At 49.8% G+C, this 57671-nt stretch carries 56 protein-coding genes and 1 riboswitch (1 of these 57 running past the window's edge); of the genes, 18 read left to right on the top strand and 38 right to left on the bottom strand.

What is annotated here, in order from left to right:
* The 6 genes from EKM70_RS03000 to EKM70_RS02980 all read right to left on the bottom strand — a co-directional run.
* A protein-coding gene (locus EKM70_RS03000; RefSeq protein ID WP_164506310.1) for a MucBP domain-containing protein crosses the window boundary here: on the bottom strand, positions 1 to 1609 show its 5' portion. Its footprint begins 542 nt before the window's first position; only the first 1609 of its 2151 coding nucleotides appear in the window; it begins with the start codon at positions 1607 to 1609; its stop codon lies off the left edge, out of view.
* A 468-nt stretch (positions 1610 to 2077) separates the two neighbouring features.
* Positions 2078 to 2785: an MIP/aquaporin family protein gene (locus EKM70_RS02995; protein ID WP_125545115.1), complete on the bottom strand. Its 708-nt coding sequence runs from the start codon at positions 2783 to 2785 to the stop codon at positions 2078 to 2080.
* 247 nt (positions 2786 to 3032) lie between these two features.
* Positions 3033 to 3464 carry a Spx/MgsR family RNA polymerase-binding regulatory protein gene (locus tag EKM70_RS02990; protein WP_125545112.1) on the bottom strand — a complete coding sequence of 144 codons (432 nt, stop codon included), beginning with the start codon at positions 3462 to 3464 and terminating at the stop codon, positions 3033 to 3035.
* 552 nt (positions 3465 to 4016) lie between these two features.
* Positions 4017 to 4472 (bottom strand): GW dipeptide domain-containing protein, encoded by a 456-nt coding sequence (locus tag EKM70_RS11480; protein WP_225416364.1) that lies wholly within the window; start codon positions 4470 to 4472, stop codon positions 4017 to 4019.
* Positions 4473 to 4523: 51 nt separating this feature from the next.
* Complete coding sequence (locus EKM70_RS02985) at positions 4524 to 5804, bottom strand: glycoside hydrolase family protein (RefSeq protein WP_225416363.1); 1281 nt, start codon at positions 5802 to 5804, stop codon at positions 4524 to 4526.
* Positions 5805 to 5984: 180 nt separating this feature from the next.
* Positions 5985 to 6368 carry a MarR family winged helix-turn-helix transcriptional regulator gene (locus EKM70_RS02980; protein WP_125545110.1) on the bottom strand — a complete coding sequence of 128 codons (384 nt, stop codon included), beginning with the start codon at positions 6366 to 6368 and terminating at the stop codon, positions 5985 to 5987.
* A 258-nt stretch (positions 6369 to 6626) separates the two neighbouring features.
* Here EKM70_RS02980 and EKM70_RS02975 point away from each other — a divergent pair, with 258 nt between their 5' ends.
* Positions 6627 to 7445 (top strand): Cof-type HAD-IIB family hydrolase, encoded by an 819-nt coding sequence (locus EKM70_RS02975; protein WP_125545108.1) that lies wholly within the window; start codon positions 6627 to 6629, stop codon positions 7443 to 7445.
* A gap of 68 nt (positions 7446 to 7513) precedes the next feature.
* Here EKM70_RS02975 and EKM70_RS11570 read toward each other — a convergent pair whose 3' ends face one another.
* Both EKM70_RS11570 and EKM70_RS02970 read right to left on the bottom strand, forming a co-directional pair.
* Entirely contained in the window at positions 7514 to 7684 is a 171-nt protein-coding gene (locus tag EKM70_RS11570) for a hypothetical protein (RefSeq protein WP_263853590.1), read from the bottom strand.
* Positions 7681 to 8328, bottom strand: a complete 648-nt coding sequence (locus EKM70_RS02970) for an alpha/beta hydrolase (protein WP_263853589.1) — start codon at positions 8326 to 8328, stop codon at positions 7681 to 7683. Before EKM70_RS02970 ends, EKM70_RS11570 begins: the two co-directional genes overlap by 4 nt.
* 256 nt (positions 8329 to 8584) lie before the next feature.
* Between EKM70_RS02970 and EKM70_RS02965 the strand changes: the two genes are divergently transcribed.
* The 3 genes from EKM70_RS02965 (at position 8585) to EKM70_RS02955 (ending at position 10562) form a co-directional block, all read left to right on the top strand.
* Complete coding sequence (locus EKM70_RS02965) at positions 8585 to 9616, top strand: aldose epimerase family protein (protein ID WP_125545106.1); 1032 nt, start codon at positions 8585 to 8587, stop codon at positions 9614 to 9616.
* Between the two features lie 90 nt (positions 9617 to 9706).
* The gene (gene rpsN, locus EKM70_RS02960) at positions 9707 to 9976 is read left to right on the top strand and encodes a 30S ribosomal protein S14 (protein WP_125545104.1); all 270 of its coding nucleotides are present in this window, start codon (positions 9707 to 9709) and stop codon (positions 9974 to 9976) included.
* Between the two features lie 148 nt (positions 9977 to 10124).
* Positions 10125 to 10562, top strand: a complete 438-nt coding sequence (locus EKM70_RS02955; RefSeq protein ID WP_125545102.1) for a hypothetical protein — start codon at positions 10125 to 10127, stop codon at positions 10560 to 10562.
* Positions 10563 to 10991: 429 nt separating this feature from the next.
* On the opposite strand, the gene EKM70_RS02950 is transcribed toward EKM70_RS02955, so the two are convergent.
* The 5 genes from EKM70_RS02950 to EKM70_RS02930 form a co-directional block, all read right to left on the bottom strand.
* Positions 10992 to 13247, bottom strand: a complete 2256-nt coding sequence (locus tag EKM70_RS02950) for a glycoside hydrolase family 65 protein (protein WP_125545100.1) — start codon at positions 13245 to 13247, stop codon at positions 10992 to 10994.
* A 68-nt stretch (positions 13248 to 13315) separates the two neighbouring features.
* Positions 13316 to 14680, bottom strand: a complete 1365-nt coding sequence (locus EKM70_RS02945) for an SLC45 family MFS transporter (protein WP_125545098.1) — start codon at positions 14678 to 14680, stop codon at positions 13316 to 13318.
* 252 nt (positions 14681 to 14932) lie between these two features.
* Positions 14933 to 15898 carry a LacI family DNA-binding transcriptional regulator gene (locus EKM70_RS02940; protein WP_125545096.1) on the bottom strand — a complete coding sequence of 322 codons (966 nt, stop codon included), beginning with the start codon at positions 15896 to 15898 and terminating at the stop codon, positions 14933 to 14935.
* Between the two features lie 146 nt (positions 15899 to 16044).
* Positions 16045 to 17379, bottom strand: a complete 1335-nt coding sequence (locus EKM70_RS02935; protein ID WP_125545094.1) for a sensor histidine kinase — start codon at positions 17377 to 17379, stop codon at positions 16045 to 16047.
* Positions 17369 to 18061, bottom strand: a complete 693-nt coding sequence (locus tag EKM70_RS02930; protein WP_125545092.1) for a response regulator transcription factor — start codon at positions 18059 to 18061, stop codon at positions 17369 to 17371. The genes EKM70_RS02935 and EKM70_RS02930 overlap by 11 nt, the downstream gene beginning before the upstream one ends.
* 628 nt (positions 18062 to 18689) lie before the next feature.
* Here EKM70_RS02930 and EKM70_RS02925 point away from each other — a divergent pair.
* Positions 18690 to 21392 (top strand): YfhO family protein, encoded by a 2703-nt coding sequence (locus tag EKM70_RS02925; protein WP_125545089.1) that lies wholly within the window; start codon positions 18690 to 18692, stop codon positions 21390 to 21392.
* A 452-nt stretch (positions 21393 to 21844) separates the two neighbouring features.
* Here the strand turns inward: EKM70_RS02925 and EKM70_RS02920 are convergent, their stop codons facing one another.
* Positions 21845 to 22144 carry a DUF2316 family protein gene (locus EKM70_RS02920; protein WP_125545088.1) on the bottom strand — a complete coding sequence of 100 codons (300 nt, stop codon included), beginning with the start codon at positions 22142 to 22144 and terminating at the stop codon, positions 21845 to 21847.
* A 1-nt stretch (position 22145) separates the two neighbouring features.
* Positions 22146 to 22577: a MarR family winged helix-turn-helix transcriptional regulator gene (locus tag EKM70_RS02915; RefSeq protein ID WP_164506309.1), complete on the bottom strand. Its 432-nt coding sequence runs from the start codon at positions 22575 to 22577 to the stop codon at positions 22146 to 22148.
* 179 nt (positions 22578 to 22756) lie between these two features.
* Between EKM70_RS02915 and EKM70_RS02910 the strand changes: the two genes are divergently transcribed.
* Entirely contained in the window at positions 22757 to 23638 is an 882-nt protein-coding gene (locus EKM70_RS02910) for an SDR family NAD(P)-dependent oxidoreductase (protein WP_125545084.1), read from the top strand.
* A 224-nt stretch (positions 23639 to 23862) separates the two neighbouring features.
* Here the strand turns inward: EKM70_RS02910 and EKM70_RS02905 are convergent, their stop codons facing one another.
* On the bottom strand, positions 23863 to 25056 hold the full coding sequence (locus tag EKM70_RS02905) for a cation:proton antiporter (RefSeq protein ID WP_125545082.1): 1194 nt from the start codon (positions 25054 to 25056) through the stop codon (positions 23863 to 23865).
* A 249-nt stretch (positions 25057 to 25305) separates the two neighbouring features.
* On the opposite strand from EKM70_RS02905, the gene EKM70_RS02900 reads away from it, so the two are divergent.
* On the top strand, positions 25306 to 25512 hold the full coding sequence (locus EKM70_RS02900; protein WP_125545080.1) for a YjzD family protein: 207 nt from the start codon (positions 25306 to 25308) through the stop codon (positions 25510 to 25512).
* 116 nt (positions 25513 to 25628) lie between these two features.
* On the opposite strand, the gene EKM70_RS02895 is transcribed toward EKM70_RS02900, so the two are convergent.
* Together EKM70_RS02895 and EKM70_RS02890 are read right to left on the bottom strand one after the other, a co-directional pair.
* A complete protein-coding gene (locus tag EKM70_RS02895; RefSeq protein WP_125545078.1) occupies positions 25629 to 26300 on the bottom strand; it encodes a GTP pyrophosphokinase in 672 nt (223 codons plus the stop codon).
* Positions 26301 to 26312: 12 nt separating this feature from the next.
* On the bottom strand, positions 26313 to 27533 hold the full coding sequence (locus EKM70_RS02890; RefSeq protein WP_125545076.1) for a multidrug efflux MFS transporter: 1221 nt from the start codon (positions 27531 to 27533) through the stop codon (positions 26313 to 26315).
* Positions 27534 to 27736: 203 nt separating this feature from the next.
* Here EKM70_RS02890 and EKM70_RS02885 point away from each other — a divergent pair, with 203 nt between their 5' ends.
* Positions 27737 to 28495 (top strand): SDR family oxidoreductase, encoded by a 759-nt coding sequence (locus EKM70_RS02885; RefSeq protein WP_125545074.1) that lies wholly within the window; start codon positions 27737 to 27739, stop codon positions 28493 to 28495.
* A 283-nt stretch (positions 28496 to 28778) separates the two neighbouring features.
* Here EKM70_RS02885 and EKM70_RS02880 read toward each other — a convergent pair whose 3' ends face one another.
* From EKM70_RS02880 to EKM70_RS02810, 15 genes are all read right to left on the bottom strand, one after another.
* Positions 28779 to 29159: a DUF1634 domain-containing protein gene (locus EKM70_RS02880; RefSeq protein ID WP_125545072.1), complete on the bottom strand. Its 381-nt coding sequence runs from the start codon at positions 29157 to 29159 to the stop codon at positions 28779 to 28781.
* The gene (locus tag EKM70_RS02875) at positions 29159 to 30004 is read right to left on the bottom strand and encodes a sulfite exporter TauE/SafE family protein (protein ID WP_125545070.1); all 846 of its coding nucleotides are present in this window, start codon (positions 30002 to 30004) and stop codon (positions 29159 to 29161) included. Before EKM70_RS02875 ends, EKM70_RS02880 begins: the two co-directional genes overlap by 1 nt.
* A 326-nt stretch (positions 30005 to 30330) precedes the next feature.
* A complete protein-coding gene (locus EKM70_RS02870; RefSeq protein ID WP_125545068.1) occupies positions 30331 to 31188 on the bottom strand; it encodes a LysR family transcriptional regulator in 858 nt (285 codons plus the stop codon).
* A gap of 42 nt (positions 31189 to 31230) precedes the next feature.
* Positions 31231 to 32130 carry an alpha/beta hydrolase gene (locus EKM70_RS02865; protein ID WP_125545065.1) on the bottom strand — a complete coding sequence of 300 codons (900 nt, stop codon included), beginning with the start codon at positions 32128 to 32130 and terminating at the stop codon, positions 31231 to 31233.
* Positions 32120 to 33415: a PTS transporter subunit EIIC gene (locus EKM70_RS02860; RefSeq protein WP_225416362.1), complete on the bottom strand. Its 1296-nt coding sequence runs from the start codon at positions 33413 to 33415 to the stop codon at positions 32120 to 32122. Before EKM70_RS02860 ends, EKM70_RS02865 begins: the two co-directional genes overlap by 11 nt.
* A gap of 448 nt (positions 33416 to 33863) precedes the next feature.
* Positions 33864 to 34244 carry a hypothetical protein gene (locus tag EKM70_RS02855; RefSeq protein WP_125545061.1) on the bottom strand — a complete coding sequence of 127 codons (381 nt, stop codon included), beginning with the start codon at positions 34242 to 34244 and terminating at the stop codon, positions 33864 to 33866.
* A 26-nt stretch (positions 34245 to 34270) separates the two neighbouring features.
* Positions 34271 to 34660: a hypothetical protein gene (locus tag EKM70_RS02850; RefSeq protein ID WP_125545059.1), complete on the bottom strand. Its 390-nt coding sequence runs from the start codon at positions 34658 to 34660 to the stop codon at positions 34271 to 34273.
* A 14-nt stretch (positions 34661 to 34674) separates the two neighbouring features.
* Positions 34675 to 34983 (bottom strand): hypothetical protein, encoded by a 309-nt coding sequence (locus tag EKM70_RS02845; RefSeq protein ID WP_125545056.1) that lies wholly within the window; start codon positions 34981 to 34983, stop codon positions 34675 to 34677.
* Positions 34976 to 36280 carry a Y-family DNA polymerase gene (locus tag EKM70_RS02840; RefSeq protein WP_191985876.1) on the bottom strand — a complete coding sequence of 435 codons (1305 nt, stop codon included), beginning with the start codon at positions 36278 to 36280 and terminating at the stop codon, positions 34976 to 34978. Before EKM70_RS02840 ends, EKM70_RS02845 begins: the two co-directional genes overlap by 8 nt.
* A 543-nt stretch (positions 36281 to 36823) precedes the next feature.
* A complete protein-coding gene (gene thiE, locus EKM70_RS02835; RefSeq protein ID WP_125545052.1) occupies positions 36824 to 37480 on the bottom strand; it encodes a thiamine phosphate synthase in 657 nt (218 codons plus the stop codon).
* A 2-nt stretch (positions 37481 to 37482) separates the two neighbouring features.
* A complete protein-coding gene (thiD, locus tag EKM70_RS02830) occupies positions 37483 to 38295 on the bottom strand; it encodes a bifunctional hydroxymethylpyrimidine kinase/phosphomethylpyrimidine kinase (protein ID WP_125545050.1) in 813 nt (270 codons plus the stop codon).
* A gap of 6 nt (positions 38296 to 38301) precedes the next feature.
* Entirely contained in the window at positions 38302 to 39102 is an 801-nt protein-coding gene (gene thiM, locus EKM70_RS02825; protein ID WP_125545048.1) for a hydroxyethylthiazole kinase, read from the bottom strand.
* Positions 39103 to 39210: 108 nt separating this feature from the next.
* Positions 39211 to 39317, bottom strand: a riboswitch (TPP riboswitch).
* Between the two features lie 47 nt (positions 39318 to 39364).
* Positions 39365 to 40201: an oxidoreductase gene (locus tag EKM70_RS02820; protein WP_125545046.1), complete on the bottom strand. Its 837-nt coding sequence runs from the start codon at positions 40199 to 40201 to the stop codon at positions 39365 to 39367.
* A 15-nt stretch (positions 40202 to 40216) separates the two neighbouring features.
* On the bottom strand, positions 40217 to 40984 hold the full coding sequence (locus EKM70_RS02815) for an ABC transporter permease (protein ID WP_125545044.1): 768 nt from the start codon (positions 40982 to 40984) through the stop codon (positions 40217 to 40219).
* Positions 40981 to 41637, bottom strand: a complete 657-nt coding sequence (locus EKM70_RS02810) for an ABC transporter ATP-binding protein (protein ID WP_164506313.1) — start codon at positions 41635 to 41637, stop codon at positions 40981 to 40983. The genes EKM70_RS02815 and EKM70_RS02810 overlap by 4 nt, the downstream gene beginning before the upstream one ends.
* Positions 41638 to 41870: 233 nt before the next feature.
* Between EKM70_RS02810 and rlmD the strand changes: the two genes are divergently transcribed.
* From rlmD to EKM70_RS02795, 3 genes are all read left to right on the top strand, one after another.
* Positions 41871 to 43316, top strand: coding sequence for a 23S rRNA (uracil(1939)-C(5))-methyltransferase RlmD (gene rlmD, locus EKM70_RS02805; RefSeq protein WP_125545041.1), 1446 nt, complete (start codon positions 41871 to 41873; stop codon positions 43314 to 43316).
* Between the two features lie 85 nt (positions 43317 to 43401).
* Positions 43402 to 43848 (top strand): hypothetical protein, encoded by a 447-nt coding sequence (locus EKM70_RS02800; RefSeq protein WP_125545039.1) that lies wholly within the window; start codon positions 43402 to 43404, stop codon positions 43846 to 43848.
* Between the two features lie 186 nt (positions 43849 to 44034).
* Entirely contained in the window at positions 44035 to 44892 is an 858-nt protein-coding gene (locus tag EKM70_RS02795) for a DUF368 domain-containing protein (protein ID WP_125545036.1), read from the top strand.
* A gap of 95 nt (positions 44893 to 44987) precedes the next feature.
* Here EKM70_RS02795 and glpK read toward each other — a convergent pair whose 3' ends face one another.
* The 3 genes from glpK to EKM70_RS02780 form a co-directional block, all read right to left on the bottom strand.
* A complete protein-coding gene (glpK, locus tag EKM70_RS02790) occupies positions 44988 to 46502 on the bottom strand; it encodes a glycerol kinase GlpK (RefSeq protein ID WP_125545033.1) in 1515 nt (504 codons plus the stop codon).
* 137 nt (positions 46503 to 46639) lie between these two features.
* On the bottom strand, positions 46640 to 47287 hold the full coding sequence (locus EKM70_RS02785; protein WP_125545031.1) for an endonuclease III domain-containing protein: 648 nt from the start codon (positions 47285 to 47287) through the stop codon (positions 46640 to 46642).
* A gap of 73 nt (positions 47288 to 47360) precedes the next feature.
* Positions 47361 to 47606, bottom strand: a complete 246-nt coding sequence (locus EKM70_RS02780) for a hypothetical protein (protein ID WP_125545028.1) — start codon at positions 47604 to 47606, stop codon at positions 47361 to 47363.
* Between the two features lie 158 nt (positions 47607 to 47764).
* Between EKM70_RS02780 and EKM70_RS02775 the strand changes: the two genes are divergently transcribed.
* Both EKM70_RS02775 and EKM70_RS02770 read left to right on the top strand, forming a co-directional pair.
* Positions 47765 to 48499, top strand: a complete 735-nt coding sequence (locus tag EKM70_RS02775) for a gamma-glutamyl-gamma-aminobutyrate hydrolase family protein (RefSeq protein ID WP_125545026.1) — start codon at positions 47765 to 47767, stop codon at positions 48497 to 48499.
* 78 nt (positions 48500 to 48577) lie between these two features.
* Entirely contained in the window at positions 48578 to 49234 is a 657-nt protein-coding gene (locus EKM70_RS02770) for a YczE/YyaS/YitT family protein (protein ID WP_125545024.1), read from the top strand.
* Positions 49235 to 49285: 51 nt separating this feature from the next.
* On the opposite strand, the gene EKM70_RS02765 is transcribed toward EKM70_RS02770, so the two are convergent.
* Positions 49286 to 50212, bottom strand: a complete 927-nt coding sequence (locus EKM70_RS02765; protein WP_225416361.1) for an alpha/beta hydrolase fold domain-containing protein — start codon at positions 50210 to 50212, stop codon at positions 49286 to 49288.
* Positions 50213 to 50590: 378 nt separating this feature from the next.
* Here EKM70_RS02765 and EKM70_RS02760 point away from each other — a divergent pair, with 378 nt between their 5' ends.
* The 3 genes from EKM70_RS02760 (at position 50591) to EKM70_RS02750 (ending at position 53637) form a co-directional block, all read left to right on the top strand.
* Positions 50591 to 51385, top strand: a complete 795-nt coding sequence (locus EKM70_RS02760; protein ID WP_125545022.1) for a tyrosine-protein phosphatase — start codon at positions 50591 to 50593, stop codon at positions 51383 to 51385.
* A gap of 72 nt (positions 51386 to 51457) precedes the next feature.
* A complete protein-coding gene (locus tag EKM70_RS02755; protein ID WP_125545020.1) occupies positions 51458 to 52417 on the top strand; it encodes an alpha/beta hydrolase in 960 nt (319 codons plus the stop codon).
* A 386-nt stretch (positions 52418 to 52803) separates the two neighbouring features.
* The gene (locus EKM70_RS02750) at positions 52804 to 53637 is read left to right on the top strand and encodes a hypothetical protein (RefSeq protein ID WP_125545018.1); all 834 of its coding nucleotides are present in this window, start codon (positions 52804 to 52806) and stop codon (positions 53635 to 53637) included.
* Positions 53638 to 53693: 56 nt separating this feature from the next.
* Here EKM70_RS02750 and purB read toward each other — a convergent pair whose 3' ends face one another.
* Complete coding sequence (gene purB, locus EKM70_RS02745; protein ID WP_125545016.1) at positions 53694 to 54989, bottom strand: adenylosuccinate lyase; 1296 nt, start codon at positions 54987 to 54989, stop codon at positions 53694 to 53696.
* A gap of 275 nt (positions 54990 to 55264) precedes the next feature.
* On the opposite strand from purB, the gene EKM70_RS02740 reads away from it, so the two are divergent.
* Together EKM70_RS02740 and EKM70_RS02735 are read left to right on the top strand one after the other, a co-directional pair.
* Complete coding sequence (locus EKM70_RS02740) at positions 55265 to 56551, top strand: adenylosuccinate synthase (protein ID WP_125545014.1); 1287 nt, start codon at positions 55265 to 55267, stop codon at positions 56549 to 56551.
* A 21-nt stretch (positions 56552 to 56572) separates the two neighbouring features.
* Positions 56573 to 57559 carry a GMP reductase gene (locus tag EKM70_RS02735; RefSeq protein WP_125545012.1) on the top strand — a complete coding sequence of 329 codons (987 nt, stop codon included), beginning with the start codon at positions 56573 to 56575 and terminating at the stop codon, positions 57557 to 57559.
* The last annotated feature ends 112 nt before the right edge of the window (positions 57560 to 57671 follow it).

The raw sequence follows: 57671 nt of genomic DNA, 5'->3' as shown, positions 1-57671 counted from the left end.
CCGTCTTAGGTTCATAGATGTAGTAGACATCCGTCGTCCCTTCGACGTACTTTCCAGTAGCGTTAGCTGGGGTCTTCGTCAGCGTATAGCCCTCAATTTCAGCTGCGGTCGTCGTGTAGTCATCGCCAATGAAGCCATCGTCAAGAACCACATCTGGTGCTAATTCCTTACCATTTTTATCTTGGTAGTGGGCGGTTACAGTCCCGCCCATATCACCGATGACGTAAGGCTGAATGACCCCGACATCAACGGTGTAACCACCAGGGAACTGTGTCGTGACCGCACCCGTTAAATAGAAGTTCTCGTCGAGCGGGTCAATGTTAAATCCGGGATACTCGGTAATTCCTGGAATCTGATCCTGTATATCAGTGAAGTTCAGGCCACCTGCACCATCGACGGCTGCGGTCCCTCCATTCCAATACAGCTTGTAAACCAAAGAAATCGAATTTCCCGATCCCACAACTCGGTCGGGATAAGCAATCCCATTACGTGCTTCCAGCGGCACAATCTCACCGTTTTCGTTCTTGAATTGGAAAACAAGGTGGGCCTTTCTGGTCTTGGCGTTGATCTTAATTGTTGGTAAGAAGACCACCTGGTTTGTGGCACTGAAGGTGCTAAACTTACGGCCAGCGATTGGCGTGAAGTCGGAGATCGCGTTAAATTGCAACTGGAGTTTCGTGATGTTCGTTAGATTTTCCAGTGGTGAAATATCTTCGATTCGGTTCTGTTGGAGATAGACCGTTTGTAACTTGGTCAGGTTCGCTAGTGGTGAAATGTCGACAATGTCGCCATAATATTTCTGAGACGCATAGTTAAAGTTGGTTCCCATTTCAATCCGAGTTAGGTTAACGGCGTACTGCAGCCCTTCGATGGAGAACGGCTTGCGGTTGTTGTAGGTGTCGATTCCGCCAGATTCATTGGACCCATAGGCCACCAGACTGGTTAACAAGGCCATGTCATCCTTGGTAATATCGGCCACGCTATTCCAAGTCTTGCCTGGGTTTTGCTTTCGTAGTTGTAATAAGACGACCTGCTGGAGCTTCTGATTGGGCATCCATTGATCAATTGTCTCAAGATCCTTAGCCGCAATCTTAGGGGTCGCTACTGGTGCTTGGACGGATCTGGCCAGTCGCTTAACTTGTTTCTCAATTTGCTCTTCAGATTCGTTGTCCTTGATTGGCTCGACCGTAGTCTTGTCGTTGGTAGCCGTCTTTTGCTCGTCGTTGTGAACGGTTACATTTTCAGCAGTTTTGTCTACTTCATTTGGCTCTTCTACCACTTCTTGCTTCGTTTCGTCCGACTGTTCAGCTTGCGCTCCTGGTTCTCGGGTCGCTTCTTGACCCTTTTCGTCGTCTTGATCCTGAGTGGTGTCCGGCTGAGTCACCCCTTCGGCCTCTACCTTGGGTGTCGTCAGCGTAACATCCCCAGTCGTGGTCTTCTCGCTCCCCTGAGTTGTGGTTACGCCACCGTCATCGGTCGTATCGGCGTGGGCAGCCTGTGGTGCCGCAACACCCAGTGCTAACGCTGTCGTCACAATCCCCGCGAAAACCCAGGTCTTCCCTTTCTTGTACATCTTGTAGTGAACGTTTTGATCTTCAGAATGAAACATCATAAGCCCTCCTCAAATGTGCCTCAACTTTATTCAATACCCGCATGAATGATCGGCAGCGTCCCTATTAATTCCAGTTAACTATGTTGCCTGATCACAGCTTCATTATAACGGGTATTATCAAAAAAATCTACCGTATACTTAAAACAGTTCATTAGCATAGCTATTTACTTATAGATTATTATGGGTTAATCGTTAAACCCACTAAATTACCGCCATTAAGGCAATCTGTTAGTTCAGTTTAGTAATCGAGTTTTTAAAATTCAATTTTATATGCCACAATTTCTAGTGTTACAATAATCATATTATGGTTATATTAGTTAACTCTTTAGCCTACAATTTAACAGACTTAAGTAATGCCAATTATTGAGTAATTCATTTTTACGTGTTCCCAAAAAGCATAAAAAAAGAGACGCGGGACAGTTCCCACGTCTCCGAGGCCACGTTAAGTAGCCCGATTATTTCTAATTAATTTAGAAGATATTGCATGCCAGCGGCAAGAATTCCACCGACAATTGGCCCACACATTGGGACCCAGGCATAGTTCCATTCGGCCGCACCCTTATTAGGCACTGGCAGAATGGTATAAGCCAACCGCGGACCCCAGTCACGAGCGGGGTTCAAGGCAAACCCAGTGGTGGTCCCTAGGGCCATCCCGACGGTCATAATCAGCAGTCCCACCATAAATGGTTTCAGCCCCGTCGTGAAGTCTCCTAGGTTCAGGAGAATGAAGACGAAGGCCCAGGTGGCGACAACTTCAGAGATAAAGTTAAAGGCTGGACTCTTAATTGCTGGCCGGGTTGCAAAGATCCCGACCGAATTGCCAGACGCTTCATCTGGTGAGGCTTTGAAGTGTGGGTAAAATTGTAGAATCACGATTGCCGCTCCGACAAAGGCTCCCAAGAATTGCCCTAGCAGGTAAGCCCCAACGTGCGCCCATGGAAAGTACCCGAAGAGGGCAAATCCAATCGTCACGGCCGGATTTAAGTGTCCATCCGACCCGAACATACCGGCCACATAAACCCCCATGGTCACGGCCATCCCCCAGGCTAAACTCACATACGTCCAATTGGATCCCTTGGCATAGGTTTTATTTAAATTGATACTTGCCCCAGTTCCGGCACCCAAGACGATTAGAATCATGGTCCCTAGGAACTCACCCATAAAGCCACTCATAACACGAACACCCACCTTGTTAGTTTTTGTCCTCAAATTTTGAACTATTAACAGTCTACCATAGACGTTCTGGATAGCGGAGGTAAATTTGACACCGCTTTCAAAATGTAAACTTTTCATAATAAATAGCGAAGGCCGTCGTTATTTACATAAAGCGTTTTACTTGGCGATGTATCACGCATTCCCGGCATAATTTCTCACAAAAAAAGTTTCGACCAATTGGCCGAAACTTTTCATTTGACGAGTTTTATGCTGGGGAAACGCCCAGGCTGTTCTTGTTGCCACCGTTTAAAATCTTGAAGAAACTTGCAAGTTCCTTCTTCCGGTATGAGGCTGGCACGAATTCCCGAATAGTTTCCAGGTCGAACCCAGTGGCTAACTTATTCCGATCGACCACGATTGGATTCTTCAGAATCCCAGGATTCTGCTGTAAGAGATCGACTAATTCATTCATTCCCATGTCCTGAACGGACTGTGGCAAGGCCTTGTAAGCCTTGGAACGCGTGGAAATTAAATCGTCGGTGCCTTCTTCAGTTAAGGAAAACATGTAAAGAATCTCTTCACGAGTTAATGGTTGTTTTTTAATATCACGAGCAGTAAAGATGGCGTCGTGGTTCGCAAGCCATTTCATAGCCTTCGTTACCGCGGTAGTTTTTGCATGAAAGTACATTTTGATCATAGAATCGCCCTCCAATTATCTTCTCTTCGATGAGGTACTTGAGTTAGCACTCTTTTAGTTGAGTGCTAATTTATGATTCTCATTGTACACCACAATCCGAAATGATGAAACCCATTACCCCCACAGTCGGCTACCTTTTAACAATTTCTCAAGATCCTCGGCTAACCTAGGCGGGGCAACAACCCTACTATCTCGGGCTTAGGTTAACCTTAGCAAGATAATCCACCCTTTTTGCGCCCGAAAAATGAATTTTTTACGAAGATCCACTATTCCCGGTATTAAACCATTGGTACGGCTTTCATTTTCTTAGCTATCGTTGAAAGGTTGGTCCTGTGGCTGCCGGGAATTTCGCCACGACTAGCACAGCAAGCTAACCATTATTGCCTATTCAGAAACCACGTGTTGGCAATTGGGAATAAAACCAACTTAATCTAATCGCATGGTTTCCCTTGCCTATCAGAATACCATGTTCCTACTGAAAGAGAACTTGATCATAATCAAAAAGCGTGGTGAAACTCAATTTCGTTTTCACCACGCTTCTCAATTTGTCTGTTATTGTAATTCAAAAGCAGCAGCTCTGGTCCACAGGCCATTACTCATTCTATAGAAGGTCGTGACCGAACCACTTGAAGTCTTCCGCTGAACCCGTTCGGTGATGTGCACGACTCGCTGGGCGATATCGGCTGTGGTTCCCCGTTGTTGTGCCAACAGTGGGTCATTGAACGGCCGCGTGTAGACTGGGTAGACTTTGGCAAGCATCGCGTCATGATCGAAGGTTTCCTTGGTAAAGGTATCGAAGGTTAGCGCCCCCTTACGAATCCAATAGGTCTTCGTATTAGCTTTCTTACTGAAACGGATGCGATACCACTTCCCAGTATCAGCTTCCGCTCGCATGTCGATATAAACCCGCTTAGTCTTGATCGACTTCCACTTGAACTTCAAGACGTTCCAGTTTTTGTGGCCCTTGATCACGTTGTAAAGTGTGTAGCTCTTATAGTTTTTACTCAACTGGGCATGTTGCGAAGCGATCCCTTTGAAATAAGTTTCATGCTTGTTGGTCTACTTACGTTTCTTGAGCTTCTGACCAGCATCGTGAACGACTGCCGTTGGCTTAATCGTGTGTTGCGGCTTAACAACCGTCCCCGATTTCTTAGCCTTCTTGATGGTATTCTTGGCCACCGTGTCACCAGTCAGCGCAAAGTTACTCATGAGAAACTGGGCCTGGTCATTTTGCGTTGTAGCCTTATTCCCGGTAATTGTGACCTGCGTCATCGGGTTCGTGACATGGCGACTGTCCAAGTTCACGTAACTATGCATTGGATTAACGTCAGTAAAGGTATTGTTCTTAATGTTGATATTCGTCATTTGATAATCGGGTAACGTGTTTCGCAGATAAATGTAATCGCCCGACCCTAAGGCATGTCGATTGATGAAACGATTCCCGGTAATCCACAGATTGGAAATTCCCTTGAAGTGAATCGTAGCCATGCCACTCCCAGCAGCACTGGTCAGAGGTTTGGGATCGACCACGGTGTTGTTACTGAAACGAACATCGTGGATAATCCCGTCAACGCCCTGATTATAAACGGCATGCTCACCGATCGGATTTGGCGCATAGACCTTCACAGACCCACTGGCCTTCTGGACTGGCAAGAACTGACTATCGGTCACCGTTACCCCATAAGTCGGCAGGTTATCGTACTGGTCACCCGGATTCTGGTAGGACATGGCGCGCAGATTGGAATAATCCACCTGAATAGCTTCCTTATAGTCCCGTGACCCATCGAATCCAGTGAAGACGGACCCCGTCACATTGATATGATGACTCCCATCGAGATCGAGATAGTGACCGGTTGGTGACTCGGCATTATCGAAAACACAGTCGTGAAAATTAACGTTCTGGGCGTGGTGCACACTCTGAACAAAGACACTTTGTCCCTTAACGTGGTCCCCTTGGAAGGTGGCCCGTTGCCAAGTCACATTCCTCAGACCCCCGTCATATCCCGCTTTCGGGCTAGGGTAGACGAAGAATAACCGATGGCCATCGGTTATTCGGAAAACGGCACCCTTATCAAACTTAAACGTTATGTTTGAATGCAGCAAAATTTTCCCGGAATCAAATACATAGGTTCCCTTCGGCACCCGGACCGTTAACGCATCGTGATCCCACTTATCCAACATGGCCTGCATCGCCTCATTATTTGCCGTCCCACCATCGCCAACCATCCCCTGGTTCTTGGCATTAACCGTCGTTGCCGCATGGGCCACAACGGACTGATGCGATGATGTTCCGGGCAGGCAACCCAAACCCAACAGCGTTGTCCCCACAACGACTGCCATAAGTAAACTGAGTCTTCCCCTCAAATTCACAAAAACCCCTCCATTTTAAGTATCCTACTCGCGACCAATTATAACTAAGACGTCATCTGAAATGGATCATCTTAACTAAATTGTTACACGAATATAAGAAACTTACAGTGAAGGGGTTTTACTTTTCAATTGTAAATTAATTTAAGTTTGTTACATTAATTTGGCGATATCGTCGTGCAAATTGTTTAAACGGTCGACAACCTTGCCACGAACGGACGTGTAAACTTTAACACCGTCTGGGGTTAGCTTCAGGTTGTGTTGACGACGGTCAACCGTGGAGGCGATACTTTCAATTAAACCAGCCCGCAACAACCGGGAGATTTGACCGGAGATCATGGATTTAGAAACCCCGATCTGACCGGCAAACTTGGTTGGCGTGAATTCCTCCCGTTGGGTGGTGATGGCATGTAACAGATTAAATTGTTCCAGAGAAATCGTAATGTCCTCCGTTTTAATCGTGGTTACTGGCCGCATGATCTTTTGGAGCTGGGAGAACCATTCCAAGGATTGGTTTAAATCGTTCGTTTGCGTCATTTCTGCTTTCTTCCTTTCCAGTTGAGCTAGCGGTAAGCCGGCGGTAGCGGTTACTATTCTTACCCGCTAACCATTTATTATAGCCCTTATTTTCAGTCTTTATGTTACCGATTCATTAATATTTTATAGCATTACGAATGAAAAAACTAGTGATTCGCAACCTTTTTGTCATATTTCTTCCAGCTTAGAACATTGAAATCCCAAACAGAAGCCCGTATGATTAATGTTAACAAAATCTAAACGAATAAGGAGACCGGTATGACTCGAATTAAACTTATTGCAACAGACGTTGATGGGACCTTTCTCAACTCACAGCGACGCTATAATCAGTCTCGCTTCCATGAACAACTCGATCGGCTTCACGCCGCAGGCATTCACTTTGTCATTGCAAGTGGCAATAGCCTCGGCCACCTTCACGATGTTTTCGCGCCCACTCCGGCAATTAAGACGTTCGTTGCTGAGAATGGGGGGCTCATCACGAGTGGTGATCGCATCCTTTTTGAGGATGCAATTCCCACACCCGTGGTCCACGAGATCGTCCGAACCATTCTCGCTGACGACACGTTACGGCCGCAGGTGCTCCGATTATCTGGGGCCCATGGAACCTACATTAACCGCGCCGATCAGACTAATGATCCAGCCTCACAAGCCTACTTCTTCAACAATATTGTCCTGGTCGATGACCTGACACAAGTCGACGATACCTTCTACAAGGTCAATGGCGAGTGGCCTAACGAGTCGATCCAAGCCTTAGCAGCCAAGATCAACGACCGCTTCCCGACGGAAATTCACGCCACAGCCAGTGGATTTGGGAGTATCGATATCATCCCGCCCCACATGAATAAGGCCATTGGCCTCCACCAGTTGGCGGATTCATGGGGTATCAAGCCGGCTGAGATTGCGGCCTTCGGTGATAACGATAATGACCAAGAAATGCTTGCCCACGTGGGTCTCGGCGTCGCGATGTGCAACGGAACCGACACCGTGAAGCAAGCCGCTGACCTCATCACCAAGACAGATAACGATCACGATGGGGTGCTCGATGTCATCGATGCCATTCTAGCAGACGAAGTTTAAAACTAGCTAAATTATTCAGGGCCTGGGACATTCATCCCGGCCCTTTTTATTTTACCCACTAGTTTCAGTTAGGCGTTAACCCAGAGATGCGTCGCAATTAGCCGCCACATTCGCTTGGTGGCGTGCAACTGACGATGACTGGTGGCCGGAACGTGAACTTCCACGTATCCCACCGGACTGCCACTTACAACACCTCGCAACGGGGTAATCTGACTGACTGGAACCGAGCCATCCGTCAGATGCCCTGAGAGCGTCCCGTAGACGTTAATGATTCGTGCCTGGGGATGAGAGCCATCAAATGATGTTTCGCCGCTCTCAGGCGTCGGTAGGACTCGTCAGGGGCCGAGAGACTGCCTTCATCTACTGGCGCTCCCAGCAGGACTAATCGGTGGAGTGCGGGTAGGCCGGCATGGTGACCATAGCGAACCAGAGCATGCACGGCGGCACTACCACCCCAAGAGTGAGCGACGACGTTGTAAGTCGCGACCCCATAGCGTTGCTTCAGAGCGCGTAGAATCGCCGTCAGCCACTGGACCTGCTGTTGATAGCCCCGAGTGACACTATGGTCGAAGAGGACTTGAATCACCGGATTCTCACCGGCACCGTCCCATTGACCACTGAAGCGTAACTTGCCAGTCCAACTCACCCGAACCGTCAAGACCTTCTGGGCATAACCCGCCCGTGGTAGCCAGCGCAAGAAGCCATTGAAGGTCCAGGCATTGCCCGCCCAACCCGGAATCAGGAGGGTCGGTGTCCGACTGTAGGTGACTTCTTGACGATGGCAACTCAAGGGCTCAGGGGGTACCGTTCGTTGTCCCAGCCAGTGATACCCTAACCAACTACCCCCTAAGATAATCGGAAGCCATTGCCATTTAAGGTTCATGATTACTCCCCCCTTAAACTAATCCATTATGCCAGTTCTTTTGATTGCGTACAAGTTAAAATTGGTGTGCTTAATTATTTTTGTTGGTCGTCATTTCTGCTGGTACCCCTCGTCCAGGTTCACCATCCCCCCTGGCCGCATCCCCGTCAAATCACAGGGTCTGCGTGAACATCGTTTGACAATCAACTAGTCAAACCCATAAAATAGAGAGAAATGAAACCGCTTAATTCAAAAATTCAGAAACGGGGACTTGCTCATGCAGACCGCAACGAAAAATTGGGATACTTATCAAAATCAGGTCGTGACCCGCTATGCCATTATGAACGATCATGGCGTAAAATTAGCCGTTCTCAGTTGGGGGGCGACGCTTCAGACGTTGTCCGTACCCACTGCTAACGGCGAGAAGAACTTGGTGTTATCTTACCACAGGATGACCGATTACCTTGATAATCCGTTTTACGTGGGAATGAGTATTGGCCGGACTGGTGGGAGAATTTCTAACGGAAAGTTTCCGCTCAACGGACACACCTATCAGGTCGACACTAACGAAGGCCATAACACCCTTCACGGTGGCCCACACGGTTTCAACACGGTCAACTGGGATGGTCAACTGGACACCAGTGACCCCCAGGCGCCGAGGATCATTTTCACACATACCTTCAAGAGTTCCGAAGACTCTTTCCCTGGTGATCTCACGGTGCACATCACCTACACCCTGACGAATGAAGACAGCGTGACCCTGACCTACACTGCCACCAGTACGGCGGACACCCTGTTCAATCCTACCCAGCACATCTATTTCAACCTAGGTGACGACCAATTGATCGCAGGTCAAGCCTTGCAGATCAATAGTCAGGAGCGCTTGGAGTTGGACGATGAGAAGCTCCCCACTGGTCGGTATCTCTCGACGGCTGGTACACCATACGACTTCGCAAACGGCCAATACCTGGGAAGCGCCATCCGCGGCCTCCAAACAATTCCAGAACAAGGCATCGATGATGTTTACCACGTCGTCCCAGCCGCCGACCAAACCATTGCGGAACTCAGTGACCCCTTGTCCAAACGTAGCGTCACAATCAAATCCGCTCGAAATGGCCTGGTGGTCTTCACGGCTAACTCATTTAACTCGCAGATGAAGCTCGCCACGGGCCCCGGTCAGCCTTACATGGGATTGGCCTTAGAGCCTCAGAGCCTGCCAGATTCACCCAATCACCCTGAGTTCTGTGACGTCAGTCTGCCAGCTGGTGAGACCCGGACTTATCAGATCACCTACGACCTGGGCTACTAGTTGAGTCGCCATTATTGACGGGGACCCTCCTCCTATGCTAAATTGATAAAACGTAATTATTATCATTTAAGAAAGGAGGACCCTTTATTTATGGCTAAAAAGTCTAAGATTGCTAAGGCAAAGCGGATCGCAGCGACTGTTGCTAAGTACGCGGACCGCCGCGCAGAACTCAAGGCCGCCGGTGACTACGCCGCACTGGCCTTATTGCCACGTGATGCTTCCCCTACTCGGATGCACCACTGTGACCACCTGGATGGCCGTCCCCATGCCTACATGCGTAAGTTCGGGATGTCTCGGTTGAACTTCCGTCAGTTGGCCCACGCTGGTCAGATTCCCGGTGTGAAGAAAGCTAGCTGGTAGTCTCCACTAAAACTTAAAACCTGCACCCACGTCAACCCTGCCCGCGGCTTCGTTTGACGTGGGTTTTTTCGTGACCTAAACTTGAGATAGTTTGATTTACTGGGGTCGTGCCAATCGGCCATCCCCAAATCATGAAGGAGCGTTTAGCATGACAGAAGTTTTATCGGTAATTCGAGAATTTGATATTTTTGGTGGCGGTGATGATGCCCCTTATGGTATCGACACCCCTAAGATCCACGCACAGTTCGTGGGTGTGAGCCCAGCTATCACCTTTGATACCAGTAACCAACCACGTTTGGCTCGGCAAAAAGAACGGCAATTACGAACTCTAGAAGACGACATTCGCCAAGAATTCAGAGACCAATTGAGTCACCAACAAGGTGGCGATTTGTCTGCCAACTTAAACATCTTCGGTAGCCTGATTACCACTTTTAAACAACACTTAGAAGACACGCTACTGGTCAAGGGCCAACTCGAGTTGGAAAGCCTCACCATTAGCGGTGAATGGTTGACGTACTGGCAAGACAAGACGCCATTAGCTCGGCAGAAGACGGCTCAGCAACAGCAGATGCCTAGCGACCTTTAGACTTAGCGGTTGTGATGAATTGGCCGCCTGCAGCTAAGGTTGTGGAGTTAAGGTAACGTAACTGTAGCTAGAGAACTGGGATTGCCAGCGTTGCAATCAGTAGTCATTAATAGTGGTTGATACAATAAATTAGAGAGTAGCGGAGCCTCGTTAATTTTGAGATACTGGGACTTGGCAAATAAAAATGGCGTCATAGAAATTATCCGAATGGATGCTTCTATGATGCCATTTGTTTTGGTTTGAAATTTTTGAATCAAGTTTGGTTAGTCTGTAACAATAGTTTGAATTGTCGACAAATTGCAAACAGTAGCTAGAATCATGATTTTAACTACTTGGGGAGATTGAGACTGCTAAGATCACCGTAATTGCAATTCATAATTCTAGCCTGAGGAGGTCAAGGCGCCAGCCGCGGAGGCAGCCAATCCAAATTTATTTAACAGTCACCGATTTCCCAGCAACGTCGATAGTCAAAGGTTCCCCACTAATCAACTTGAAGTGTGGCCCACTCCCATCGACGCTCACTTCAATTAGCCGATCTCTGAAGACCTGCCGGAATGAGTAGCGTGACCATTTCTTAGGCAGGAATGGTGCAAAGTGTAGCTGTCCATCCCGGACCCGCATGCCCGCAAAACCTTGAACAACCGCGATCCAGCCACCGGTCATGGCCGTGATATGAAGACCATCCTTGGTGTCATTGTTGTAGTTGTCCAGGTCCAACCGGGCCGTCCGCTCGTAAAGTTCGACGGCCTTATCCTCATAGTGTAGATCCGCCGCAAGCACCGCGTGAATCGCGGGTGACAGACTGGACTCATGTACCGTGAGAGGTTCGTAGAAGTCAAAGTTGGCCTTCTTCTGTTCTGGGGTATAGTCGTCAATAAAGTCCCAGATCCCTTGGAGCACGTCTCCTTGCTTGATATAAGGGGACCGCAAGATCTTATCCCAGGACCAGTGTTGATTGATTGGCCGTTGGTCAGCTGGAATGGCACTAACCGGTTGCAGATCCTTGTCGAGGAACCCATCGTGTTGCACGAAAATATTGAGGTCCTTGTCGTACGGCAAATACATCCGATCGATAATATCTTGCCACTGTGTCTTCTCAGCTGGTGTCACCCCGAGTTTTTTAGCAGTCTGCGCGTCGACTTGGCCTAAGATTTCCAGAGTATAACGCAGAGTCCACTGAGCCAACATATTGGTGTCCCAGTTGTTGTCGACGTTATTTTCATACTCATCAGCACCGGTAACCCCATGAATCATATACTGGCCCTTGCGTTGACTGAAGTGAACCCGGTCGGCCCAGAACCGTGAAATTTCGGTCAGTACCTTGGCACCCTCATGCAGAACGTAAGAGGTATCGCCGGTGTAGCGCGTGTAATTGTAAATGGCGAAGGCAATATCACCATTACGATGAATTTCTTCAAAGGTAATTTCCCACTCATTGTGGCATTCGATCCCGTCGAACGTCACCATCGGGAACAAGGCCCCCTTGAGTCCCTGTTGCTGGGCGTTGATGTAGGCCCCATCGAGTTGTTTATACCGATACATTAAGAGATTACGAGTCACTTCTGGATTCGTAATTCCTAGATAAACGGGAACGGCGAAGGCTTCGGTGTCCCAGTAAGTGGCGCCACCATACTTCTCCCCGGTGAACCCTTTGGGACCAATATTCAAGCGAGAATCTTCACCGTAGTAGGTTGAGAACAGTTGGAAGAGGTTGAACCGAATCCCCTGTTGCGACTCATCATCCCCCTGAATCTGAACGTCAGACTTGGTCCAGCGATCGGCCCAAACGGTCTCGTGCATCGCTAGCAACTCATCATAACTCTCCAAAGCCACGTGATCACTCAGTCGGTGCATCGCCGTGGTCAATGCGGCCACATCGGCGTAGTCTCGCGAGGTTACCACGATAACCCGCTTCTCCAATTGGGCCGTTGCGTTAGGCGCAAGTTCACCCGTATAAGCCGCGGCAACTTCTTGTTCGCTTGGTTGCGTAGTCGTGACCGGCTTTAAGGCCGTCACAACACGCATTTCCATCCCCGAAGTAAACTGAGGCGTGCCGAATGGATTGGGTGTCGTTTGAGCCACAACGCTTCCACGATCGGCCTGCTGGTCGGTGGCGAGAATATCCCAGAAGCGCTCATCATAGTTGGCTTCCTCATTCTTGACGTTGCCGTCGATCCCAGGCTTGAGAGTCAGCGTCACCGGTTCAGTTCCCAGGTTCTTAGCCGTCACACGTTGCACGGCCAGTTCGCGTTGACTGACACTCAGAAACCGTTCGAAGGTCAAGCTAACCCGGATTGCCCCACGTTCCACAACAAATGACCGGGTCAATGTTCCGTGCTGCATATCCAAATCCAACATAAAGTTACTGATGCTATCTTGGGCTAAATCCACGGCCTGACCACTAATCTCGACGGGTAGCTTCATGAAGTTGACTGCATTGACCACTTTTCCAAAATACTTGGGGTAACCGTTCTTCCACCACCCAACGCGAGTTTTATCAGGATACCAAACCCCACCGAGGTAGATTCCTTGAAGCGTGTCGCCACTGTAACCTTCCTCAAAGTTGCCTCGCATTCCCATATAGCCATTTCCTAAGCTCGTCATGGATTCTTGTAGTCGCTGATCTTGCGGGTCAAAGGTATGGGTAATGACATGCCATGGTTGGACTTCAAAAATTCGTTTCATTGTCGAACGCTCCTTTTACTAAGTCATTTTAAGTTTAAAATTCATTTCATATCGAGTTTCCTGGTCCGCTAAGCCTTGTAGGTTTCCTTAATCGCCCCGACGGCGAAGGCTCCCGCGGCTAAGATAATCCCGGCCAAGATGAACATGTTGACCTGTACCTTCCCTAAGAGTGGGAATAGGGCGAAGCTGGCCAGTGAAGCCACGATTTGTGGCAAACAGATCGACCCATTGAACAGGCCTAGATAAGTCCCCATGTGGGCCCCAGACAAGGCATTTGTCACCATCGTCAGTGGGTAGGTGTTCATCGCGGCCCAAGCAATCCCAACCAAGACAAAGGAAATGATCAAGACATATTGGTTGTGAATGAAGAAGACCGAGAGAAATCCTAAAGTGCCAAGGCCCAGGCTTCCAGCATATCCGAGTTTGTGATGATCGTTTGGCAACTTAGCTAACACGTAGGACCAAACAACCGCCGCAATGGATTGCACCGCCGCCAACACGCCGTACCAATTCCCAGCGGCTTGATAGCCCGCCGATGCGGCATTGGTCGTGTGCCAAACGTTGTCGGAAATGGCCCCAACTGAGTAGGTCCACAGGTATTGGAAGGCAATCCAGCAGAAGAATTGAACCAAAGTGACGGTCCAAAAGACCCGCGGCGCCGACTTGAGCAACGACCACCAGTTACCCCCGGTCGTGTTGTCTTCCTTGGTAATCCCATGATACTTAGCGTAGGTATCTGGGTCGTATTCTTTGACCCGAAAAATTGTAAAGAGACTGGTAATTACCAGGAGTACCGCCCCTACGTAGAAGGCCACCTTAACCGTAGCGGGCACAACCCCTTTAGCCGCGGTGTTGGCAATCCCCATCATCGCAAAGAGAAAGGGCAGAATAGCCGCCACCACAGCCCCAGTGTTGGATAAGAAGCTCTGAATCCCATAGGCATAACTCTTCTGGTCATCGTTGACCATGTCTCCCACCATCATCTTGAAGGGCTGCATCGCCACGTTGGATGAAAGATCGAGAAAGGCCACCGTGATCGCCCCAAAGAGTAGCGCGGCCATCGAAGCGTACCCGAAACCCAGGCTCCCAGAGTTCGGTAACAGACACATGACGATGAGTGCCACAATGGTTCCGAGTAACAGATAGGGTAACCGCCGACCACCTAATTTAGGTAACCAGGTTCTGTCGGAATAGTACCCCACAATCGGTTGGACGATCAGCCCAGCCAGTGGTGGCAAAATGAAGAACCATCCGAGGCTGTTGGGGTCTGCCCCAATCGTTTGAAAAATCCGACTCATCTGTGAGCTTTGCAGGGTAAACGCGGTTTGCACCCCGAGATACCCCACATTAATCATCCAAATAGTACTTGCTGGTAATGTCGGCAAGCCATTGTTTGCCTGGGCCGTAGCCGCTGTCAACGATTCATCTGCCATAACCTGAACCCTCCTGTAGGATTTTTCTTTACATTTGAAAACTAATCACAATTGAAAAAATAAGTGCTGACATCATTATGGCACCGCTTACAAGTTAATGCAACCGTTTGCGCAAATTTAATTTTTGGCTCGGTTTCTTTTTTTTATTTCCCGTTTAAGTCACCATCTGCGGCGCTCTTTCACTTAACAAGCTGTTTCAATTTCTGTCGCTAAAAAAGGCCAAGACATCCGTCCCAGCCTATCATCTAGCGCTTATTTAATTTCATATGGAATCGTAATCTGACGGGGTGTTGCCGACTCTAGCGGTTGACGATCACTGAAAAGTAAGGTCACCGTGGCGGCCCCCATTTTTTCTGGATAGAGATCAACAGAATGCAGATTAGCATCGGTCAAGCCTATCGGTAAAGAGCGATTAAAACTTACAATTGGAAAATGACTCGCCCCACTGCTTTCTCGAATCAGACGATAAAATTCGATGGCATTAAAGTCATCCGTCGCCATGATCCCATTGATTTCGGGATGACGACTGATGAATGATCGGGCTTGCTCCAGGTCGCCCAGCTTACACGTGAGGGGTTCCACGTTAAATTGGGCGGCCATCCGTTCGTAACCCTCACGCCGCTGCTGCTCGTAAGCCCAGTCGTGGGCGGATTCGACAAAAACGGGATGGGTGACGGCTAACTGGTCTAAGAGATAGGAGGCGCCACCAATCCCGGCCTTCAAATTGTCGTTATCAACAAACAGGTCGGTGGGTTCATCGACTGGCTGGCCAATGGTGACAAACCGCAACTTGTTTTGCCGTAAAAAGTCTGCGATCGGATCGGTGCGATGGGCATAGAGCAGGATGAATCGTTTAATCTTTCCCTGCGTCACCATGGACTTAACGTTGGCCAGCAGCTCGTCTTCCGTCTTACTGATGGCCACGGACAGCACATATTGCCGTTCCATCAGTTCGGTATTGATACCACGCAGCAGATCGATGTAAAACGGGTTCTCAGAAAAAGTGTGGTCGGCTGTTGGAAAGACAACGCCTACCGTATTGGCCTCACCCGCCGTGAGATTTTTGGCATTGTAGTTGGGCCGATAGCCTTCAGCCGCTGCCAACGCCTGGATCCGTTTACGGGTCGCCACGCTGATACGTGGATTATTATTTAATGCCCGGGAGGCCGTGGAGACCGACACGCCCGCCTTAGCGGCAATATCACGGATAGTTAACATCTTCGAAAGCTCCTTATACTGCACTTGCCAATTCGTTCTAATGACTCAGATCTTACCATACAACCGTTGGGATTAAAACTTTCCCCGTGGCCCAACAGCGCAAAAACCGCAGCCACCTCAAATAAGGCAGATGCGGTTCCTAAATTTTATTTGGCAGTTGTTTTGTCATGATGGCCCGCTAATCCTACCGGGTTGACCGGGAGGGTGGCGACAAACTGACTACCTTGCGGTTGGTTACCTTTGACCACAATGTTGCCATGATGTAGGTTAACAATCCAATGCGCAATCGACAAGCCCAGCCCATTACCACCGGTCTGTCGGCTACGAGAACTGTCGACACGATAGAACCTATCGAAGATCCGTTGCCGGTCCGCCCGCTTGACCCCAATGCCTTGGTCAGCCACGACTAACTGCCACTTACGGCCCGTTAACTTCGCAGACAACGTGATTGATCGTCCCTGTGGGGAGTACTTTAAAGCATTGTCGATTAGAATATTCAACAATTGATGCACTAGGGCCTGATCTAACGTGGCCTGAAATGGCGTGACTGGATTCAAGACCAACGTCTTCCCCTGACTGGCGGCAATCTCGACATAGGGTTCCACCGTTTGTCGCATGAATTTGGCCATATCTGTGAGCTCAAAGTTCGTTTGCACGGTATTAGAATCGGACCGTGCTAAGGCCAACAGATCTTGCGTCAACTTCTGCAGGCGCTGACTCTCGCTGTTGGCCACGGCGATACTTTCCGCCTGGTCGATAATTTTATCGTTAGGTCGTGTGAGTAGAAATTCCAATTTATTTTGGATGATGGTTAACGGCGTTCGCAATTCATGCGCCGCGTTTCCTACGAATTCCGTTTGCCGACCCCAGGATCGCAGGATTGGCCGCATCGTCAGGCGAGACATCCAGATACTCATCAGAATTGACAGCAGCCAGAAGACCCCCATCGTGATCAACAGAACTCGCGTGAAATTGGCCATGGCGGCCTTTTGCGGATCAATATTTTCCATAATGAGAAGATACTTGCCCGCTACAGTCGCGTCGGAATTGGATTTCGGAACCTTCACCAGTAACGTCCGGAAACTATACTTGCCATTCACTCGAACCGTATGCAATTCTCCGACTTGGCTACGCTTGAGCGTGATGCGCTTCAACATGTCATACCGTGACCCCAATTGAGCCTGGTTGATGATTTTCCCGTGGTCGCTGTAAATCAGCGTCGTCGTCATAAACGGATGAATCGCGGCCTTCTGCATCTGTCCGGGAGTCATGTCCGGCTGATGCTGCGGTCGTCTTCTCACCGGTGCTCCCGACAAGCGCGACGTTCGCTCAACTCTAAGGGCCTGATCGGTACTGGTCAGCATGGCACGCTTAAACAGAACGAAGACGATGACCCCTAACAAAACAAAGATTACTGTAAACCCGATAAAATTGCTGATAAATAACCGCCACTGTTGTGCACGGTTAACCTTATTGCTCATCAGGGGCCTCCACAATGTAACCGGCATTGCGAATCGTCCGCAGCGAAAGATCACTGCCGGCGTGCTTGAGTTCCTTTCGCAGATTACTCATATAGACCTCAACCACAGAAAGTGAGGTCTCAGAATCAAAGCCCCAGAGCCGATTGAAAATCTGTTCCTTGGTGATAATTGTTCCCGGATTGGCCACGAGATAGGCCAGTAAATCAAATTCACGACCCTTCAACGTCAACGGTTGGCCGTCAAAGGTCGCTAAATGCTTGCTGGTGTTAATCTCCAGTTGTCCTAACGTAATAACATCACTGCTATTCAAATGCCCCGTACGCTTCAATAGTGCCTTCATGCGGGCTAACAGTTCTTCACGGTGAAAGGGTTTGGTCACGTAATCGTCGGCCCCATCATTGAAGCCCCGCAACTTGTCGGCAATCGTATCCTTGGCCGTTAAGATGAGTACCGGCGTCTTGATCCCCTTGTTGCGGATGTGTAGCAGGAGGTCCAGCCCACTTTCGCCAGGCAACATCAGATCCAAAATAATGGCGTCAAACACGCCCTGACTAGCTAAAAATTCACCTTGTTCGCCATCAAATGCGGTGGTCGTCTCACAAATCGGTCTAATTAATTCCACAATGTCCGCGGATAACTCACGTTCGTCCTCCACGACCAATACTTTGGCAGTCGTACTCAACGGGCATTCCTCCTTTGAATTTGTCTTTTTTGTTTTAGATTGTTCACTGGGGGCAATCAGACGCCGTCCTGGGGCTTCCGGCCAGCCTTAGACTTCGCACAATCGGCGAATTTCAAAGTTGACCGTGTGTTAAGTCGCGACAAGACTCAGTCTGACTACCTCCAACTAAATTCGATTTCAAATAACTTCCTCAAAAACACATTGTGCGGGTAGCGGTGCACGGTCAGAAGTGCAGTCCCGTGTCGGTGGTGTTAGGTCGGTGATTCTTCGACCTTACAGCACGGGACGTCTTTAAGACCACGACTTTGGGGCTTAAAGACGAGTTCGAAGACCGCCCTTTGGCTTCGGACGTGCCCCACAGGACGAAGCTTCTGATCGTGCACCGCGTACCCCCCCACAGGGTGGCGTCCGGTGACCGCAGGCAGGCTTTGGCATTAATAACATAGTCTACGTGATAAACGATAACGCAACCTTAAGTTACTCGCCTTACCAAACGCACGGTTAATTCGAATTTTAGCACGTTCCCCCATATAATGCCCGAAAATTGGAGTAGACTTTTATCAGGACAAGGAGCGTGTTATTCTATTAAGGTCAGACATTCTGTCCAATTAACAACGGAGGGGTTTTCATGAAAGAGCATCGTGACACGCTAGCGCAGGCTCGCGTCAGCCGCTGGGTGTATTTGGGGGCATTTTTAATCCCGATGATCATCATCAGTGTCATTTTTTGGCACTTGAAGATCACGCCATTCGGCCATCGGAGCCTATTATTTAGCGACACCGGCGCACAATATGTGCCAATTTTAGAGTACCTGCGATCAACGATTTCACATGGTCAGTTCCATCTATTCTCATTCGCACTGGGCACGGGGAGTAGCCTAGTGCCACTACTGACCTACTACGTTATCAGTCCCTACAACGTGCTCATCTTCCTATTCCCGGCGGCGCAATTACCGACCACCGTGGCTTTAATCATGATTTTAAAAATTAGTACGATCGGTCTCACCATGGCGATCTTCTTACGCCGGGCCTTTCTCAAGAGTGGGTGGTCGTTACTCCTATTCTCGACAGCCTTTAGCCTGTGTGGCTTTGTGGCGATGTACGATTACGACATCATGTGGCTCGACGCCCTCATCATGTTGCCTCTAGTCGCACTAGGCCTGCATCGGATCGTTAGCGTGCACCATTTCGGACTCTATACGTTGAGTCTCACCATCACCATTTTGGCAAACTATTATCTTGGGTACATGACGTGCCTCTTTTCCGTCTTATACTTTGCCTACCTCATCATCGAACACCAACGAACCGTCACTTCCTTCAAGGAAATCTGGCGTGTCCACCGACCAGCGATTCGTCAATTTATTATTGGCTCGTTACTAGCGGGGATGATGGCCATGGTCGTGCTGATTCCGACCGCCATGGGGATGCTCCTGACCGGTAAGGGAAACTTCTTTGTGACCAACTTCCTGCCGACCCCCCTCTTCGGTCCCGAAGTCCTGGCCCAATTCGGTCCCGGCACAACAACCTTCGTTTCTCACCTATATCATGCCCCGAGCCTATTCATGGGAACCTTGATGTTCCTGCTACTCATCGTGTACTTCGTCTCCCCTAAGGTTCAGTCGATTGAAAAACACCGGGCCATGTGGCTCCTGATTACGATGGGCCTCGGACTCTTCTTAACGCTATTCAATACCATCTGGCACATGCTTCAACAGCCAGCTGGCTTTCCATTCCGTAACGTCTATTTCTTCACTTTTCTTGCTCTGATCATCGCCTACCGAGCCTGGCAAACGCACCCTGCCCAAACCATGAACGATCCGCAAAAGGTTCTCGCGCTGGTCTGGGGAGCCGGTTTATTGGTAATTGGTTTCCTATCCGCACGGATCTTCCCACGGATCTGGGCCTTCATGTTACCGAGCTACGATGCCAGCCTCTATCAACAGAGTCAACCAGATTTCCACCTCGTTTGGTGGGCACTGGGACTGTTGTTGCTCAACACCATGCTCTTATTCATTAGTGAGTGGCGTCCCATCCGCATCGGCTTAATGGGCCTTCTGATTTCCTTTGAACTCGGGGGTAATCTTCTGGTGGCCAGTCGTGGCATGGACTTCGGCTCCCAAACCAAATTCGAAAAGTATTTCAAGGCTGACACGACGACGTTGAAACAGTTCAATGCTTCTTCAACCAAAGCCGACTTCTACCGAATCGACTTCCTACATTCTCGCATCGGCCGGGCCTACGATGAGGCTTATAACCACTACAACGATCCCCTATTATTTGATTACGCCGGATTGAGCTCCTATTCCTCCACCTTAGAGGAACCGGCCCGGGTCTTTCAAAATGACCTTGGCTACTTCAGCAGTAACGTCCGTCGAATCAGTGCTCAGGGCAGTACCAGCCTGACCGACACGCTCCTCGGGGTCAAATACCGGGTCAATGTCAATCGAGATCCTGAGGTGACGAAACTCTCGACCTTCGCTGGCATTGGATTTGCCGTCCCACAACAACTCGTCGACCTCCAGCTCAAGGATCAGAATGCCCTGGGCAACCAGCAACGCATTCTCACCGCCTTGGGCGCACCGAATGACACACTGGCACACGCCACTGTTCTCGATGTTTCTAATCGCCGGGCAACGGTCGATGACTTGCGCCGAGTTCCCAAGAAGACCATGATGCCACAACAACGTTATCAACAGACGTTTAAGCTCAAGGTCAACGCGACGGGAACGCTTCACGGCTTTTCACCATCCAATACGCTAATCTACTCAACCTTGCGAATTAACGGTCGGGCAGCCGGTCCCACGGTACGGGCCGATGGTTACCGCTATGTCATGAACCTGGGTTACCATCACAAGGGTGACGTGCTGACGATAAGTTACCTCACACCGGCCCCAGCCGCGGGTTATAGCAATGAATTTATCTCGTTGAACCAGGCCCAATATCAAACGGTCGCCAACCGTCTGAAGCGGCAACAATTTCACCTCTCGAAACAGAGTGGGGTTACCGACTTATCCGGAACCGTTACCGGAAGTTCCAAACGATCTTACCTGTATCTTTCGGTTCCAAACACGCCGGGTTGGCACGCCACCGTCAATGGTCAGGCGGTCAAGATCCAACCGGCCATGCACGCACAATCAATCACCCCAGTCATTAGAAACTATCCGGGGATGATGGCCGTGCCACTCAAACCGGGCCAGAATCACGTGGCCTTCCGTTATACCACGCCTGGCTTAAAGGCGGGGATCATCACGTCAATTATCGGTGCCATCCTGTTTGGCCTCCTGTGGTTTGGGGGCGAATGGCGCCGCGTCGTTCGCCAGCGTCATCAATAAATTTGCTTAGTCAGCGTTCAGTGTTTCTTGCTGGGCGCTGTTTTTGTTTGCCGATCGCCTCCCCCCTACTTAGTACTAACGAAATTTCTGCGGTATTTTTCGCGTGTTTTTAGTGGAAATCGTTTTACCCGATAAATTAGTTAACAGGTAGTGCTAGTTATGCAATAACTGCTCGATAAAACTCAAATTGACTCAAAGGTATGTAAAAAGCCCGCATTTGCGATAGCTTCTAAGCTGACTAAACCAGACAGAAGAACCGCAAATACAAGACCTCTTTAAAGTTAACTCAATTTTAATTCAAGTCATGGTACAAAAATTTATTAATTATCCACAAATATTGTCATATTTTGCCAATGAGTTTAGTGACTGCCATTGAAATCAAAAGGGTAGCCAATCACGTATTGTCAATTCTTATCTGATTCAACTGATACCAAGCATAATGTTGCCCTATCTTAATTCAATTGACCACGAGTAACTCTAGCTTCGCTTAAAAACCAATACTTGGCCGGTGAACCAATCAACCGACTATAAGCAACCGGCATCTGATGTTGTTGTCTTAAGACCTGATTTAAATAGTTACGGACAATCCATGGATCTTCAATATGGCGTACATTCAAATCCAAGACCTGTTGTAAATAGGCCGGTGTTGTTTGCAAATCAGCTGCTGCTTGCGCCAAACTAAGACCGCTTAATTCAAAATTTTCTTGTAATTCGCGCTTAGTTGCCCGTTTTTCCATTGCTGTTAATGACATTTTAGTCGCCCGCCGTTTCTAAATATTGAGTTAATTGGGTTAATAATGCTACCAAGTCATCGAGTTGCTTGGCAGTTAGTCCCTGTTCAAATAAAGTATTCAATTTGTTAAATGTTTGCGCAATCTGTGCCGCTACCTTTGCTCCTTCAACTGTTAAAAATAGGGCTTTTTCGCGGGCATTTTCTTTGACTGGTTGACGCTTTAGCCAGCCGCGCTGACTCAGCCCCGTCAATAAATTAGAAGTACTCGCAGCCTGTCGTCCTAAATAAGTTGCCACCGCTCGCTGGTTTGTTCCAGGATGTGCTTGCACATAATCCAGTACCCGTGCCTGATCTGGGTTAAGTCCTAGTTGTTTCAAGTGATGATTCAAATTTTGTTGTTCAATTTGAGCCAGTTGATAAATTGAATGGACGATTCCGGTTTTATTTTGCACGATCACACCTGCTTTCTTTGTTTAGTTTACCATGAATTGTTTCAATTACAAGTGTTTTAATTAAAACTGTTTTGTCAACGATTTAATGTGAGGTCAAACTGGTTGGTACGCAATGGTTTGCACCACTATAATGTATTCAAACATATTAGAAATGTGATTCATGATAAGGAGAACGATATATGACAAAAACAGTGATCGTAACGGGAGCCAATTCTGGTCTGGGATTTGAAACAACTAAGCAAATTGTAGCAAAAGGTAGCAATTATCAACTCGTCATGGCTTGCCGAAATATGAAAAAAGCTGCTGTAGCCCGTCAGAAAATTTTACAGACGATACCTGATGCCAACATCATTTGTTTGGAGTTAGACACATCTTCGTTGGCAAAAGTGAGAGCATTTGTGGCTGCGTTTAAAAAGCTAAGCATGCCACTCTATGGTCTGGTATGTAATGCTGGCGTTAGCGGCAAAACCGTTCATCAAACGCAAGATGGTTTTAACAATATTTTCGAAACAAACTATCTTGGGCATTTTCTACTTACGCAACTTCTGCTGCCGCTAATGGAGATAAAGGGTCGTATCGTAACTGTCAGCAGTGAACGGCATGATGCACTGCTTAAAGGTGTGGCATGGCCTGGGGCAAATGTACTTGCATATAGTGGCGTGAATTCACAGGTGGATAGTCAAAGTTATCCATTTTCCAAGCTATGCATGATCCTATTTGCATATGCACTAGATCGAAGATTGAGAACTAGCGCCCAACAAATAGCCGTTAATAGTGTTAATCCGGGCCTCATGACTGAAACCGGCTTGGCAAAGAATAAGTCACGCTTCACACCAACATTTCTTTCCCAGTTTGCAGGTATCATTGGTACTGCGAAGGACTCGGGAAAGATGATCACCGATCTCATTACCGCGGATAAATTTGCAACAGGTCCAGTCAGATACTTTGACCGTAGCAGTGATAAGCCTGTACCATCATCAAATCTTTCTTATGATGAACAGGTTCAAGATGAACTTTGGAATTTCAGTATGGAGGCAGTTGGTCTAAAAGGTAATGCGTAAAAGGCGTCAAGGTAACCGTTAATTAGACGTTTGTAACGCGTAGTGCTAGTTCTGTGTTGGTTGCCTCACAAGGGGCTATTCTTCCAGCGCCATCTCAATCCGCTAAACCAGGTTTCTGGAAGCAGTTCACTTGCAGCGTCCCCGCAAAAAAGGTCTAGCAACCAGCCGTTTTGGATGGTTACTAGACCTCATTAGATCTTATTTTTAAAATTCAGAGACTCATTCTAAGCACTTGGTCGCACTTTGGAGACATCTGCTTCGCCCTTACGAACTCGGTTAACGGTAACCCGTAACAAGAATGGCGCGACTAACGTGGCAACGATAATGGCCGCTACGATTGCTGAATAGCGGACGGGTGACATGAGCTTGGCTTGGAACCCAATCTGGGCAATGATTAATGCCATTTCCCCTCGCGAAACCATTCCGGCCCCAACGGCCGCAGAACTGTCCCAGGAATAGCCAGCCAATTTAGCGCCACCACCGGCTCCTAACAACTTGGTTAGGATGGCCACGATGGTCAGAACCACAATGAAACCAATCTGGTGCCCCAAACCATGGAAGTCCATGTTCAGCCCAATGCTGACGAAGAAGACAGGAATGAAGAGGGCATACCCAATCGGTTCAATGTGCCGGTCAACCGTCGATAAGGCCGACGTCTGTGCAATCGCAATCCCTGCGAAGAAGGCCCCAACGACATCGCTTAAACCGACAAGTTCAGCCAAGTAGGCCATCCCAAAACAGAGAATAATGGCCATGAGCGTTTGCCCCATAGGGATCAGTAGTCGTTCCCCAATCTTAGCCATGTAGGGTGCCACCCAACGAACTACAAAGTAAATGGCCGCAAAGTAGATAATCTGTTCTAGTGTGGTGATGAGCAGGTTGCTGGAGGCCCCGCTGCCACCTACGGCAGTCCCAGTCGTCGAGACCAACACACTCAAGATCACCACGGCCAAGACATCGTCGACTACGGCAGCTCCCAGGATAGTGGTTCCCTCTCGGCTACTCATGGCATTCATTTCCTTCAGAACTTCCACAGAAATGGAAACCGACGTGGCCGCGAAGATCACACTGATAAAGAGACTCTCAACCATGCCAAGATTGTAAATCATCCCCACCAAATACGTCCCAATCATTGGGACAATGACCCCTAACAGCGCTACGAAAACACTGGGCTTCAAATAACGCTTCAGGAGCTTTAGGTCACTTTCCAAACCAGCAATGAACATCAGGATAATAACCCCGATCTCCGCATAGCTCTCTAATACGTGGGTTAAGCTGATCCAACCCAGGACTGCGGGTCCGATAATGACCCCCACCAACAACTGACCAATTACCGCCGGAATCCCAATACGCGTACTGTAGTGACCCACCACAGTCGTTGCGAGCAGAATCAGCGTCAAACTCATTAATAAGTTCACGAGTAGCCTCCTTTTCAACAAAAAAAGCGACAACTTCAAAAATGGCCTCCCCAACCCAAGGGAAACACTATTCTTGAAAGCAGTCGCTTCAACCATCTTTTAATTTTATTAGAGACTATTATACCGAAACCAACTGACACAAGCAACCTTACTGCCTCGTCAGGCCAATTATTTAACCGCTTACATAATCTTAACTACCGCATTGCAGGCGACCGTGTTAAAATGGATAATGATTGTGAGGTGACGCGTGTGAAGTGGTTTTTCTCTAACTTGATCGTGGTTGTTTGGGCCGTTATTTTCGGTGAAATCATTGGCTATATTGGGGGTACGCTGGAAAAGATGACGTACGATCCCATGACTGTTGGTGCCATTACAGCCGTTGCAGCATTCGTTGCAGTGAACGGCATCTGGTTCATGAACCGCGAAGGCCGTAAGCAAGCTTCAAGTGCCAAGTAACGTCAGTGTAAACATGATCATCAAACCAGCCTTGGCACTTGCCAGGGTTTTTTATTTTGGATTCAAAACTTCACGCGTGGCGGGTTACTGTGACCAACCCCAACTACACCCATCCACTAGTCTTTCGCAACATCATTATCTGCCCGAATTTGGTTCTTAATGGCATTCATATCCTGATCGAGCTGATGAACCAGTTGTGCCTTGGCCACCAGTTCTTGTCGCAGTTCATCCTGATGGGCGACATTCTTCTTGTAGTTGAGCTCGTGTTCCAACGAGGCCCAGAAGTTCATCGCAATGGTCCGAATCTGAACCTCCACCGTCACCGCTTCGACCCCGGCGTTCAAAAACACCGGTACGGCCAGGATCAGATGCAGGCTTCGATAACCGTTAGCCTTAGGCTTGTTCACGTAATCCTTGCGTTTCAGGATTCGGATGTCCGGTTGTTTTTCCAACCGCCGTTCCATCGCCACGATGTCGTCTTCAAAGCGGACGATAACTCGAATGCCGGCGATGTCGTGCATCTCATCTGGTAACGTATCCAGATTGAAGTCTAGGTGCTTACGCTGGGCCTTTTCTAAAATACTCTCTGGCGACTTAATCCGTGACTGCAGGCTGTCCACTAATGAATGGCCGTGCTGAATCTGATATTCCTGATCCAAATAAGTAATCTTGGTTCGCATCACCCGCACAGCACTCCGATAATTCAACATGAGCTGGCGAAATCGATCAACCGCCGCTAATGAAGTCGGATCGGTTGGAAATGATGTCGGTAAATTCTCGTTTGCCATTTGTAAGTCCTCCTATGCGCGTTGTTGTCGAAAGTGGCGGATTTCTGGGACCAACCACCACAATAAACCGAAGTTCACGAGCAAGGTGATGGCAGTGAAGACAAAGACCCCATTATAGTTAAAAATATTGGCCACGAACCCACCGAAGAGGGAGCCAAACATACTGCCTAATGCCTGAAAGGATTGATTCCAGCTAAAGACGGTCCCGGTCAACGACTGTGGGGAGTTCTTAGTTAGCAGGGTTTGGACGGCCGGGAACAAGGCCCCATCCGAGACCCCGATCATGAATCGCAAAATCCCCAATAACCAAACACTGCTGACGAACCCTTGTGGAAAGTACATTAGAACCGCGAAGATATAGCCAAAGATTAACACACGACTGGTTCCGTGACGGTCGCCGTACTCGCCCAACTTCGGTGCCGCCAACAGCGTTGACAACCCCGGCAAGGCCGCAATAATCCCGGCCACCAAGGTAATTGGTCCCACATTATGCATAAGTTGCTTCACATACAGACTAATAATCGGGGTAATAGAGTTGTTTCCCATTTGAATAATCATCGTTGAAACCAAGAGAACGATGATGAGTCTAGGGTCTCGAACCTGCTTAAGCCAACTCCCCTGTTGTGCCTGTTGTTCTCGACTCACCGGTGTAAAATGTTCATGAACTAACGTTGCACTGAGGAAGAAGACAATAATCAAAAAGATCCCCGTCAGAATAAACGTCCAGCGAATAGAGAAAACCTGAGCGAGGATCCCCCCCAGAACCGGGCCAATCAGATTACCACTGACGTAGCCGGTCGTCAGGATTCCCAACGCGTTGCCGCTCTTTTCACGCGGCGTTTCCGAAGCGATCAAGGCACTGGCATTGGGAATATAGCCGGCAAAGAACCCTTGCAAAAATCGCAATCCGATTAATTGCCAGATATTATTAACAAATCCCATCAGACCAATGACAATGGCCATCCCCAAAGAAGACCGCAATAACATTAATTTACGACCCTTTTGGTCAGCCAGCTTCCCCCACAGTGGCGAAACTAGCGCGATCACGAAGAAAGTCACGGCATACGTGACCCCACTGTACATGGTCAGCTGCCCCTTGGTGAACGTTCCTAAATCATCAACATATAACGATAAAAATGGCATGATTTCACTGAACCCCATGCCAGCTATGAAGGTTCCTAGCCATAAAACGGCTAAATTTCGCCGCCATTGTTTCTTTTTTCGTGTGCCCACGATGTCAATCGCCTCTCTACTTTTTGCTCTCAAAACGCCTTGACATCCAGTTTAGCACACCTTTTTTGATCACGAACTTTTAACCCATTCAAAAAATAAATGAAAAAAATTTACAAAATGACTAGCATTTTTGATCGTTTTGTTACATAATAGAGCCATAGACATGTGACAACATTCACTTACACTTCAGGAGGTAATTACAGATGGCTCATCGTTTAGATGGTAAAGTTGCAATTGTTACGGGTGGTACTTTAGGAATTGGGTTGGCCGTTGCCAACAAGTTCGTTGAAGAAGGCGCCAAGGTTATGATTACCGGTCGTCACGCTGACGTCGGTGAAAAGGCAGCCAAGAGCGTTGGTGGCTCCGATGTTATCCAGTTCTTCCAACATGATGCAACTGACGAAGACGGTTGGGTAAAGTTATTCGATGCTACGGAAAAAGCCTTTGGCCCCGTATCAACTATCGTTAACAACGCCGGTATGGCCGTTAACAAGAGTGTTGAAAACACGACGACTGCCGAATGGAAGCAACAATTGGCCGTTAACTTAGACGGTGTCTTCTTCGGTACCCGTCTTGGTATCCAACGGATGAAGAACAAGAACCTCGGTGCCTCAATCATCAACATGTCTTCAATCGAAGGCTTCGTTGGTGACCCTAACTTGGGTGCTTACAACGCTTCTAAGGGTGCCGTTCGGATCATGTCCAAGTCAGCCGCTATCGACTGTGCTTTGAAGGACTACGACGTTCGTGTTAACACTGTTCACCCAGGTTACATCAAGACCCCATTAGTTGACGATCTTCCAGGTGCCGAAGCTGCTATGTCAGCTCGTACCAAGACGCCAATGGGCCACATCGGTGAACCTAACGATATCGCCTACATCTGTGTTTACCTTGCATCTAACGAATCCAAGTTCGCTACTGGTTCAGAATTCGTTGTTGATGGTGGTTACACCGCTCAATAAACCAATAATTTTAAATTTAAGGACGACCGTTCAATGCGGTCGTCCTTTTTCTTTTGACTTGAAAGATGGCTTCGGCGTTAGATTGACCACTACGGCTACCAGGGACTCCGGCTAGGATCAATGGTTACCAATCACTAGCTGTCTCACGTTTTCCTACTTTCCAATTGGCCCATAACATCATCCCAAGCAGTCCATTCAATCATTCATTTCTGAATCCAGCTAAGCCAATCAGAATAAAGAAAAAGGCGCTGGCAGATTTCTCCGCCAACGCCACAGTTCCCATTTAATCACCATGAACCCCGATAATCAGGGCAAAGAGTAAGATAAACAACACCAAAGTCGTAATCGCCACGTACAGGTGGTCACGCTCCTTATAGAACGCGTAGATGGAGACCACCACCCGTAAAACGGGGGTCAAAATCAGGCAATACGTGCCCAACATCATAATGGCATAGGCCTTAAGATGCCAAGTACCAACTAGGATCGCCCCCATACTCAGTGGCATGGTGCTTCCGGGATAACCAGATTGTCCAGTTACGAGAAAGATGACTAACCCAATCAACATCACAATGGCTGAAACGATGACACCCACTTGGAGAATCCGGCCGATAATTGTTTCGACTTGGGCCATTTCTTTCGCCGTTGCTACTTGTTTTTCCTGCATTAGAAGTGAACCCCCAATCCCTTAAAGAGCATCTGTAATCCGATGTAGAGAATAATCGGAATAAAGACAATTCGAATCCAACGAGCCGGTAGGATCTGCATGATCCGCGACCCAATGACGGCACCGCCGAGAATTCCCAAGGCCATTGGGACCGCAATCCCTGGCAGAATTGAGCCGTTAAAGAAGTACACCGTCGCACTGGCGGCTGCGGTGACCCCCATCATCAGGTTAGATGTTGAGCTAGAAGGCTTCAAAGGCATCTTCATGAACGTATCCATCGCCATCACTTTGAAGGCCCCGGAACCAATTCCCAACAGGCCACTAGCGACACCGGCACCAAACATCACGGTAAATCCGGCTGGGACATTTTCAACTTGGTAATCAACATCTTTCATTTCGGCCTTGTCGTAATAAGTTCCGTTAAGCTTCAGCTTCGTCGCAATCCGGTCGGGTTCGACACGTTGCAGCACCTCTTGCCCTTGTCGCAACTTGCGGTACATGTTCCACCCCGAGAATACCAACAGGCAACCAAACAACAGGTATAGGTACTTGGGATCCAAGACTCCCGTCAACAAGGCCCCGCTAATGGCTCCGGTGGTTGTCGCGATTTCCAGGAACATCGCGACTCGTAAATTCAGCACGTTGTCCCGTAAATAAGCAATTGTCGAGCCAGAACTGGTCGCAATGACAGCGATAATGCTGGCCCCAATGGCATATTTGATATTTAGACCCATTCCCAGGGCCAGGATGGGTGTGATAATCATCCCACCACCGATGCCTAGAATAGACCCGGCGATCCCGGCAAAGATGCCGACCCCCATCATAATTAAGGCTGTTTGGATCATGATCTCTATTTCCTCCTCGTCAATCAATCTACGCCCTTGATTATCAACCTTTATTGACCCCGAGGCAAGCCGGTGTGACGGGCTATAGACGAATTGTAAGAATACTTTTCACAAGGTAAATTGCTGGTACTAAGGAGTTTATAATTGAGTCTATCTTTATTTGTGACTTAATTATTAATCTTATGCTGGCTCGTCTGTTCACGCCTCCCAATCCACAGTCACCCAGGAAACTCGTCACTGCTTGAAATAAAACGGTTACAGTCAAACACGGCATTCCCATACAAAATAAATATGGGAATGCCGTGTAATTTGTATTTCAGATATGGTTAGTAACTGTCAATGAAGCGCTGAACCAACGGACTAGGCTCCCGATTAGCTGGCCAGACCACCTGAAGCGTCGTTCGCCAAGGCCGATAGTTTATCGGATAAATGGCGGTCTGTACCCCACTGATCTGTTCGGCAACGGAGCGCGGAACCAGTGCCACCCCCATCCGCGCGTCCGCCCACTGAACGGCCGTCCGGGCATCGTCACAGGTACAAGCGATGAAGGGAGTCAGATCCTTCTCGGCAAAAGTTGTTTCAAAGATGTGCGTGAAACGCCGGTAAATAATCAAGGGCACCTGAGCCACGTCTTCGACCCGCAGCGTGGTCGCTTGAAAGTGATCGTACTTGTGGGGCACGACCGCCACCATGGCCTCACTGGCCAGTGACTTACTCGCCAGATCTGGGGCACTGAAGGGTGTCCGGACAATTGCCACGTCGATCAGCCGCTTTCGTAGCTGGTCTAAGAGGCCATAGGTGTTGTCCTCCACTAAGCGAATCTGAAGTTTGGGATAGTGGCGCGTCAAAGTTCGTAGCTTGGCATTAGGTGTAGCTCCGATGGATGAAGACACCATCCCCACGGCTAGCGTTCCTGCCAGGCCTTGTCCCAAGGCTTTAACCTGACTATCGGCCTGCGCGCGCAGATCCAATAGCTGTTGCGCGTAATCCTGCAACAGTTGGCCCGCCGGGGTTAACGTCACACCATTGACGGATCGGTTAAACAGGGTGACCCCTAGTTCCGTTTCCAACTGTTTAATCTGGTAACTAAGCGGTGGCTGGGCAATGTGTAACTGCTGAGCCGCTGCGGTAATCTGACCGGTCTGCGCCACCGTCAAAAAATAAGTGAGTTGCCGAAAATTCACCACTATCACATCCGTTTCATTTTACAATCATTATAACAAAGTCTATGGTAGCCCCGTTTCACCAGGATCCGAGTTTGCATTCCGAGACTGTTTAGTCGGTGGCGTGTAACGATCCTTTGCGGGTAAGACTTCTTGCAAGATGTACTGCCGAATGAGCAGAACGATCTGTCGATTCTGCGGCAGGTCCGAGTGAGTCGTATTATCCCCGGTCACCGTGATCTGCGTGTAATGCGCAACTTGATTTTGAAAGACGTACTTGCCTTGATTGACACTATTAGCAGGAACCGTTCCATCGCTCGAATACGTCTCGGAACCCGCAACGGAGTAAACCACTAGCTTCTTTGGTAGGTTTTCCCGGCCATCAATCAGGTCTTTTAGAATCGGCGTCTTCTCAGTCGTACTGTCCGTCTCCATATTGTATGGCGTGGCAATTGTCATGAGTTTGTCGGCCGTGACCGACTTGATTTTGGGCAAGTAATCTTCCATGAAGAGACTCAATGCCAGCCCACCATTGGAGTGTCCCAACGCAGAGAAATGATTAAAACGATAGGTCTTGACTAAATCCTTGAAGGCCAGATTCAACCAGGCCGCCTGTTTTACAATATTTGAATACCCATCCCGATTGTTTTCAAAAGCAATCACGATGAAGGGTTGATTGTCTCCCCGCTTGATACTCCCGGTATAAGATAGCTGACCGTTTTCCAGGACCTTGACCTTAAGAACACTGTGCGGTACCTTAGTTTCTTGCCGCAACTGCGTAATGAGTGTGTCGAATCTGTTCTGACTGGCACTCGACCCTGGCACCATAATAATTGGATTCAACGGGGTCTGATAATCTGATTTATACTGGCTGATCCGCCGGGATAGCCACGCTTGACTAGGCATAAAAACAGCTACAATGACCATCCCTAAGATAAGCCAACGCCACCAACTATGCCGCATGGTCCGCACCCCCTTCCAGGTTCAGTAACCGGACGAATGGGAGATAAATGAGAACCGATAGGACTAGGCAAAGCAGGCTCAAGGCCAGAGCTCGCCAGTCACCCCCTGTGCCTAGAAAGGCGACAAGTGGTCCCGGAGTGGTCCGCGGCACCGGGTAGACGATCGGTGGCACTAATTTCCACGAAATTGCGGTCCACGCTACAGCAATATTGACCGCTGGTGCAAGGACAAACGGAATCAGCAAGATGGGATTGTAGAGCACGGGTAACCCCAACAAGGTTGCCTCGTTAAGGTTCACCAGATTAGGTAACAACGTCTGCCCAGCGACACGCCGATAGCGGGCCTGATGCGACCCGATCCCAATGGCAATGAGAAGTGCCAGTGTCATCCCGGCACCCCCAAAGTTAGCATAGGCGTCCCCTAACGTATGCAGGGTAATGGGATGGGGCGCGCCCCACCCAGAACCGTGTTGCACGGCATACGCAAGGTTTTGTAGCGACGTCACCGAGCTGTTCCCGGCCACATCAATCGGACCGATCAAGCCCAACCACCACAGTCCGTTACTGATAGCGGTCATAGCCAAGATTCGTAACCCGTGGTGCCCAAGATTCGTGTTTAACGCCTGAAAACTCAGGTAAACCAGGGTATTTAAGCCCCCGGTATTTAACCAGCTCAGCGCATACCCGATGCTAACGGTGACCAGGAGAATGAGACTGAGGGGCAAGGCAATTCGTCCAGTCCAAGACAATGGCGTTTGGCGATGTGCCAGCCACCAGCGGCCGAGGCCCTTCATCAGGTGACTCGCTAGCCACCCGACCGCAAGACCAACGACGATCGCTAGAAAGATCCCTTGCGGACCCAGGTTAGCTTCGAGAAATTGTGATGGGCCAGTAGCACTGTTTCGATTAGGATCACCCAACGCAATGTAATTCACGTTCAGTGTCAGAAAAGCTAGCGCACTGGTCATCCCCACCGCTAAAGCGTCGGATTGATAGGTCCGCGCCAAGTAATGCCCCGTGGTAAAGGCCACCATGACCGCCACCAAACCATTAATCACAATGCTAATCGCTTGGATCAGCTGTTGCCACAGATCCACGGCAGGCAACCACTGCTTGACATGATAAATTTGATAAAAAAAACCCGTCTTAGTCAGCCAACCCTGGCCCAAAAAGTCGAGCAAAGCCATGACTAAAATAAACGGATAAGCCACCCGCAAAGCCTCCGTAATGGCGCGCATGGCCCGCCATTGGTTGATTCGTTGGTTAAACCGCCATAATGCCCGCATACTTACTCCCCCTAAAACACGTCGGTCGGGTCGCCGATAACGACGCTCACAACACTTATCGTCAACCGCCGACCAAAATTTCATCGCATGACCAGCAAGGCCCACGCACCGTTCACTTTGTTTTTATTATACGAGCTTCGCACGACAATGGACGTCTCAACACTTAAAAATTTTATTATGTTATGCCTAGTCCATACGAATAAGTTAGACGAAACACTGCTCAAATGGCAACGGCAATGTTATACTGGCCCCGAGACGAACTGATTGTCTGACCAGTTCGTCTGGCATAACCTACCATAACTCAATCTCCACAAAAGAAGCCACCGGGATCTCTCGGTGGCTTCTTCTCGTTTACTAGGCTTTTCATTCCAGAAACCATGACTCGTAACTGAGATTGACCGACTGGGATCAAACCGCCTGGAGACTGGCAAAATACCATTATCAGAACTTAATTTCGCCCCAAGTAATGAAAATCCGGATCGCGGCCTTCCCGGTAACAGGCAAACGATGCCGTCAGTTCATTGTGGAAAGTCACCAAGATCGCCGGTGTTGCCCAGGTAGACGCCGCCCAAAATACGGTGTCGTCCGGTTCACGGTTGTCATTTGGATAGCGGTAATAGCCTAAATTCTCATCCCAAATAGTACCTTGCGTATTCAGCCAGTCCTCGGCCAAACCAGCCTGAACCACCGCCATGACGTCCTGATTATCCCGAATCAGAGCCGCCAATTTATCCCAGTCTAATTGCCAATCGTGTTCCTTCGGGGTCTGTCCCCGTGTGCCTAACGGTGTATGACGCAACGCAATCGGCTTCAGATCAACAAAATCCATCTGACTAACCTCCTCATTTTACTTCATCATACCCCATCCCCGGTTGACACGCAGCGGATGTCGGCCAATTGTAAAAATCGGTAGCGCCCGGACGCTAGCCGAATGACAATTTGGTCCTCATCCACTCCGGCCACTTGACCATCGATCGTCGCGGCTACCTGATTGGCATCCCATACATTTAGCTGGAGATGCACCGGCCGTTTGTGCCGCCAAGCACTGGCCAAGCGACGGCTAACCTCGTCTTGCGCTTGCTGGGGTCGAAGAGCCTCCACCCGTTCGGCCGCATGCATCTTTGCCAATGCACTCGTGTGGTCCGACAGATAGAATCCCCCCCACTTCAACATCCCACGATCGTGATAGTCCCGCTGAAAAAAGTCATTGGCCAAGCGATCGTTATCCACATGATGTAAATGCATGACCTTTCACTTCCTCAGCGGATCCACCGGTGGCTCTCTGGCCAACGGACACGACCAAAATTGACAAAATTAAGCGACAACTGTGTATGTGTCTTCAACGCCCCCACAACTTTTTCCAAGACGGCTAACTCCGTGGTGTGTACGGTGTGCAAGGGAATTGAGCGTTCACGATGATTCTTACGCCGAATATCTAAAAAGAAATTAAAGGCCGACCCGTACTGGTTGTTCACCACGTCAATGCGATATTGACAGTGCCACTGCGCCGTAAATAAAGGATCAAGTCTAGTCGCAATAATCTCTGCCTCTTGATCACAATTAATCAAAACTATTCCCCCCATTGTGGCCACCAACCAGCGACGCCCGCCGCAACATGGTGCCGCCGGGCATCAGACTACTGGCTGGAATGACCGCAGTCTTCCCAAATTTATCACGTAATTCGTCAATGACCCGATCGAACTGATCGTTTTTAATCTGCCGGTCGGGGTCTTGAAACAGATCCAACTGGAGATTTTGACAATGGCTGAGGCGTGAAAGCCCCACGCCAATATTTCGCACCGGCTGGTCCGCCCAGTTTTTCCGAAAGAGACGTAACAGTGTCATAATAATTGTCTGCGCGTTATCGGTAGGTGCGAGCCGACAAGAATGGTCGAACCCGGTTCGCCCGTCGTTCTCCGTATCGGCGCGAGCAAAACCAACGTACAGGCTGACACAACCGGCCTGCTGGCGATGATGCCGCATCCGCGAAGTGACCTGCTGGCCAATCTCTCTAATTACCAACTCAATCTCGGCCTGTACCCGATAGTCACGTGGCAAGACCTGTGAGTTGCTCCAACTCTTCTCCTTAGGTGGTCGCACCTGATGCAGTTGGCTTCGATCAATTCCCCACGCTAAGGCGAAGAGTTGGGCCCCGATCATCCCCATCTCGGATCGCAATTCATAGGGATTCACGTGAGCCAGATCACCCATACTATGAATACCCAGTCGTTCCAGATGAACGGCTGTGCGATGACCAATGCTCCAAACCTTCTCCAGATCCGTAATCGGCCAGATATGTTGGGGAAATGATTCGTAAGTTAGCCGACCAATCAACTCGTGATCGTGTTTAGCCTGCAAGTCCAACGCCAACTTAGCCTGAATCGGATTCTCACCGATACCAACCGTCGTATAGAGTCCTAATTCGTGGCGTACCTTCAGCTGAATACGCCGAGCCACCGCTTCTGGCGTCTTGCCAAATAACCGCCAAGAGTGGGTCATATCTAGAATTGATTCATCAATTGAATAGGGAAACAGATCGTCATCTGCGACAAATTGGCGAAAGATCTTATTGATTTCCAAATTCTTTTGAATGTACAGATTCATTCTGGGAGGAACGACTAAGATCCGTGGATCATCGGGAACTTCGTACTGTCGCGAGACGTTACTGATACCAAACTCCTTCTTGGCCATTGGCGATGCCGCCAATACCAGACCACTCCCCGTGTTGTCCGCTTCCGACATCACAATCAGAACAGATTCCAAGGGATTCAATCCCCGTTCCATGCTCTCAACACTGGCATAGAAAGATTTGTTATCAATCATCAGGAACATGCCATGTGGTTCTTGTTGATAATCCATCGCCATCACCTCCCATCAATGATTGCTTTTATTATACGAACGTTTGTTCGATAGTGCAAGTATATTTTAAAAAAATTCAATCGTGATCTGATCAATTTCAACGTATCTCACACTTTCAACGGGGGCGTCTAAATTAATCTCATCCTGTAAACTAGTTCACCTAACAAACCGCTATCAAGCCACTCACAGTTCAGCCCCTAAATTCTCTGACAACTTAATTAAATTTGTTTCGCTAATCAGGTAGCTTTTACCCCACCAACGTGTTAGAATGTATTTGTGAAGTTAGCCCTAGTCAACTAGCTTCCTCAACTTTAAAAGCAGAAACAGTCTTGCCGCACTTAAAAACGGTTAGACTGTTTCTGTTTTTTGGTTAGAAATTAATTTGTTACAGGACTATTACAGCTAGGCTCATGTGTAACTAAAATCTTATTGTTATCAATCGTTATACATATATGTATTAACCATGTTCGGGTCAATGAACACTTGTCTCACATCATAAAGGGCGGTCGGAAAAATTCCAACCGCCCTTTATTTTATTAAAATAATGATTTAATCAGTAGCAAAAGCTTGGCGCATCTGAGCCACAGCAGCCACCGGATCGGTACTTCGCGTCAGTAGCGTAATCACCGCCGCGCCAGCCGCACCCGTTGCCGCTACTTCAGGCATCGTGTCTACCGTAAGTCCTCCGATTGCCACGACCGGCACGTGGGACTGAGTCACCAATTTTGCTAAGCCGGCCGCCCCAATCACGGGGTCGGCATCGGCCTTGGAGGTCGTCGGAAAGATGGGGCCACTCCCCAGGTAGGCAATCCCCGTCACCTGGTTGGCCGCCGCAACTTCTTCGGCGGTCGAACACGAGAGTCCGACGAACATGTCACGCGGCTTAACCGCATCCAGAACCTGTTGAACCCCGGCGTCACTCTGGCCGACGTGAATGCCATCGGCATGTAACGTCAGAGCTAAGTCAACATCGTCATCAACGATAAAAGGCACACTGGCTGCGCGACACTGCTCACGCAGATCCCGCCCCAAGGCCACCCGTTCCGTTGCCGTTAAGCTACTGGTTCCCTTGTCTCTGAACTGAAAGGCCGTGATTCCCGCCTTAAGCATGGTGGCAAGTACCTCTCGCAGATCTCGTCCGGGCACATCTTGGCTGCCCGCCACAAAGTAAGCGCGTAATAATCCTGGTTCAAACGTTACTGACATCGCTATTCAGCGCCTCCTTGCCGATAAGCCCAGTGATTCAGTGGGCCGTGACCGTTGCCAACCGCAATCGGATGAACAATTGCCGCGGTCACAAATTTCTTGGCGATCCGAATCGCCGTTTCAAAGTCCTGGCCCTTAGCCAGTTCTGCCGTGATACAGGACGACAGTGTATCACCCGTCCCATGGGTCCGCACCGTCGTGACACGCGGTGCTTCCAGCCAAAATGAACGGCCATCCATGAGCAATACGAAGTCACGGGCAACCTCGGATTCACCGTGACCACCTTTGATCACGATATTCTTGGCCCCCAAATCTTGTAAGGCCACTGCGGCGGCTTCCATCGCCGCCTCATCGGTGATCGTCATCCCCGTCAGCCGTTCCGCTTCCGGTAAATTAGGGGTTAAAACGTCTGCTAATGGAATCAGTTCGTCGCGAACCGTCTCCACGGCATCGTCAGCCAACAAGGCCGCGCCACCCTTGGCAATCATAACCGGATCGACTGTTAATGGTCCAAAATCAACTTTTTTCAAATTTTCCACAACGCCGTGAACGTGGCTGGCATCCGCCAGCATCCCCGTCTTGCAAGCCCGAATCTTAAAATCCGCGGCCAGCGACGCAAATTGCTCGTCAATTAGCTTTTGGGGGAGTGCCATGAAGTCCTGAACCCCTAAGGTATTTTGTGCGGTTACGGCAACGATAACGGCGGTCCCAAAAACGTTGCGCTCTTGCATCGTCTTAAGGTCGGCCATCACACCGGCACCGCCACCACTATCCGTCCCCGCAATCGTTAGGGTCTGTGGAAATTCATTTGCCATACTAACTCATCCCTTCTCCAACTGGTACGCCGCGATCGTCTCAATCTCAGCCACCGTTGTCATTTGTAACCCATCCATTAAATGCATGGTAAAGCTGCCGGCCGCCACTTGAGGTTGCCGCTGGACCACTAACTGACCGATGGCCGCGAAGACCATGCAGGCAGTTTGGGCCGCTTCGAAGTAATCCGTAGTCACGGCACAGAAGGCCGCAACGATACTTGATAACATATCACCGGATCCCACGTGAACTTGAAATAACGGGGTGCCATTCGTCACCTTAACCACCCGCTCACCATCGGTAATGATGTCGGTAGGTCCCGAAAGAATCACGACACAGGCTAACTTTTGGGCACAGGCTGTGGCGATGGCAACGAGATCCCCGTCACCCTCACCAGCGTCGATCCCCTTAGCTTGCCAAGCTACCCCAGCTAAGGCCGCAATCTCACCGGCATTCCCCCGAATCACATCGGGGTGGAAATCGGTCAACAGGCCCTCGGCCACCTCGCGCCGATAGGCGATTGCCCCGACGGCTACCGGATCAATCACGAGTGGTTTCTGCTGCTGATTGGCGATCCGACCCACGGTGCGAATCTGTTCGATTTGTCCCTGCGTAAACGCCCCTAAGTTCAGGCAAACGGCCCCGGCTAAGCCAACCATTTCATCGGCCTCGGCGACCTCTTCGGACATAATAGGTGACGCCCCCAAAGCATTCAACCCATTCGCCACGTCCTGAACCGTGACAAAATTCGAGATATTAAACACAATTGGATTCTGTTGACGCAGCGTTTCTAGCAAGGCTAATTTCATAAGTCTTGTTCCCCCTTAGGTCTGATCGGGCCACTCCCTACACCCCGGTTCCTTAAGGATCTAAAAAACGGGTCACCAGCTCACAATGTGGGTGAACCGGTGACCCGTTACGGTATCACGACACATTCCCTTCGCAAGTGTGAACTTGACAGGTTCCAAGGGATCGCGTGCAACACGCATCTCAGCCCAATTAACGGACACCCCTAGTGTTCTGGTTACTTCCAGCATAACAGGAAATACCCAATCGTCAACGCTTCTTAGATTATCGGATGACTTGTTTGGCAGCCATACTAATTAATCCCCACATCCGATCGATCGTCCGATCCGAGAGAAAACGGCGGACCCAGAGGATTTGACTCCCGGCCCCAGCCGAGTACCGTGTCTTGGGCCGCCGTGACAGAGCAGCGCGGTCCACTAATCTGGCAATCACGCGAGGCTCACTGGAGAAACGTTTAATCACTTGCAGAACTCGCCCCGCATCGGCGGCCGCTTCTTGATAAGGACCGTCCGCGGAAGTTGCCTTAAGGTGATTGGTGGCAATATCCGCCCAAGCAGACCGGATCGCCCCGGGTTCGATAACGGCCACGTGGACGCCCTTGGGAGCTAACTCCAGCCGGAGGGTATCTGAGAGTCCCTCTAAGGCGAATTTAGACGCAACGTACCATCCAGCTAGGGGCTGCGCAACTTTGCCGTCTACCGACGTCACATTGATAATCCGGCCGGCATGTTGCTGGCGCATCATCGGTAGCACCGACTGAATCAGCCGAGCCACCCCAAAGAGGTTCACGGCAAACTGATCCTCGGCCTGCTTCAACGGCACGTCTTCAATGGCCCCCATCAGCCCGTACCCAGCGTTATTGACCAGGATGTCAATTCGCCCGGTCTCACTGACAATCCGATTGACCACGGACTCCACACTCTTAGCATCCGTCACGTCCAATGCCAGCGTTGTGATGCCTAGATCATCCAGATCATTCATCCGACTAACTCGCCGGGCCCCGGCATAGACGGTGACCCCATTGCGATGCAGACTTCGAGCGATGGCATTGCCAATCCCCGATGAGGCTCCCGTAACCAGTGCTACTTTTCGTTGTGTCATAAGTTTTACACCCTCCTAATTTGATGGAACCTGTAACTGTTTGCGTTCGTTATAAAAGCCGCGGTAAGCCCAGTAGCAGGCCAAAACCGACCCGATACTGGTGGCCGACATCAGCATAAATGTCACCATGATTTGATACTTGATCGCACGGACTGGGTCAACACCGGCAAAGATTAAGCCAGACATCATCCCCGGTAAACTCACGATTCCCACGGTTTTAGCGGAATCAATCGTCGGCTGCATTCCCGTCTTGATGCTGGCACGAACGATATCTCGGGAAGCATCCTTGAGATCAGCTCCCAATGCCAGTTTTTCCAGCACCGCCTGCCGCTCTTGCTTGAATTGCGCATTGAGATTGCGGTAGCACAGGCCAATCGCCACCATGGAATTCGACGCGATCATGCCAGAAATCGGAATCATCTGCGACGGGATAAACTTGATGGCTCCCGCCAGCATCAGCACCCCTAACGTCACACCCGTACTGATGAGGATCGCGCCAACCGAGATCGGAAGTGCCTTCGGAATGCCACCGCTTCGTTGTTTTGCGTTATAGCCGGCATTAAAAATAATAATGAAAATCAAGATGGCTGTTAGCCAAATGTTGGCAATTCGAAAGACATACTTCAGCAGATACCCCACCACAAAGAGTTGGATGACTGCCCGGACAACCCCGATAATCATATCGCGGTCGATACCTAACTTTTCCTTCCAGCCAATCGCTAGGGCAATCATAACGAGCCCCAACGCAAGTACCAGAGATTGATTGTTCACTGCTAGATTCATGAGGCACCTCCCGGAACTATTTGGCCGTCGACGACGGTCACCAACCGTTTAGCCGCAGTAATTTCAGACTGATCATGGGTAATTGTGAGGATCGTGATCCCATCCTCCTGGTTAAAGTGATCGATTAGAGACCAAACGAAGGCCTTATTTTCAGCGTCCAAACCAGCTGTCACTTCATCTAATATCAACACTTCAGGATAGATCATGACATTGCGTAGCAGGGCTACCCGTTGACGCTGTCCCCCGGAGAGGTCAATCACGGCCTTATCCAGGTCGGCCCCAGCGAGGCCCACATACTCGAGGGCCGTAATCGCGCGTTGTGAGTCGAAAGGCAGTTGCCGAATCTGATAAGGAAAGGCCAAGTTGTCTCTGACCGTCTCCCCAAACAGCGTGGGTTGCTGGAAACTGTAGGAGACTCGCCGGCGATAGGCAATCGGATCATAGCTGTCAATCGGCTGGCCATCGAAGGTCAGCTCCCCACTGGTTCGACTCAAAAGTGACGCGATGATGCGTGCCAAGGTGGACTTCCCACCACCGGACGGTCCAGCAAAGGTGACCCACTCGCCGGCATCAATAGCCAAGCTGATACCCCGTAAAATCTGCTGTTGTCCGACTTGATACCCCACGTTTTCCAAGGTCAATAGACTCACGATTAGCGCCCCTTCCGCATAAAAGTCGTTGCATACCATTATTGTACTCAAATCCCACAGCCTTGCCTATGGAAGCGACTTCAATTTAGGCAAAAATTCACAGGCTCCCGAGACGCCATAAAGTTTGGTATAATGTTCAGGACCGTACTCATTCGGTAGCGTGGCTTTTGGCCACCTTAAGCAGATCAATTCAATGGCGATTTAGCTACACTCAAGACAACTCTATAGGAGAAAATATGGCAAATTACGAGTCACGAAATCATTCTAATCAGTACCACCAAAACAACCGTCGTCCCCGCCAGGAAGAACCTAAGGTGCAGGTCGAGGTTGGCCAACGCTTTCCTTTAACCATCAAGCGCATGGGGATCAACGGGGAAGGGATCGGCTATTACAAACGCATGGCCGTCTTCATTCCTGGCGCCCTGACCGGCGAAGAAGTCGTCGCCGAGGTGACCAGTGTCGCTCAACGGTTCTTGCGTGCTAAGATTCACCGGATTCGTCTAGCCAGTCCTCACCGAGTAGAACCTCGTGACAGCTATGCCGATGAGGTTGGGGGCTTCGAGCTGGAACATCTAGCCTACCCTGAACAATTGAAATTCAAACGAGACATCGTCAGCCAATCACTGGAACGGTATCAACCCGTGGGCTTTAAACACTTCGACCTCCGTCCAACCTTAGGCATGGCCGATCCTTACGGCTACCGTAACAAGGCCCAATTCCAGGTTCGCCGTAACGCCGACGGCCAGATTGAAGCCGGCCTGTACGCCGAACGGAGTCACGATCTGGTGGATCTCCCAACGTGTTCCGTTCAAATGCCGGTCGTTATGACCGTTATGCGGGCCGTTGTGGGCCTGCTGCAGGACTTGGACATGCCAATCTACGATGAAGAACAAGGATCCGGAATCGTGAAGACTCTGGTTGTCCGGGCCGCCGCCAATACCGACGACGTTCAACTGGTCTTCATTACGAATTCTCAGAAGTTACCTCGTAAACGGGAATTGCTCGAACGGATCACTAAGGAACTTCCTCAGGTCACTTCCGTTATGCAAAATGTTAACCCTGGCAAAACTTCTTTAGTCTGGGGTGAGGAAACCAAACATTTAGCCGGTGCCGAAGCGATTACCGAAAAGCTGGACGGCTTGTCCTTCAAGCTCTCTGCTCGGGCCTTCCTGCAACTCAACCCGGCACAAATGGAAGTGCTTTACGCCGAGGCTAAGAAGGCTTTGGATTTACAACCGGGCGAAACGGTCGTCGATGCCTACTCCGGTATCGGAACGATCGGCTTGTCACTGGCTGACGTCGCCGAAGAGGTTCGGGGGATGGATGTCATTCCCGAAGCCGTCGAAGATGCCAACGCTAACGCGGAAGCCAACGGTATTACCAATGCACATTACGAACTGGGAACCGCCGAAGACCTGCTGCCTAAGTGGATCATGACTGGCTTTCATCCGGATGCCATTGTGGTCGATCCTCCCCGCACTGGCCTAGACGACACCCTGATCGACACGATTTTAGCGGTTCGACCAGCGAAGTTGGTCTACGTCTCCTGCAACCCTTCCACGCTGGCCAAGGACTTAGTGGCGTTGGTTCACGATTATCACGTCGACTACATTCAGTCGGTTGATATGATGCCCCAGACCGCCCGTTGTGAAGCCGTCGTGAAACTTACCCGGCGTCAATAGATTAATAGGCAGGTCCCGGTTTTCGTGTTAGACTTTTAACTAACGATAAATTGGCTTTTAATTCTGTAGAAAGTTGGCAAATGACATGCAAGATCCTTTCAAGGGCTTTAACGATGATGATCAAAATAACCAAAATGGTAACGGCCCTCAAGGACTGCCGTTACCGCCGAACTACGCAACCGTCGTTAACCCAGAGACGGGGAACATGCGAATTGCCAAGGTTGGCTTTTCTTGGACCATGTTCTTCTTCCCCCCGTTCCCGACGATCTTTCGGGCCGACTGGTACAACTTGTTATGTATCATGGGAATCGAGCTCGGAAGCGCGATGCTCCTGACCATGGTCCTGACACCTACACAACTCACGCAGTTCATCGCCCTATGGCCAGTTGTTCGGAGTGTCCTGTGGGGGTCTTTGTACAACCTGATGTATTTTAAGCACCTGTTCAGCCGTGGCTTTGTCCCAGCTGACGTGCGGTCTCGCGATCTTCTAGGACGCGCACACTACTGGTCTCAACCTAAAAGTAAAGATTAGCTTTGAAACCCACTGTAACCCAGTGGGTTTTTATTTTGTGCGGTAAGGGATCTAATCCAAGATACTTAACGCACTTTTTTCAAGTTATCCTTAAGGTTTTGACCCTACCTTCCGATTTAGTTGCCTTTTCCAGTGGGATTTGCTAATTTGATACCTAACGACTAACCCTCATAAAAGGAGAGCCATATGCCAACAACTCGATCCGACACCCCGATGAAGCGTTTCTTCAAGGGCGTGATTATTGCATTAGGTTTTATCCTCCCCGGTGTATCCGGTGGGGTTCTCGCCGCCATCCTGGGAATTTATGAACGTCTACTGGGCTTCATGGCCCACTTCCGCCAGAATTTCAAACGCGACTTCTGGTACTTCGTCCCGGTCGGCATCGGCGGGATCGTGGGGATTGCCCTGCTGTCTGCTCCACTAGAGTTCCTCTTAGCTCACGCTCAAGTCGTGGTCCTCTGGGGCTTCGCCGGAGCCATCATTGGTACGTTACCCGCATTGACCCAGACAGCTAGCTCCAAGACACCCCGTGACGGGATCGATCTGATCTGGTTCTTCGACACCCTGATTATCAGTGCCGGCCTACTGTACTTCATGAGCGACCTCTTTGGTCCCCTGCCCGCTAACTTTGGGGGCTTCATGGTGGCTGGTGCCCTGATTGCCTTGGGTGTTTTGGTTCCAGGATTGAGCCCTTCTAACCTGCTACTGATTCTCGGACTCTTCACACCCATGCTGACCGGTTTCAAAAACTTTGATCTACTCGGTGTCTACTTACCGATCGCCATTGGTGGGATTCTCTCGATGGCCCTCTTCTCTAAGGGGATGGACTACTTGATCCACCGTTTTCATTCACGCGTGTACCACTTTATTCTAGGAATCGTGGTCGCCAGCACCGCTCTGATCTTGATTCCTAACAGCCACGCCGCTGAAAGCATCTCTTACGCAGGCGCCACTATTGGCACCTTATTAGCCAGTGCAGCGGCCCTGGTGGCTGGCGTAGTCTTAGGCTACTGGATGAGTCAATTAGAAGCAAAATACAAATAGATCAAAATAAGAGCCGAGGAGAAAATCCCCGACTCTTTTAATTTCCAATTCTATTTAACTGAACCATGTGACAAACAGCTCGTCACACACTTGTTTTAAAGATCCGGTTTAAATGCTCGCGTTGCCGCAACAGCCTGTTGCCAACCCGCATACAACCGGGCCCGACGATCTTCTGCCATATTTGGCGTGAACAAACGACCGGCACTGCGAATTTCCTTAATCTCATCGAGACTCTGCCAGAAACCAACGGCTAGGCCGGCCGCAATGGCCGCCCCCATGGCCGTCGTTTCTTCATCGGCCGCCCGTTGAACCGGGGTTGCCAGGATATCGGCTTGGAATTGCATCAGATAACGGTTCCGGGAGGCCCCACCATCAGCCATCAGTTCCGAGATGTCAATCCCGGTATCCTGCTTCATGGTGTGAAGCACGTCTCGTGTCTGGTAGGCAATCGACTGGAGTGTTGCCTTCACGAAGTCATTCCGGTTGGTTCCCCGGGAGAGACCGAAGACCGCCCCTTTGGCATCGGGATCCCAGTATGGTGCCCCGAGACCGTTAAAGGCTGGTACCACGTAAACTTCATCATTATCCGTGGACGCCATCGCCGCCTGTCGAGACTCTGGCACGTTATTGATAATCTGCATGCTTTCATGTAACCAAGCCAATGCGGTCCCGGCTACCAGGATTGACCCTTCAAGAGCATAGGTAACCTCACCATTCATTTTATAAGCAATCGTCGTTAAGAGATTGTGTTTAGAGGTCTGGGGTTCCTTCCCGGTATTCATCATAACGAAGGCCCCATCCCCGTACGTGTTCTTAACCTTCCCGGGTTCGATAGCCAATTGTCCCAAGAGCGCTGCCGATTGGTCACCAATAATCCCGGCGATCGGCACTTCCACCCCATAGAACTGGAAGTTCTGGGTCACACCGTAGACTTCGGAGCTGGACTTTACCGTTGGCAACATGGCCGCCGGAATGTTGAGCCAGTTCAAAATGTCCGTATCCCACTTTAACTCATGAATGTTAAAGAGCATGGTCCGGCTGGCATTACTGTAATCGGTGACGTGAATCTTCCCACCGGAAAGCTTCCAGGCCAACCAACTGTCAACAGTCCCAAATAACAGATCGCCATTCTCGGCGCGTTCCTGAGCTCCCGGAACATGATCCAAAATCCAACGTACCTTAGTCGCACTGAAATAGGCGTCGACCACGAGGCCGGTCTTGTCCTTAATGGTTTCGGCCTTGCCCGCGGCAACTAAGTCCTTAGCCATCGAGGCTGTTTGTTGACTTTGCCACCCAATGGCGTGATAGATAGGCTCACCGGTAATCTTATCCCAAACGATTGTGGTTTCCCGTTGGCTACTAATCCCAATGGCGTCAATATTTTCCGGATGAATGGACGCGTCGATCAGAGCGCTCGCAATCACCGACAGGACGCTGTTCCAGATCTCATTAGCGTCGGATTCAACCCAACCCGTATGCGGATAATATTGGGGAACTTCCTTGTAGGCCTCAATCACCTTACGGCCGGTGTGATCAAAGATAAGTGCCCGCGTGCTACTGGTCCCTTGGTCAATCGCCAAGAGGTAATTTTCTGGCTGTTTTAATGCCATATGTAATGTCTCCCTCCAACTAAAACACCGCTAAAATCGAAAGCGGTTTCAATTTCAATGCACTAATCATAGCATGTTCCCTGCCAAATCCCGCAAATTTTGCCCAGCCACGCCTAGATTTGGCAGATTCTTAAGCTTTAAACATTAAGATGTTTACCCGCTAAGAAGGATTGTTCGAAGTCTGCTGAGGACTTAATTCGTTTACCAAACTCATCAATCAGCGCATGAAATTCCTGAAAATCTGTGAGGGCAAAATCTAACTGGGGAAGAACTCGCCGCTGAAAAGCCGGATAAGTCTTGGGCATGGTTGCCCCCAACCAGGTAAAGAGTCGCCGAGCATAGGTGTCCACCATAAAAGTCCCATGATCCAGTGTATACATCAAAATGTAATCGGCGGTCTCGTTGCCGATCCCAGTGATGGCCAAAAGATCCTGACGTAGGCTAGCCCCATCACGCTGGCGCAGGGCTGTCAGATTATCGTTAGCGGTTCCCAGCCAATCGGCTAAGGCCAGGATAGCCTCGCTCTTACGATGGTAAAATCCACTGGTTTGAATTAATGGCACCAACGTTTCTGGCGTATACGTCCGTAGCTTAGCCGGCTTAAATTGTGTAGCTGCTTTGATCTTAATCAGTGCTGGTTCCACGTTTCGCCAGTTCGTGTTCTGAACCAGAATCGCTCCCAGCATGATTTCCACCGGTGTCACCGCCCACGGTGTTCCGGGCCGCAACCAAGGTTGGGGGCCCATTTCTTTAGCCATCAACTGATAGAGTTCCATCAGGGTCATGTCCGGATCTCCTTCCCAAATAAAAAGGTCAGCCACCTGAGTGACCGGCCGTTAACTTCTAGTTCTGTGACGCTTAGCTCCGCTTGATGACCAAACGGATATCACCGTCGCCATCAGGATTGATGTCTTCATGATAATCGAAATCAGCGCTCTGGAAGTACTTCTTAATCTCTTCATTGAGTGTTTCGATTGGCCGCACGTCTTTGTCTTGTTTCTTTAATAAAAGCGTGTATTCCTTAGAATCTTCATCGACGTTTTCAAAGCTGTATTCAATCGCTTCGGAATTCAAAATTTCTTGAATCAATTGCCGTTCTGTCATCTTGTTTACCTCGCTTTATTTTATTCCACTTCTCTACTATAAGATTAAACCGCGATTTTGTGAACTATTTCGTCAAGGTTAGGTAACCTAATGATGACAAATAAGTAGCGAAATGGGTATACTGGGCGGTAACTAACTGTCTGAAAGGAAGCGACGCCATGCGCCCACGAATTGCTTTACCCGCCGACACTCTCGACGAGGCTACCAATATCATTAATGAACGAAACGCCGCCTTCGCCCCCCGCCCCGCTGTCGAGGCGATCGTCAAGGCCGGTGGCTTACCCATCATTCTTCCCAGCGTCGATCCTAGTGACGTGGCGGACTATCTGCCGCTGTTCGATGGCGTGGCCTTTCTCGGTGGGTTTGACGTCGATCCGACCTTCTATAACGAAGAGCCACACTTGCGACTGGGTAAGACTTACCGCAAGCGTGACCTCTTTGAAATCGAGCTGTTGCGCCAATCTGTCGCTCAAAATAAAGCGATCCTCGGCATCTGCCGGGGCCTGCAACTGATTAATGTGGGGCTGGGCGGTACCCTCTACCAGGATCTCAGCGAAGACCCAACCGCTAAATTAAAACATAGCCAGGCCGCCATGGGCAACCAACCCAGCCATCACATCACGGTTGATCCCACTAGTATTCTGAGTGATCTGATGGGCGTCCGGCCCTACGTCAACTCCCGGCACCATCAAGCCGTCAAAGACGTGGCTCCCACGCTGACCGCCATTGCCAAGGCCGACGACCAGGTCATCGAGGCCCTAGAGTCCACCACTAGTGACCAGATCGTGGCCGTTCAGTGGCACCCAGAGAATATGTACAAACACCACGAAGAGTCCCGCCAGATTTTCGTGAATTTCATCCAGCGAGCCGCTAAACGGATGCCCAAATTGTAAAATTGCAGTAAAGGGCTTTCACTTCCCCGCAACTTCCACTACACTAGAGAATAGACTGAATGAAGAGCGGGTGAGTTTGTGGCAAAGATGAAGGATTACGGGCAACGAATGCGTTTTTTAGGATTCTCCATTCTGCTAAACTCTGCCGCTAACGCACTGACTATCTCCACTAACCTGGGGAGTGCCGTTTGGACGGGGTCATCGGTCAACCTATCGAACTGGATTCACGTGCCACTGGGAACCACCCTTTTCCTCTATGGGATTGCGGTGACCCTATTAAATCAAATCCTGTTAGGCAAGTTCGACCGGCGACGCTTCATCTCCAACCTGCTGTATATTCTCCCCTTTAGCTACCTAGTCGAGTGGTTCGGGTACTTGTGGAACTGGCTAGGTGTCAATCAGCTCAACCTGACCGGCCGTGTCATTTTCGACATTATCGGCCTCTTCGGGGTGGCCTTCGCCGTATCCATCTACCAACGATGCAATATCATCATGCACCCTAACGACGACCTGGCCTACATTCTACGTTTCAAATACCTGCGAGGATCGGCGGTTCTGGCGCAGTGGGTCAGCTACCTGCCACCGCTGACAATTATCGTCCTGTCCTACTTATTTACTGGGGACCTTCACGCCATCGGCTTCGGAACGGTCTGGGCTCTCGTTACGCAAGGCATTGTCATGGCCTGGGCGGACTTCCACGTCTTCCCCCGGCTGAAACACCACATTGACGTCTAAACTAATTTGATTGAAAAAGCCATCCGGATTTTCCGGATGGCTTTATTAGTCTTAATTTAATTTTCCTGTTAACACGAACTGCTTGATCTCTTTTAGTGTCTGCTTGGTTTCCGGCAGATGCGGCCAGAGAATATAGTCATGAAGCATGGACGCCATGACGTGGGCGGTAAACGGTGTCCCTTCCGCAGCCGAGAGCTTCTGTAAGAGTCGCTCATCGTCGGCCTGCAAGAGTTCATTGGTCCCAAAGTACAACTTGAGTTTTCCTAAGTGATCGAAGTTCCCATAGATTGGGCTAACCAAGGGATCCGTGACAGGATACGCTCCTGCATACTCGTAACCAATGCGTTTCAAGGTTTCCAGAGTTAGGAAGGGATCATGCTTGGCGGCGGCCGTCAGATCGGGATTCATCATACTTAAGTCAGTCCACGGCGAGATTAAAATCGTCCCCACTGGCATTGGATCTTGGCGTAACGCCAGCTGCTGCAGTAGCGTTAACGCCAGTCCACCCCCAGCAGAATCTCCCATTAGGAAGAACTCGTCATCTGGATATTGTGCCAACAAGTAGCTATAAACATTCATGACAAACACCACGGTTTCCTCAACTGTGGCTTCTGGCACCAAGGGATAGTCCACATAGGTTATCCGAACGTTAGCTTGTTCAATTAAAGACACCATCATTTGCCGATGGCTCTTGGTTCCCTGCATTGTATACGCCCCGCCATGAAATAACAGGATGTGTTGTGGCTGGGGCGCCCCGGAACCCGCAGTTAAGAGACGGCCACCGAAGAGGGTCCGCTCCTTGGTTACAATATTAGCCGGAAATTTTTGGGGAACAACGGCTTGGTTGCGCCGGCTAGGCTGTAAAAATGCCTGCTGCATCTGTTGCTTGAGTTGACTATGCTTGGTTTTGAAGAGTAGCCATTTCCCACGCAAACTCACGACTATCACCCTTATCTTTAACCCTTCATTAATTCTCAAAACTCTCTTGTATGCATTGCTAGTACTTGGGAGCGCCTGCGGCCAGCAGACGCCATCCTGTGTCGATGCTGTTAGGCCGGCGACTTATCCGGTCTTACAGCATAGGCCAGTTTTAAGACCCACGCCCCTTGTGGGGCTTGAAGCTGAGCCCGAAGACCGCCCTTTGGCTTCAGGCGTGCCTCATAGGATGACACCCCACGACCGCTGGAGGCGATCCAATTTCTCAGCCCCATTACAGCAAAATTTATCTGAACTCATAGTGTCAGTATACAGCGTTTGGGGTCAAAGTGCCTCCCCCAGAATCAATTACTAGGTAATTTCTTGAAAAACCGGTAGAATAGGACGGGTAACAAACAATATTTGAAAGGGTGGGAACACATGACAAATAATCGAATGCTGGATGTGACCGGAGGGATTAACTTCCGCGAATTGGGAGGGTACCCCACGATTGATGGGCACACCGTTAAATGGCATAAATTAGTTCGAACCGCCGGCTTAGCGGATCTCACCCCCGCTGACCAACAGCACCTCAGTGACTATGGGGTCATTACCGACGTTGATTTTCGTTCCAAGGATGAGCAACGCCAGGCACCCGATAAGGTCCCGGCTGGCGTCACCTATCGTTTCTTGCCAGTCTTTCCAGCCGATGACGAGACCGACGCTTCCGCTAGTCAGGAAGAATTGGCGGCCCGCTTTTCCAAAAACGATCAGGCTGGTCACACACACATGTTAGATGTTTACCGCCAGATGATTACCTTGCAAACTGCCCAAGATGCCTATCACGACTTCTTTGCCACGCTACTGGCAAACGATCACACCGACCAGGCTGTCCTCTTCCACTGTACGGCCGGTAAGGACCGCACCGGGATCGGTGCCTTCTTTGCGATGAGTGCCTTAGGCGTTGATCCTCAGGTCATTCGTCAAGACTACCTGTTAACCAATCGGGCTGTCGCTCCTCGCGTGGACCGTCAGGCTGCCGAGGCCAAGGCCCAAGGCTTAAACGAGACCTTCGTCACGAACATGCGCGCCCTGTACACGGTGCATGCCGACTACTTCGATGCCGCCATGAAGATTATTAACACCCAGTATGGTGGAACGCAAGACTACTTGCACGATGTCCTCAATGTTTCCAACGGAGATATCAAGGATTTGAAGAAACTCTATTTAGACTAAACGAGCGCCAGGCTAACCGCAGTTACGGGTAGTCTGGTTTTTTAACCCCCTCGCCAGAAAGGACCTGATTAGATGAAAAAGAAAACATTGACTTGGGCACTTCCCCTAGTCGGATTGGCCGCAACCTCTTTAGTCGCCAGTGAACGCCTGTTTAATTTTGCCTTCAAACGGGTCAATTACGTTCCCGAAACCTCCGCCGACAAGCAAAAGTACGCGGATGCCTACTACGCCTACGTCGACTGGTTTAAGCAGGTTAAGAAGGAAAAGTGGTATCTCCACGAACACGATCCTAAAAATAGAATGGTGGCCGAATACATCCCCGCGGAAACGCCGAGCCACAAGACCGTTATCATCTCCCACGGCTATAAGGGAAATGGAGAAACCATGGCGAACTTCGCTCAGATGTACCACCAGCTAGGCTTTAATGTCCTCTTACCCGACGACCGCGGTCACGGGGAGAGTGCCGGTAAGTACATCAGTTTCGGCTGGCTCGACCGCTTGGATTATCTCCAATGGATTCAACAGGTCATCGACCGTGCCAACACCAACGTTAAGATTCTCCTCTTCGGCGTCAGCATGGGTGGGGCCACAATGGAGATGCTCTCCGGTGAAAGCCTGCCATCTCAGGTCAAGGCGATTATCGCCGACTGCGGCTACTCCAGCATTGAAGCGGAATTGACCTACCTGCTCAAACGCCAATTTCATTTACAAAAGTATCCGCTCGAGCCCCTGGTCAGCACGATCTCTAAGCGCCGGCTCGGCTACTACCTCGGCGACGTCACGGCTACCGAACAGCTGAAGAAGAACAAGCGCCCGATTCTCTTTATCCACGGAGAAAAGGACGTCTATGTGCCGGTAGGCATGGCCTATGAGAACTACGCCGCCACCCACGCGCCCAAGCAACTCTGGATCGTCCGCAACGCCTCGCATGCCGAGAGCTTCTGGATCAACCCAAGTCGCTACCGCGCCCACGTGACGGAGTTCTTAAAGACCTACTTTGACGACCCCGTCGAAGAAAATTCACAGGTTTAGACTTCCTTTAACAAATGATCAAAAAGTCATCACAGTCTGCCCCCTTTTCTCGTCACAAAGTCCGGGTATAGTTATCATCATAGTAATTAGCCAAGAGCTGTTACTAGTCAAATTCTATATCCAATCCCTTACAGATTCTCTTCCCCAAAGAGAATCCGATCATTGGTTAGGTTCCCTCAAGCCTAGCCACTCCTCTAACTGAGTGTCACTCCCCCTAAGTGACCTCACTCCTCAATAAAAACCGCCACATCCTTCTTTTCGGAAGGTGTGGCGGTTTTTGCGTGGGTCGGGTGGTATACTTAACTTATCAGTCGAGTAAATCGTTATTAGACGAAACTAATTAACGGTCCTCCGCGTTGGATGAGCCGAGATAAGAGGCGTTCCCCATGAATAAGTTAAAAGCCACCACTCTCACCCTAATCGCCATCTTGGGATTTGGTATCATCGCACCAGCCATCCCCGCTATTAACCACCCCGTCACGGCGCAGGCAGCCACCAAGGTCGTGACCGTCAAAATCAAACACTGGGCCAATGCCGATGTTGAAGTCGGCATGGCGGCCTGGCTATATGCCACCTTCAGCAATAAGGTAGCGAAAGCCATTATTGTCAAGGCAGACGTGGCTTACAACAATACCTACGCCAAGACCAAGTCACCGCGAGCGGCCCTGATTGCCATGATGGCCACCGTCAAGCGCTACACCGGCGTAAAATTTAAAATTATCCGCAACGACTATGTCAACGGTTCAAACGCTATCGACCGGTCGAAGTCCAAAGCGGCCTTGAAGAATGCCGCCACCGCGGCGCAAGTCTCGGCTGCGGTGTCCCCCGAGGTCAATCAAGCGGTCAAAGCCTTCAAAGTAAAACAAGCCGCCTATGCTTACAAGGTTTCTAAGCTGACCTCGACGAAAACCAAGTCCAATCAGGCAGTGAAGGTCACAGGGACCGTTGCCATTCACAATCACGCCAATGCCAAGAAACATCACGCCAAATGGGCACGGATTACCACTTATAAAGGTTACAAGTTCGCTCGCTTAAATCAACGTGGGACCTTTAAAGCCACAATCAAAGCTCCTAAGGCCAAGAAAACCTGGGCACGGGCTGGCTACTATACGAAGAAAACGAAACATGGCAAGGTCATCAAAAAGAACGGCAAGATCGTTTATATCTTCCATTTACTCTCAGGTCAGAAGAAGGTCACGGTTCAAGCCTATGAAGGGTAAACAAAAAACGAACTCCTAAGGGGTTCGTTTTTTGTTTACCCTTCGTAATCTCGGACTTAGTCTAAACCCAGTCGTTTAAAAATCAAATCAATTCGGCGCAAGTGATAATGGTAGTCAAAGGCATCGGCAATCTGGTCCGGTGTCAGCCGAGCGGTAATGGTCGCGTTGGCCTCAACCAGTGGTCGGAACTGAACTTGTTGGTCCCAAGCCTGAGCGGTTAAGGGCTGAACCAAGTCGTAAGCTGCCTCGCGACTCAAACCGGATTCAATCAACTTTAATAACAGTCGTTGACTATAGATCAGACCATAGGTCCGGTTCATGTTGGCCAGCATCGTCTCTGGGAAAACGTCCAGATTGGTCAAAATACGATTGATCCGGTGCAACATGTAGTCCAATAACGTCGTGCTTTCTGGTAAAATCATCCGTTCGGCAGAAGAATGCGAGATGTCCCGTTCATGCCACAGACTGACATCTTCATAGGCCGTCACCATAGTGCCCCGCAGGACCCGGGCTAGCCCCGTCACATTTTCAGAACCGATCGGATTCCGTTTGTGAGGCATCGCTGATGAGCCCTTTTGGCCGGGATTGAAATGTTCCTCAACTTCATGGATCTCCGAACGTTGGAGACCCCGAATCTCCGTCGCAATGTTCTCCACACTCGTGCCAATCAGAGCCAGGGTGGCCACGTAATCGGCGTGGAGATCCCGTGGGAGCACCTGACTAGCGATTGGCTGTGGTGTCAAGCCTAGCTGATCACACACAAAAGCCTCAACCTCTGGTGGCACGTTGGCAAACGTCCCCACGGCCCCACTAATCTTACCGGTCTCGACACCGGCGGCTACCCGGTCAAAGCGGTCTAGATTACGTTGCATCTCCGCATAGAAACGGGCAACTTTCAAACCAAAAGTCGTCGGTTCGGCTTGAACCCCGTGAGTCCGGCCAATCATGACCGTATCCTTATACTGGCGCGCCAGGTTACCCAATGTTTCAATCAGCGTCATCAAGCTCTGCCGAATTTGCACATTAGCCTGCTTTAACCGCACGCCTTGGGCTGTATCCACGACATCGGTACTCGTAACCCCAAAGTGAATCCACTTACGTTCAGCCCCGAGTGACTCGGAGACGTTGCGGGTGAAGGCAACCATATCATGGTGGGTCACGGCTTCAATTTCAGCGATCCGATCGACATCAAACGTCGCGTGTTCCCGAATCTTCTGGGCGTCGGCGACTGGCACCTCACCGACCTGAGCCCAGGCTTCATCAATGGCAACTTCAACGGCCAACCAGGACTGATACTGATTCTCTAATGACCAAATTTGACCCATTTCCGGGCGGGTATAACGTTCTAACATGCGCTTCCTCCTATATCAGAAAAGAATTAAAAGACGAACATTTATTTTATAGTTAGCGAATTACTCCGCTAGCTATCATATCATAGTTCGTCCCAATTTAGCCACCTTTTAGCTATTATTTAAGGGGATAATTCGTTTCCTAACTGAATATTCAGAACTTTCATCACTATTTATTTAAAAATAGTTCGCATTTCACTTGATTTTTAAATCCGAACTTGATACACTGAATCTTGCTGGGCGTTCGGCTCAGTAAAATAAAGCGATGAGGTGTTGTTATGTCATCAACAGTAGTAGTTGGTAGTCAATGGGGCGATGAAGGTAAAGGAAAGATCACGGATTTTCTGAGTGAGAAGGCTGATGTCATTGCTCGCTACCAGGGTGGTGACAACGCCGGTCATACCATCGTCTTTAATGGTCAGACCTTCAAGTTACGCTTGATTCCTTCAGGGATATTTTACGCGGATAAGCTGAGCGTCATTGGTAACGGGGTTGTCGTCAATCCGAAGTCTCTGATTGAAGAGCTGACGTACCTCCATGAAAATGGCGTCTCGACCGATAATTTACGGATTTCCGATCGAGCCCATGTGATTCTGCCTTACCACATCTTGTTAGACCAGGCCCAAGAAAAGGCCAAGGAAAACAAGATTGGCACCACAAATAAAGGAATCGGCCCAGCTTACATGGATAAGGCCGAACGAATTGGAATTCGTATCGCGGATTTATTGGATCACGACATTTTCGCCGATAAATTACGCCAAAACTTAATTGAAAAAAATAACGTCTTAACAAAACTCTATGACGTCGCACCACTCGACTTTGACGACGTCTTCAACGAGTACTATGCCTTAGGCCAACAAATTAAGAGTCATGTTACCGACACATCCGTGGTCGTCAATGATGCCATCGATGCCGGGAAGAATGTTCTGTTTGAAGGGGCCCAAGGAGTCATGTTAGATATTGACCACGGGACTTACCCCTTCGTGACGTCTTCGAACCCCGTTGCCGGTGGGGTTACCATCGGTGCCGGTGTTGGTCCAACTAAGATTGACCACGTCGTTGGTGTCTGCAAGGCCTATACGTCTCGGGTCGGTGACGGCCCATTCCCAACCGAATTATTCGATGAAATTGGGGACACCATCAGAGAAACCGGCCATGAATATGGAACCGTCACGAAACGTCCACGGCGAATCGGTTGGTTCGACAGTGTGGTTCTTCGTCACGCCAAGCGCGTCTCTGGATTGACTACGCTATCTCTCAATTGTCTCGATGTTCTGACCGGTCTCAAGACCGTCAAGATCTGCAAGGCCTACAACCTAAATGAGGAAACCATCTACCACTACCCCGCAAGTTTGACGGCCCTCGACGCTTGCGAACCGATCTATGAAGAACTTCCCGGCTGGACCGAAGACATTACGCAATGCAAGGCCGTTGAAGAATTACCAGTTAACGCACAAAATTACGTGAAGCGCCTGGCCGAACTCGTTGGCGTCGACATTGCCACCCTGTCCGTTGGCCCTGATCGTGAACAAACCAACGTGCTCCAGCCCATCTGGAACGCCTAACCTTATCAAGGAGTGATTGCCATGCACCCAACCGAAGTATTTGACTACGAAGATATTCAACTCGTTCCCAACAAATGTGTCATTGACAGCCGTTCCGAAGCCGATACCAGTATTGAGTTTGGGCCTCACCGGTTCAAGATTCCGGTCGTACCTGCTAACATGGAAACGGTCATTAACGAACCCTTAGCCGTTTGGCTCGCCCAAAACGATTATTTCTATGTGATGCATCGCTTCCAGCCAGAAGAACGGCGCGGATTCATTGCCCGGATGCATGCCAAATCACTCTTTGCGTCCATCAGTGTCGGCGTTAAGCCTGATGAACAAGCCTTCATCGATGAACTGGCGGAAGCCGACCTGGTTCCCGAATACATCACCATCGACATTGCCCACGGTCACAGTGACTCCGTGATTCGAATGATCAAGAAGATCAAGACAACTATGCCTACGACCTTCCTGATCGCTGGTAATGTGGGGACGCCGGAAGCCGTACGTGAACTAGAGAATGCCGGTGCGGACGCCACTAAGGTTGGGATTGGTCCTGGTAAAGCCTGCATCACGAAGCTCAAGACTGGTTTTGGGACTGGAGGCTGGCAACTGGCAGCCTTACGTCTCTGTGCCAAGGCTGCCCGTAAACCAATCATCGCCGATGGCGGGATTCGCTACAACGGGGACATTGCCAAATCCGTGCGCTTCGGTGCCAGCATGGTGATGATTGGTTCCATGCTCGCCGGCCACGAACAGTCCCCTGGTAGTCTCCTAACGATCGACGGCCGGACCTTCAAGCAATACTGGGGATCCGCTTCCGAGAAGCAAAAAGGGGCCTACCGTAACGTTGAGGGAAAGCAGATGCTGGTGCCTTTCCGTGGCGACATTGCCAATACCTTAAATGCCATGCACGAAGACCTGCAGTCTTCCATCTCTTACGCCGGTGGGCGTAACCTGCTCGACATCCAAACGGTGGACTACGTCATCGTCAAGAGCTCCATCATGAATGGTGACAGCTATTAAACCTTGATTTAACGAAAGTCCCACGAAGACCATTGTGTACTAGTCCCTGTCAAGTTGACAGATGAAATACTATAATTTTAGCGTCTTTACTCAAGCGGCTTCACCACGGTAT

The sequence above is a fragment of the Levilactobacillus lindianensis genome, from assembly GCF_003946095.1.
Taxonomy (GTDB): Bacteria; Bacillota; Bacilli; order Lactobacillales; family Lactobacillaceae; genus Levilactobacillus; species Levilactobacillus lindianensis.
The sequence above is the reverse complement of the archived record's forward strand: the minus strand, read 5'-3'. Positions and strand labels throughout refer to the sequence as shown.

Coding starts and splice junctions, on each gene's coding strand:
- EKM70_RS02995 (WP_125545115.1), bottom strand. CDS start 2,785: ATGAGTGGCTTTATGGGTGAGTTCCTAGGGACCATGATTCTAATCGTC.
- EKM70_RS02990 (WP_125545112.1), bottom strand. CDS start 3,464: ATGATCAAAATGTACTTTCATGCAAAAACTACCGCGGTAACGAAGGCT.
- EKM70_RS02985 (WP_225416363.1), bottom strand. CDS start 5,804: ATGGCAGTCGTTGTGGGGACAACGCTGTTGGGTTTGGGTTGCCTGCCC.
- EKM70_RS02980 (WP_125545110.1), bottom strand. CDS start 6,368: ATGACGCAAACGAACGATTTAAACCAATCCTTGGAATGGTTCTCCCAG.
- EKM70_RS02975 (WP_125545108.1), top strand. CDS start 6,627: ATGACTCGAATTAAACTTATTGCAACAGACGTTGATGGGACCTTTCTC.
- EKM70_RS02970 (WP_263853589.1), bottom strand. CDS start 8,328: ATGAACCTTAAATGGCAATGGCTTCCGATTATCTTAGGGGGTAGTTGG.
- EKM70_RS02965 (WP_125545106.1), top strand. CDS start 8,585: ATGCAGACCGCAACGAAAAATTGGGATACTTATCAAAATCAGGTCGTG.
- rpsN (WP_125545104.1), top strand. CDS start 9,707: ATGGCTAAAAAGTCTAAGATTGCTAAGGCAAAGCGGATCGCAGCGACT.
- EKM70_RS02955 (WP_125545102.1), top strand. CDS start 10,125: ATGACAGAAGTTTTATCGGTAATTCGAGAATTTGATATTTTTGGTGGC.
- EKM70_RS02950 (WP_125545100.1), bottom strand. CDS start 13,247: ATGAAACGAATTTTTGAAGTCCAACCATGGCATGTCATTACCCATACC.
- EKM70_RS02945 (WP_125545098.1), bottom strand. CDS start 14,680: ATGGCAGATGAATCGTTGACAGCGGCTACGGCCCAGGCAAACAATGGC.
- EKM70_RS02940 (WP_125545096.1), bottom strand. CDS start 15,898: ATGTTAACTATCCGTGATATTGCCGCTAAGGCGGGCGTGTCGGTCTCC.
- EKM70_RS02935 (WP_125545094.1), bottom strand. CDS start 17,379: ATGAGCAATAAGGTTAACCGTGCACAACAGTGGCGGTTATTTATCAGC.
- EKM70_RS02925 (WP_125545089.1), top strand. CDS start 18,690: ATGAAAGAGCATCGTGACACGCTAGCGCAGGCTCGCGTCAGCCGCTGG.
- EKM70_RS02920 (WP_125545088.1), bottom strand. CDS start 22,144: ATGTCATTAACAGCAATGGAAAAACGGGCAACTAAGCGCGAATTACAA.
- EKM70_RS02910 (WP_125545084.1), top strand. CDS start 22,757: ATGACAAAAACAGTGATCGTAACGGGAGCCAATTCTGGTCTGGGATTT.
- EKM70_RS02895 (WP_125545078.1), bottom strand. CDS start 26,300: ATGGCAAACGAGAATTTACCGACATCATTTCCAACCGATCCGACTTCA.
- EKM70_RS02885 (WP_125545074.1), top strand. CDS start 27,737: ATGGCTCATCGTTTAGATGGTAAAGTTGCAATTGTTACGGGTGGTACT.
- EKM70_RS02880 (WP_125545072.1), bottom strand. CDS start 29,159: ATGCAGGAAAAACAAGTAGCAACGGCGAAAGAAATGGCCCAAGTCGAA.
- EKM70_RS02875 (WP_125545070.1), bottom strand. CDS start 30,004: ATGATCCAAACAGCCTTAATTATGATGGGGGTCGGCATCTTTGCCGGG.
- EKM70_RS02865 (WP_125545065.1), bottom strand. CDS start 32,130: ATGCGGCATAGTTGGTGGCGTTGGCTTATCTTAGGGATGGTCATTGTA.
- EKM70_RS02860 (WP_225416362.1), bottom strand. CDS start 33,415: ATGCGGGCATTATGGCGGTTTAACCAACGAATCAACCAATGGCGGGCC.
- EKM70_RS02855 (WP_125545061.1), bottom strand. CDS start 34,244: ATGGATTTTGTTGATCTGAAGCCGATTGCGTTGCGTCATACACCGTTA.
- EKM70_RS02850 (WP_125545059.1), bottom strand. CDS start 34,660: ATGCATTTACATCATGTGGATAACGATCGCTTGGCCAATGACTTTTTT.
- EKM70_RS02840 (WP_191985876.1), bottom strand. CDS start 36,280: ATGGCGATGGATTATCAACAAGAACCACATGGCATGTTCCTGATGATT.
- thiE (WP_125545052.1), bottom strand. CDS start 37,480: ATGTCAGTAACGTTTGAACCAGGATTATTACGCGCTTACTTTGTGGCG.
- thiD (WP_125545050.1), bottom strand. CDS start 38,295: ATGGCAAATGAATTTCCACAGACCCTAACGATTGCGGGGACGGATAGT.
- thiM (WP_125545048.1), bottom strand. CDS start 39,102: ATGAAATTAGCCTTGCTAGAAACGCTGCGTCAACAGAATCCAATTGTG.
- EKM70_RS02820 (WP_125545046.1), bottom strand. CDS start 40,201: ATGACACAACGAAAAGTAGCACTGGTTACGGGAGCCTCATCGGGGATT.
- EKM70_RS02815 (WP_125545044.1), bottom strand. CDS start 40,984: ATGAATCTAGCAGTGAACAATCAATCTCTGGTACTTGCGTTGGGGCTC.
- rlmD (WP_125545041.1), top strand. CDS start 41,871: ATGGCAAATTACGAGTCACGAAATCATTCTAATCAGTACCACCAAAAC.
- EKM70_RS02800 (WP_125545039.1), top strand. CDS start 43,402: ATGCAAGATCCTTTCAAGGGCTTTAACGATGATGATCAAAATAACCAA.
- EKM70_RS02795 (WP_125545036.1), top strand. CDS start 44,035: ATGCCAACAACTCGATCCGACACCCCGATGAAGCGTTTCTTCAAGGGC.
- glpK (WP_125545033.1), bottom strand. CDS start 46,502: ATGGCATTAAAACAGCCAGAAAATTACCTCTTGGCGATTGACCAAGGG.
- EKM70_RS02785 (WP_125545031.1), bottom strand. CDS start 47,287: ATGACCCTGATGGAACTCTATCAGTTGATGGCTAAAGAAATGGGCCCC.
- EKM70_RS02780 (WP_125545028.1), bottom strand. CDS start 47,606: ATGACAGAACGGCAATTGATTCAAGAAATTTTGAATTCCGAAGCGATT.
- EKM70_RS02775 (WP_125545026.1), top strand. CDS start 47,765: ATGCGCCCACGAATTGCTTTACCCGCCGACACTCTCGACGAGGCTACC.
- EKM70_RS02760 (WP_125545022.1), top strand. CDS start 50,591: ATGACAAATAATCGAATGCTGGATGTGACCGGAGGGATTAACTTCCGC.
- EKM70_RS02755 (WP_125545020.1), top strand. CDS start 51,458: ATGAAAAAGAAAACATTGACTTGGGCACTTCCCCTAGTCGGATTGGCC.
- EKM70_RS02750 (WP_125545018.1), top strand. CDS start 52,804: ATGAATAAGTTAAAAGCCACCACTCTCACCCTAATCGCCATCTTGGGA.
- purB (WP_125545016.1), bottom strand. CDS start 54,989: ATGTTAGAACGTTATACCCGCCCGGAAATGGGTCAAATTTGGTCATTA.
- EKM70_RS02740 (WP_125545014.1), top strand. CDS start 55,265: ATGTCATCAACAGTAGTAGTTGGTAGTCAATGGGGCGATGAAGGTAAA.
- EKM70_RS02735 (WP_125545012.1), top strand. CDS start 56,573: ATGCACCCAACCGAAGTATTTGACTACGAAGATATTCAACTCGTTCCC.